Raw genomic sequence first — 57,671 nt, forward strand, 5'->3', positions numbered from 1 at the left:
GTGCCTGCAGCTGGGAGATGACGTCGCCGCGCAGACGACCGGCTTCGATGACGGGCAGTCCGAGTTCGAGAGCGCGGGTCTTCACCGGTGACGGGGTGAGGACTCTCTTCCGTCCGACGGGCGCATCGGGTCGGGTGAGCACCGCACGGATGCGGTGGCTCGATTCGGCAAAGGCCTCGAGGGCGGGAACTGCGACATCAGGGGTGCCGGCGAAGACGATATCCACGACTTGGATTCTACTGGTTCGCCGCGCCGTCACAGCGACCGGGGATCGTCGATGCGCACGCGCACCTGCCGTTGCTTCTTGGCGGACCGGGAGGCGATGATCTCGGCCGCTCTCGTTCCGACGCGGTCTCCGGCGGAGAACGGGTAGGCGCTGACGCTGCGCTGTCCGTCCTCGGCGTCCTCGCGCAGGAGTTCCTCGACCTCGCCGATCTGTTCGAGCACCTCGTCGATGTCGGCGCCTGCTCCCGTGAGTTCGAGGATCCGTCGGTAGGGCGGGAAGCCGAGTGCCTTCCGGTCGCTCAGCTGTCGTGACATGAAGGTCGTGGGGTCGAAGGCGGTCAGGGTCTGCCGGATGAGTTCGTCTTCGTCGCCGAGGTAGACGGCTCCCCCGTCATCGCGTGAGCGCACGAGTGAGGCGGCTCGCAGCCGGCGTGCCACACTTTCGTCGATCGAGCGCATCCAGGGCCCCGGCCACAGCGAGTCCAAGAGGATCGCCGCGGCATAACCGCCGAGCACATAGGGTTCGGCTCCGGTGGTGGCGACCACGAGTCGCGGGGTCTCGTCGAGGGCAGTGGAGATGTGGTCGCCTCCGGATTCGACGATCTCGATGTCGGGCAGCGCCCGGGCGAGCTCTTCGACGGTGCGGGCCCGGCCGCGCACGATCGACCGCACGCGGTTCGACCGGCAGCGCAGGCAGCTGAATGTCTCCGAGTGAAAGCCGCAGGACCGGCAGGCGAAGGGACCGACTTCCGATTGTGTGGTCAGCGTCGCCTGACATTGCGGGCAGCGGGCGACTTCCTGGCAGCGGGCACAGGCGAAGACGGGATAGTAGCCGGAGCGCGGCACCTGAACGAGCACCGGACCGGGCACTCCGCCGTCCCGGGGACGCGGACGCAGCGCCGTTCGCATGATCTGCCAGGCGCGGCTCGGAATGCGCTGCCAGGCGAAGGGGTCCCGGTCCTCATCGGGGACGAAGACGACGGGGGCGGCATGCCGCCTGGCGGGTCCCACCGGTGTGACGTCGGCCAGCCAGCCGATCTCGACGAGGCGCTGCACTTCGGCGCTGCGGTCGGTGGAGACGAAGAGCAGCTCGGTGTCCTCGATCGTCGACCGCAGCAGGCAGACCTCTCGGGCGTGCGGGTACGGGGCGTGCTGATCGAGATAGTTGAGGTTCGCGTCATCGGTGCAGATGATGAGCCCGAGGTCCGCGACGGGGGCGAAGGCTGCCGCACGCGTGCCGATCGTGATCCGCGTGTGTCCGAGCAGTCCGCGCAGCCAGGCCTGCCACCGCAGCTCCGGTAACTGGTCGGCGCTGAGCACCGAGACCTCCGCGATCCCAGCGTGAGTGAGAGTCGAATGGAGCACGGCGAGTTCACGATGATCGGGCACAAGCCAGAGCACGGACCGGCCGGCTTCGAGACTCGCCCGTGCGGCATCGAGTCCGGCACGGATCCAGCTGAGGCCCGGCGTCGGCCCGGGTGTGCACGCCAGGGCTCTGCGCCGAGGCGACTCCGAGGCATCGTCGGCCGTGGATTCCGTCCCCACCGTAAGAACCCATTCGCCGAGGCGGCCGAGCAGCTGCGGATCATCCGCCGGCCCGTCGTTCGGTCCGGTCGCTGGGTCCGCGGCGTCCGCGTCGGTCTGTGCGGCCGGATCTCCCGCCTTCTCAGCCTTGAGCACGGCTTTCTCGCCGCGGGCATGACGCGGTGGGATGGCCAGGCGCAGCACATCGGCGAGGGTGCCGCCGTAGCGACGGGCGACAGCTTCGCTCAAGGCGAGCAGATCCGCACTCAGCACCTGAATGGGGCCGCTGATGCGTTGGATCGTCGCCAGCGGACCGATGTGGTCCGAGGAATCGATGCGTTCGAGCAGATAGCCGTCGCGCAGCTTTCCGGCGAACTTCACCCGCACCCGCACACCGGGCAGGGCAGCCTCGGCGAGCTTCTCCGGCACCGCATAGTCGAAGGTCCGCGCCAGGTGCGGGACGGGATGGTCGATGAGAACTCGGGCGACCGGTTCGGTCGGGGCCAGGGGCACCTGGCCCTCGGCCGAGGTGCCGGTGTCGATCGGGAGGGGTTCGTCCACGCCGACGGCAGACTAGCTGGAGGACACGGCGCGCAGCAGATCCTCGGCGCGGTCCGTGACCTCCCAGGTGAAATCGGGCAGCTCACGGCCGAAGTGGCCGTAGGTCGAGGTCTGCGAGTAGATCGGGCGCAGCAGGTCGAGTTCCTGGATGATCATCGCAGGGCGGAGGTCGAAGACCTCGCGGATGGCAGCCGAGATGGCCGCCGGGTCCGCCTTCTCCGTCCCGAAGGTCTCGACGTAGAGCCCCATCGGGTCGACTCGGCCGATCGCATAGGACACCTGCACCTCGGCGCGGTCGGCGAGACCGGCGGCGACGACGTTCTTCGCCACCCAGCGCATAGCGTAGGCCGCCGAACGGTCGACCTTCGAAGGGTCCTTGCCGGAGAACGCACCGCCGCCGTGACGGGAGAACCCGCCGTAGGTGTCGACGATGATCTTCCGTCCGGTCAGACCGGCATCGCCCATCGGCCCGCCCGTCACGAAGGGACCGGCGGGGTTGATGTGGATGTTCGCGCCCGAGGTGTCGAGACCGGAGTCGGCGATCACCGGATCGATGACGAGTTCCTTGATCTCCGTGTGCAGCTGAGACTGGCTGGTCTCCGCCGAGTGCTGGGTGGAGACGACGACGTTCTCGATCGACACTGCCTCATCGCCGTCATAGCCCAGCGTCAGCTGGGTCTTCCCATCGGGGCGCAGGTAGTCGAGCCGACCGGACTTGCGCACCTCGGAGAGCTCCTCAGCCATCCGGGAGGCCAGGTGGATGGGCAGCGGCATGAGCACATCGGTGGAGTTGTCGGCATAGCCGAACATCAGTCCCTGATCTCCGGCGCCGAGGCTGGTGCCCTGGTCGGAGGATTCGACGGCCTCACGGAAGTCCAGCGGATTCGTCACACCGGAGTGGATGTCCGTGGACTGGCTGCCGATGGACACGGAGACTCCGCAGGAGTGCCCGTCGAAGCCGGTGTCCGAGGAGTCGTAGCCGATTCCCGTGATGAGGCTGCGCACGATTCCGGCGACATCGGCGTAGGCAGCCGTATTCACCTCACCGGCGACGTGGACGAGGCCGGTGGTGACCATGGTCTCCACGGCCACTTTGGCGTTGGGGTCCTGCCGGAGCAGGTCGTCGAGCACCGCATCGCTGATCTGGTCGCAGATCTTGTCGGGATGTCCCTCGGTGACGGACTCGGATGAGAAGAAACGAAGATTTGTGTGTGTCACGTTGTCGATTCTACGTGGGTGATTCGGTCGGAGACGGCCGCGATGACCTTTTGTGAAACATGGTCCTTCGACCCGTGGAATTCCTCACCGACGACGATCTCGCCGCGGTCGGAGGAGATGATCTGGACCATGGTGTCATCGTGGCCGAAGGCGCGGTCGTCGGAGACGTCGTTGAAGACGAGCAGGTCGACGCCCTTGCGTTGGAACTTGGCTCGAGCGTAGTCGAGGGCTGCGGTGGCGGCGTCACCGGTCTCGGCGGCGAATCCGACGATGATCTGATGGCGGAGGCTGGTCTGACGGCTGCGCTCGTCGACGAGTCCGCGGAGGATGTCCGGGTTCTGCACGAGACGCAGAGTCAGTCCGTCGTCTCCGGACTTCTTCATCTTCGAGTCCGTGGTCTCGGCAGGTCGGTAATCGGCGACGGCAGCGGCCATGATGATGGCATCAGCCCACACCTGGGCCGAATGCATCGCCGACTGCAGCTCCAGAGTGGATTCGACCGGAGTGATCGTGATGCCCGCAGGCAGTCCCGTCAGCAGACCGGTGTCGATGTTCGCGGCGACGAGTTCGACTGATGCGCCCGCGGCATGGGCAGCCTTGGCCAGCGCGATGCCCTGTTTGCCTGAGGAGCGATTGCCGAGGAAGCGCACGGGGTCGAGTGCTTCCCGCGTGCCCCCGGCACTGATCACGATGCGACGACCGGACAGAGCACCGCTGAGGTCGGTGGGTGAGTCTGCCTGGTCGCCGGCGGTGCCGTCCTTGACCGAGAGCGCGAAGTCGACGATCTCTTCGGGTTCGGGCAGTCGTCCGGGACCGGAATCGGGGCCGGTGAGACGTCCGACAGCAGGGTCGAGGACATGGACGCCGCGGGAGCGCAGGGTCGCGATGTTGGCGACCGTGGCGGGGTTGAGCCACATCTCCGTGTGCATGGCCGGGGCCACGACCACCTCGGCGGTCGTGGTGAGCACGGAGGCGGTGAGCAGATCATCGGCTCGTCCGGCGGCGATCTTCGCGATCAGATCGGCGGTCGCCGGGGCGATGATGACGAGTTCGGCTTCCTGTCCGATGCGGACGTGATTGACGGTGTCGATCTCGTCGAAGACATCGGTGGTCACGGTCTTACCGGACAGTGCCTCGAGAGTGGGGGCACCGATGAATTTCAGTGCGTTGGCCGTTGGAACGACCTTGACGCTGTGGTCGAGCTCCCGGAGTCGCCGGATGATGTGTGCCGCTTTGTAGGCGGCGATCCCACCGGCGACGCCGAGTACGATTCTCACTGGTCGCTGAAGTCGATCGCGCCGTCGTTGCTCACAGGAGCGGTGGCTTCGGCCTCGGGTGCGGCCTGGATGAAGTCGGCTTCGGAGACCTCGCGGGCGACGATCTTCGACTCGTTGACCTCACGCAGAGCGATCGACAGAGGCTTCTCGTTGGTGCCCGGCGTGACGAGCGGACCGACGTTCTCGAGCAGTCCCTCCTGCAGCTGGGCGTAGTACGAGTTGATCTGACGGGCGCGCTTTGCCGCGATCGAGACCAGTTCGTACTTCGAACCGGTGACGTTGAGCAGATCGTCGATCGGAGGGTTGGTGATGCCTTCAGGCTGTGCGGGCAAGGAGATTCCCATCTAATCGGAAGTGGATATACCCATCAATGATAGGAGTTCTTCGGCCGCAGTGCGAACGTGGTCGTTCACAATGGTCACGTCGAACTCCGATTCGGCGGCCAATTCGCGTTTCGCGGTGGCCAGTCGTCGCTCCTGCTCCTCCACCGTTTCGGTGCCTCGACCGGTCAGTCGGGAGACGAGTTCGTCCCAGCTGGGCGGGGCGAGGAAGACGAAGCGGGCACCGGGCATCTTCTCTTTGACCTGGCGGGCTCCCTGCAGATCGATCTCCAGCAGCGCGGGAATCCCCTGTTCGAGCCTCTCCTCCACCGGGGCCGAAGGCGTGCCGTAGCGGTGTCGTCCGTGGACGACGGCGTATTCGAGCAGGCGATCCTCGGCGATGAGGGTGTCGAAGGCGTCGTCGGTGAGGAAGTGATAATGGACACCATCGATCTCACCGGGGCGCCTGGGTCGGGTCGTGGCCGACACGGAGAACCAGACCTCGGGGTGGTTCTGCCGAATATAGGTGCTGATGGTGCCTTTTCCGACGGCGGTCGGACCCGCGAGGACGGTGAGTCGATTATTCACAGATCTGAGGTTGTCACACTCAGGAATATTTCTCCAACAGGGCGGACTTCTGGTGGACGCCCAGACCTTTGATCCGACGGGAGGTGGCGATGCCGACCTCTTCCATGGCGGCTTCGGCGCGCCGGTCGCCGACTCCGGGCAGAGCTCTGAGCAGATCGAGCACACGCATCTTCGCCAGTGCTTCGTCGTCTGCTGCCTTCTTGAGCACGGCCGCGAGATCGGTATCGCCGGTCTTCAGCGCCGACTTCACTTCGGCTCGTGCCTGACGTGCCTTGAACGCTTTGTCCAACGCAGCGGAACGCTGTTGCGGGGTCAACGGTTCGAGTGCCACTTTGTCTCCTCTGTCACCATGAACGGGCAGGTAGGGAAGTTGTCTCAGTCTAAGACAAAATCCCTGCCGAGAGGCGATATGAGCAGAAATTTGTGGTGTGGCGAGCCGGAATCCGCCCTGCGACGGAACACGGAATCCGGTGTTCGGACCGCCCCCGCGATCCGAACACCGGTGTTCAGCCGGTGACCGTCAGCGCACGATTGAGCGCGGCGGCGGTTTCGGCCAGACCGTCGGGTCCGGCACCGAGCACCGCCCGGGAGGCGGTGGCGAGCACCTGTCCCGATTCCAGCGCCCGGTCGCCGAAGACCGCCCGCAGCTCGGTCAGGCCCGCACCCTGTGCACCGACGCCCGGAGCGAGGATCGGTCCCCCGCAGTCACTGGGATCGAAACCCAGATCGCGCGCTGCGGTGCCGATGGTCGCGCCGACGACGAGTCCGAAGGGACCGAGCTCGTCGGGTGTCCCCAGTGCCTGAGCATTGCGCTGCCGGACTCGGGACACGATCGATCCGGCCACCGATTCGCTGTCTCTCACGGCATGCTGGACTTCTGCCCCTTCCGGGTTCGAGGTCAGTGCCAGGACGAACACGCCCTTGCCGTGAGCGGCAGCGAGTTCGAAGGCCGGCTCCAGGGCGCCGAATCCGAGGTACGGCGAGACCGTGATCGAGTCCGCGGCCAGCGCCGAGGCGGGGTCGAGGTAGGCCTTCGCGTAGGCACCCATGGTCGACCCGATATCACCGCGTTTGATGTCGAGGACGGTGAGCAGTCCGGCATCCCGGGCCGCGGCCAGTGTCTCTTCGAGAGCAGCGACTCCGGCGGAGCCGTACTGTTCGAAGAACGCAGACTGCGGTTTGACGGCGGCCACCGAGCCCTTGAGCTCGGAGACCGTGCGGAGGGCGAACTCCCGTACGCCTGCGGCGCTGGCGGGCAGCCCCCAGGAGGCGAGAAGATGCTCGTGCGGGTCGATGCCCACACACAGCGGCCCGCGCTCGTCCATGGCGGCTGCCAGTCGGGTGCCGAACATCAGGCGTTCCAATCCTGCAGGCTGCGCACGTCGAACTTCGAGTCGCGGATGACCTCGAGAGAGGTCACGGCGGCGGCGAATTCGGCCAGCGTCGTGATCAGCGGCACGGAGTTCGCGGTCGCCGCGGCTCGGATCTCATAGCCGTCGGCGCGTTCCTGCCGACCCGACGGCACGTTGATGACCATGTCGATGGTGCCCGCGGTGAGGTAGTCGATGACCGTGCGGTCTTCGGCATCGGCCTCGAAGTGCTTGTGCACCTGTGTGGTCTTGATTCCGTAGCGGGAGAGCACGGCCGCGGTGCCGGTGGTCGCGACGACGTCGAAGCCCATGTCGACGAGCTCCTTGACCGGCAGCACCATGGCGCGCTTGTCCCGATCGGCCACCGACACGAACACGGTGCCCGAGGTCGGCAGCTTCACAGATGCCCCGAGCAGTCCCTTCGCGAAGGCGGTCGGGAAGTTGTGGTCGATGCCCATGACCTCACCGGTCGAGCGCATCTCGGGACCGAGGATCGAGTCGACGATCTTGCCTTCGACGGTGGTGAACCGTCGGAACGGCAGGACTGCCTCCTTGACGGCGATCGGATGGTCGAGCGGCAGGGTCGAGCCGTCGCCGGCCGCTGCCAGCAGATCTCCGCGCAGATCCTCGATCGTGCGGCCCACGGCGATGAGCGCCGCGGCCTTGGCCAGCTGGGTCGAGGTCGCCTTCGAGACGAAGGGCACGGTCCGCGAAGCCCGCGGGTTGGCTTCGATGACGTGGAGGACATCCGCGGCGATGGCGAACTGGATGTTGAGCAGTCCGCGTACGCCCACACCTTCGGCGATGGCCTTCGTGCCCTGGCGGACGCGCTCGAGCACGTCCTCACCCAGAGTCAGCGAGGGCAGTACGCAGGCGGAGTCACCGGAGTGGATTCCGGCCTCCTCGATGTGCTCCATGATTCCGCCGATGTAGACCTCGTTGCCGTCGTAGAGGGCGTCGACGTCGATCTCGATGGCGTCTTCGAGGAACCGGTCGACGAGGACCGGACGGTCGGTCGAGATCTCCGTGGCGCTGGCCATATAGTCGAGCAGCTGGGTGCGATCGTAGACGATCTGCATTCCGCGTCCGCCGAGGACATAGGAGGGCCGCACGAGCACCGGGTAGCCGATGTTCTCCGCGATCGCTGCGGCTTCCGCTGCGGTCACTGCGGTGCCGTGCTTGGGGGCAGTGAGACCGGCCCTCTCCAGCACGGCTCCGAACTCTCCGCGGTCCTCGGCCAGATCGATGGCTTCGGGCTGGGTGCCGAGCACCGGCACACCCGCGGCCTTGAGCTTGTCGGCCAGGCCCAGCGGGGTCTGTCCACCGAGAGTGCACACGACGCCGAGGACCTCGCCGGCGGCGAGTTCGGCGTGGTAGACCTCCATGACGTCTTCGAACGTCAGGGGTTCGAAGTACAGGCGATCGGCGGTGTCGTAGTCCGTCGACACGGTCTCCGGGTTGCAGTTGACCATGATCGTCTCGTAGTCGGCCGACCCGATCGCCATGGTCGCGTGCACGCACGAGTAGTCGAACTCGATGCCCTGGCCGATGCGGTTCGGTCCCGAGCCGAGGATGATCACTGCCGGGCGTTCGCGCGGCATGACCTCGGTCTCGGAGTCGTAGCTCGAGTAGTGGTAGGGAGTCTTCGCTTCGAATTCTCCGGCGCAGGTGTCGACCGTCTTGAACACCGGGCGCACGCGCAGTGCATGGCGGATGCCGGTGACGACGCTCGTGTCGAGGCTGCGCAGTCCCGCGATCTGCTCGTCGGAGAAACCGTGGTTCTTCGCGACCCGCAGGACCTGCTCGTCGAGTTCGTCGGCGTCGCGGACATAGGCGGCCACCTCGTTGATGAGCTGGATCTGGTCGAGGTACCAGGGATCGATCTCGCAGGCGTCGAAGACCTCTTCGGCGCTCAGGCCGGCGGCGAGTCCGCGCTGGACCGAGTGGATGCGGTCGGCAGTGGCGTGCGAGATCGCTTCGAGGACGGATTCGCGGACGTCGTCGTCGGAGACGTCGGGCAGGTCGGTCCAGCTGAACGCGGAGTCCTTCTGCTCGAGTGAACGCATCGCCTTCTGCAGCGCGGTGGTGAAGTTGCGCCCCAGGGCCATGACCTCGCCGACGGATTTCATCGTCGTCGTCAGGGTCGGATCCGCGGCCGGGAACTTCTCGAAGGTGAAGCGCGGGATCTTCACGACCACATAGTCCAGGGTCGGTTCGAAGCTGGCCGGAGTGACCTTCGTGATGTCGTTGGGGATCTCGTCGAGCGAGTAGCCGACGGCGAGCTTCGCGGCCATCTTCGCGATCGGGAAGCCGGTGGCCTTCGATGCCAGCGCCGAAGACCGGGAGACGCGTGGGTTCATCTCGATGGTGATGATGCGTCCGGTCTTGGGGTCGACGGCGAACTGGATGTTGCAGCCGCCGGTGTCCACGCCGACGGCCCGGATGATGGCGATGCCGATATCGCGCATCGACTGGTATTCCCGGTCGGTCAGCGTCAGGGCCGGGGCCACTGTGATCGAGTCACCGGTGTGCACGCCGACGGGGTCGACGTTTTCGATCGAGCACACGACGACGACGTTGTCCTTGTTGTCGCGCATGAGCTCGAGCTCGTATTCCTTCCACCCGAGGATCGATTCCTCGAGCAGCACCTCGTGGGTGATGGAATCGGACAGGCCGGCGCCGGCGATGCGGCGCAGATCGGCTTCGTCATAGGCCATACCCGAGCCGAGGCCGCCCATGGTGAACGAGGGGCGGACGACGACCGGGTAGTTGAGCTCCTCGGCGGCGGCAAGGGCTTCGTCGAGGGTGTGGCAGATGGCGGATCTGGCCACTTCGGCGCCGCAGGCCTCGGCGATGTCTTTGAACTTCTGGCGGTCCTCGCCGCGCTGGATGGCGTCGACGTCGGCACCGATGAGTTCGACGCCGTACTTCTCGAGCACTCCGGCGTCGTGGAGGGCGATGGCCGCGTTGAGTGCGGTCTGTCCGCCCAGGGTGGGCAGGAGCGCGTCGGGGCGTTCCTTCTCGATGATCGTCTCGATGACGTCCGGATCGATCGGTTCGACGTAGGTGGCGTCGGCGATGTCCGGGTCGGTCATGATCGTCGCCGGGTTCGAATTGATGAGGATGACGCGCAGGCCCTCGGAGCGCAGCACGCGGCAGGCCTGGGTGCCGGAGTAGTCGAATTCGCAGGCCTGGCCGATGACGATGGGGCCGGAGCCGATGACGAGGACGGATTTGAGGTCGTGTCTCAATGGCATTGGGGGTTCTCCTTAGGCCTGGGCAGCCGAATCGGCCTGGGAAGCGGACATGAGGTCGACGAAGCGATCGAACAGGTAGCTCGAATCGTGCGGGCCGGCCGCAGCCTCGGGGTGGAATTGGACGGAGAAGGCGGGAATGTCGAGGCAGGCGAGTCCCTCGACGACGTCGTCGTTGAGGCACACATGGGAGACGGTCACCCGGCCGTAGTCGGCCTTGTGCGGGGCGGTGGTCTCGCCTGTCAGCGGAGCGTCGACGGCGAAGCCGTGGTTCTGCGAGGTGATCTCGACCTTCTCCGTGGTCCGGTCCATCACGGGCACGTTGATCCCGCGGTGGCCGAAGGGCAGCTTATAGGTGCCGAAGCCCAGGGCCCGACCGAGCAGCTGGTTGCCGAAGCAGATGCCGAAGAACGGGATTCGGGCGTCGAGCACGGCGCGCAGCAGTTCGACCTGGTCGTCTGCGGTGGCGGGGTCGCCGGGGCCGTTCGAGAAGAAGACTCCGTCGACGCCCAGGGCCCGGATCTCGTCGAAGCTGATCGTCGACGGCAGCAGGTGCACGTCGATTCCGCGTTCGCTCAGTCGTTCGGGGGTCATCGATTTGATGCCGAGGTCGACGGCGGCGACGCTGAAGCGCTTCTCCCCGCGGGCGGGGATGAGTCGGGGTTCGGTGATCGAGACCTCGTCGACGAGGTTGGCTCCGGCCATCTGCGGAGACGCCTGGACACGGGCGAGGAGTTCGGATTCGGGCGCCTCGGCGGCGGGTCCGGAGAAGATGCCCACGCGCATGGCTCCCTTGTCGCGCAGGTGGCGGGTCAGGGCTCGGGTGTCGACGTCGGAGATGCCGACGATCCCGGACTCGGTCAACCAGTCGGCCAGGTCGCCTTCGGAGCGCCAGTTCGATGAGATCCGGGAGGCATCGCGGACGACGTAGCCGGCGGCCCAGATCTGGGCGGATTCGTCATCGGTGCGGTTGACTCCGGTGTTGCCGATGTGCGGAGCGGCCTGGATGATGATCTGTCGGTGGTAGGACGGGTCTGTCAGCGTCTCCTGGTAGCCGGACATGGCGGTGACGAACACGGCTTCACCGGTGGTTTCGCCGATGTGTCCGTAGGCGGATCCGTGGAAGGTCCGGCCGTCTTCGAGGACGAGGACGGCGGGGGTGGTGGAAAAGCTCATTGTGCCTCTTCGATCATTTCGCGGATGCGGTCGACGGTGGGGGTGGTGGATGCGGCGTAGCGGGCGCGGAAGCCCGTGTCGACGAGGGTGTCGCCCAGGTGCCAGGTGATGCGGATGATGCCTCCGCGTTCGACGAATTTCCCGATCATCCCGTTCGTGGTGTCCACGGAGACGATGTCGCGGCGCGGGATGAGGAAGTCCTCGCGTCCGGCAAGGTCCATGATCACTCCCCCGTCGGTGACGACGAGTTCCCCGGTGGTGCGGATGCCCAGGCCGTGGACGGCGACGCGTTCGAGCGGATGGCCGGCCTTCGTCGTCGACACATAGGAGCCTTCGACCGGCTCGCCCACGGCCTTGATGCCCATATGGGGCTTCGGCGGGGTGACGACCTCTGACTGGGCCCGTTTGCGTCGGCTCCATCCCCAGGCGATCGCGACGATCACGAGGAGGATGACTGCCGCGACGATGAGTGTGCCTATTGTTGTGTCCATGTTGCTCCTGCCGGGTGGGGTGTGGTGAGTGCCCCTGCGGCCAAGACCCGGTGGCCGTAGAAGAAAGTGTCGGTGACCTGCGCGGTGACTTCGACGCCGGCGAAGGGGTTGTTGCGTCCCTTTGTGGCGTGGTCGGCGGGTTCGATGCGGTGCGGTGCTGCCGGGTCGACGAGGACGATGTTCGCACTCGCTCCGAGCTCGAGGCTGCCGTGCCCGGAGGCTCCGGTGATCCGGGCCGGAGCCGAGGACATCACGCGCGCCACATCGCCGAAGTCGAAGTCGTGGTCGGCCATGGCGGCGACGACGATCGACAGGGCGGATTCCATGCCGACCATGCCCATGGCCGCTGCGGTCCATTCGCTGCACTTGTGTTCGGCGGTGTGCGGGGCGTGGTCGGTGCCGACGACGTCGATCGTGCCGTCTGCCAGTGCAGCCCGGAGTGCCTGCACGTCGCGGTCGGTGCGCAGCGGCGGGTTGACCTTGTAGACGGGGTCGAACGTGCGCACGAGTTCGTCGGTGAGCATGAGATGGTGCGGTGTGACCTCGGCGGTCACGGCAATCCCCCGTGCCTTGGCCCAGCGGATGAGGTCGACGCTGCCGGCCGTGGAGACGTGGCAGATGTGCAGCCGGGATCCGACGTGTTCGGCCAGGAGCACATCGCGGGCGATGATCGACTCCTCGGCGACGGCTGGCCAGCCGGGCAGTCCGAGTTCGGCCGAGACCGTTCCCTCGTTCATCTGTGCGCCTTCGGTCAGGCGTGGTTCCTGTGCGTGCTGGGCGATGATCCCGTCGAAGGTCTTGACGTATTCGAGGGCGCGGCGCATGAGCAGCGGATCGGAGACGCAGATTCCGTCATCGGAGAACATCCGCACGCGAGCTCCGGAGCGCGCCATGGCTCCCAGCTCGGCGAGCTGCTTTCCCTCGAGTCCGGTGGTCACGGCGCCGACGGGTACGACTTCGGTGAATCCGGCGGCGCGGCCGAGGCGGTGAACCTGTTCGACGACGCCGGCGGTGTCGGCCACGGGCGCGGTGTTCGCCATGGCGTGAACGCAGGTGAACCCTCCCGAGGCGGCTGAGCGTGATCCGGTGAGCACGGTCTCGGCGTCTTCCTTGCCGGGTTCGCGCAGGTGGGTGTGCATGTCGACGAGTCCCGGCAGGGCCACGAGTCCTGCGGCGTCGACTGTTTCATAGTCGCTTGTGCTCAGCAGTTCGGGGTCGACGATGCGACCGTCCTGGATCGCGATATCGGCGACTCCGCGTCCGAGCACATCGGCACCGCGGATGAGGTAATCAGTCATTGGTCTCCTCCTGACCGGTCAGCAGACGGTAGAGGACCGCCATGCGCACGCTCACTCCGTTCTCGACTTGGTCGAGGACGAGGGCGCGGGGTGAGTCCGCTGCGGCAGCGGAGATTTCGAAGCCGCGGTTCATGGGCCCTGGGTGCATGATGAAGCTCGTCTCCGGCAGTTTGGCCAGACGAGCCGCGCTCAGTCCCCACAGGCGGGCGTATTCGCGTTCGTTGGGGAAGAAGGATTCGTGCATCCGCTCGTGTTGGACGCGCAGCATCATCACGGCTGCAAAGTCCTCGGCGCTCAGCGCCGAATCGAAGTCGTAGTGGATGGTCACCGGCCAGTTCGACACTCCCCAGGGCAGCAGGGTGGGTGGTGCGATGAGGTGGACGTCCGCGCCGAGGCGGGCGAGCAGGTGGACGTTCGACCGAGCCACTCGGGAGTGCAGGATGTCTCCGACGATGGCAACCTTCGCTCCGTCGAGTCCCTGACCGCGGGGTCCCCCTTGCACCGGCCCCGAGGCGGGGACTCCGGCGAGTGCCCGACGCAGGGTGAAAGCGTCGAGGAGCGCCTGGGTGGGGTGTTCGTGGGTGCCGTCGCCGGCGTTGACGACGGGGACGTCGATCCACCCGGTATGGGCGAGGCGGTGGGCGGTGCCCGCTCCGGAATGGCGGACGACGATGGCATCGGCGCCCATCGCCGAGATCGTCTGGATCGTGTCCTGGAGGCTCTCACCCTTCGACACGGAGGAGCCCTTGGCGGAGAAGTTGAGCACATCGGCCGAGAGCCGTTTGGCTGCGGCCTCGAAGGACAGTCGGGTGCGTGTGGAGTCCTCGAAGAACAGGTTGACCACTGTGCGTCCCCGCAGCACGGGGAGCTTCTTGACCTCGCGTTCGGAGACGAGAGTCATCTCCTCGGCGATATCGAGGATGCCGATGGCGTCGTCTCGGCTCAGCGATGCGGTGTCGAGCAGATGCTTCATTCGCGGCCTCCCGAGATGCTCACGGAGTCGTCTCCGTCGATTTCGGTCAGGGAGACGTTGACGCGTTCACTGCTAGAGGTCGGAAGGTTCTTGCCGACATGGTCGGCACGGATCGGAAGGTCCCGGTGGCCGCGGTCGACGAGGACGGCGAGGCGGACCTTGGCGGGCCGACCGACATCGGCAAGGGCGTCGAGGGCGGCGCGGATGGTGCGTCCGGAGAAGAGCACATCGTCGACGAGGACGACGGTCTTCGCATCGATTCCCGCACTCGGGATGGTGGTGGGTTCGGGCGCCCGGTAGGAGCCGCCGCGCAGATCGTCACGGTACATGGTGATGTCGAGGCTGCCGGCGAGTTCGCCTGCGGTCTCGGGCCGGCCGGAGATGGAGGCGATCGCCTCGGCGAGTCGGTGGGCGAGCGGGACTCCGCGGCGCGGAATGCCCAGGAGGACGAGGTCGTCGCTGCCCTTGTTGGATTCGATGATCTCGTGTGCGATGCGGGTGATCGCCCGCGAGATATCGGGGGCGTCCAGCACTGTTCGCTGTGTCATATTTCCCCTTCTCCGCCTCTCTGGACGGTGGTTAAAGGAGTGGTTCGATTCGATTGTAAACCCGGTGGGGTGCCCACCGGCGGGCGGGTCCGGAGTGCGGACCCGCCGCCTCAGATGAGTGTCGGTTTGACGTCGAGGATGCGGGAGAGCAACCCCGAGACGAAGCCGGGAGAGTCATCTGTGGAGAACTGTCTGGCCAGGGACACTGCTTCGTCGATGGCCACTTTGTCGGGTACCTCGTCGTTGTACAGCATCTCCCAGGTCCCGATCTCCAGCAGCGACCGGTCGACGGCCGGCATCCGATCCAGGGTCCAGCCTTCTGAGTAGGTGGAGATGATCTCGTCGATCTCCGCCTGCTTCTCGGTGATGCCCTTGACGATCTCGACCGCGTATTCCTTCATCGGGTAGTCGGGATCGTTCGACCGCATGGTGACGAGTTCGTCCATGGCCAGTCGACGCTGCCCGGCTTCGAAGAGCAGCTCGAGAGCCCGGCGACGGGCTCGGGTACGTGCGGACGCCACTTACTTGACGCGACCGAGGTAGTCGCCGCTGCGGGTGTCGACCTTGACCTTCACGCCTTCTTCGAGGAACAGGGGCACCTGGATCTCGTAGCCGGTCTCGAGGGTCGCGGGCTTCGAACCACCGGTCGAACGGTCGCCCTGGAGTCCGGGTTCCGTGTGGGTGATGGTCAGTTCCACCGAGGGCGGCAGCTCGACAGAGAGCGGGGTGCCCTCGTGGAAGGAGATCTGCAGATCCTGGTTCTCGAGCATGTAGTTCGCGGCGTCGCCGACGAGCTCTGCGGAGATGTTGACCTGGTCGTAGTCCTTGGCATCCATGAACACGTAGTCGGTGCCGTCATGGTAGAGGTACTGCATATCGCGGCGGTCGACATTCGCGGTCTCGACCTTGGTGCCGGCGTTGAAGGTCTTGTCGATGATCTTGCCGGAGATGACGTTCTTCAGCTTGGTGCGGACGAAGGCCGGTCCTTTTCCGGGCTTGACGTGCTGGAATTCGAGCACCTGCCACAGCTGGTTGTCGAGGTTGAGCACAAGGCCGTTCTTCAGGTCGTTCGTTGTCGCCACTAATTCGTCCTTCTTCGGTTCAGTCCTGATCACCGAATGGTGATCGCAGTCGGCACGACGCGTCGGAGGACCCCGAGGTGCGGGGTCGACGAACGCGCCACTGGGCAAGTCTAGCAAGCCCAGCGGGACGCTTCCATCCGGGCGGGGTCAGTCGAGGCCGAGGCCGATGCCGAGGGGAACCGTCGGCGAATCCTCGCCGATCTCCTGGTAGGCGGTGAAGAGGATGGAGGCATCGGGGATCTCGACGGTGCTCGGTTCGCCGATATCACTGAGCAGCACCATCCGCAGCATCGCCCCGCGGGCCTTCTTGTCCCTCTTCATCGTGTCCAGCAGCTGCGGCCACACATCGGAACGGTAGCCCACCGGCAGTCCGAGTTTGCCGAGCAGTTCACGGTGGAGGTCGACGACTTCATAGGGCAGGCTCTTGATCATCGACGCCACCTCGGCGGCGAAGACCATGCCCACCGATACGGCGGCACCGTGACGCCACTGGTAGCGCTCCTTGTGCTCGATCGCATGGCCGAGGGTGTGGCCGTAGTTGAGTATCTCCCGGCGTCCGGACTCCTTGAAGTCTCCGGAGACGACATCGGCCTTGACCCGGATGGAACGTTCGATGAGTTCGCGCAGCACAGGGCCGTGCACATCGGCGATCTCGTCCTTCGAGTGGTTCGATACGAGATCGAGGATCGCGGGGTCGGCGATGAATCCGGTCTTGACCACCTCGGCGAGGCCGGTGAACAGTTCGTTCTCCGGCAGGGTTCCGAGCGTGTCGAGGTCGACGAGGACACCGGCGGGTGCGTGGAAGGAGCCGACGAGGTTCTTGCCTTCGGCCGTGTTGATCCCGGTCTTGCCGCCGACGGAGGCGTCGACCATGCCGAGCACGGTGGTGGGGATGTGGATGACCTTGATTCCGCGCAGCCAGGTGGCGGCGACGAATCCGCCGAGGTCGCTCACCGCTCCCCCGCCGACGGTGATGATCGCGTCGGTGCGGGTGAAGTCGGATTGGCCGAGGACCTGCCAGCAGAATGCGGCGACCTGGACGTGTTTGGCCTCTTCGGCGTCGGGGATCTCCGCGGCCACGGCCTCGAGACCGGCTGCGGCAAGGTCGTCGCGAACGGTCTCACCGGTGGTGCGCAGTGCGCGGGGGTGGATGACGAGGACCTTCTCGACGCGGTTTCCGAGCAGCTCGGGCAGTTCGCCGAGCAGTCCCTGGCCGACGAGGACGGGGTAGTTCCCGCCGGCGTCCACATTGATGCGTGTGAGGCTCATTCGTCCGTCTTCCTGATCGTTCATCGTCTTCTCTCAAGGCTCGGCCGCCCGGTGAGTGCTCGGAGTCGAGGCACCTGTTCCGTGGGCCGGATCCAGCCTAGCCCTCACAGGCTCCCGGCGGCGAAACGGGTGACCGATGTGGTCGCAGACGTCTCACCGCCAGGGCCGTGCTCAGCGCTGCTGACCGGATCCGTCGTCGTCGGGATCGGCGTACTTCGCGTACTCCTCGGCTCGCTGCAGACCGGTGAGGACGTCAACGACTCGGTTGACCACCGTCGACGGCGGTGAGTTCGAGGCCTGGACCCGGAAGGTCGCGACCTGCTCGTACAGGGGTTCGCGTTCGTTGACCAGGGCCAGCCAGTTCTCCACCGGGCTGCCGGCACCGCGCAGCAGCGGTCGGTGCGGGGCGGTCAGCCGCTGGGACACTGTGTCGACATCGATATCGATGTGCACGACCTTGATCGCCGGATGTCGCAGCTGAGCTCGGGTGCCGGGGTTGAGGATCGCTCCTCCGCCCAGGGACACGATGCCCGGACGATCGAGCAGACGACGCAGTGCCCTGCGCACGACCTCGCGTTCGATGCGTCGGAAGTGATCTTCGCCGCGTTCGACGAAGATCTCCGAGATGACCCCGTACTTGTCGACGATGTTCGCGTCCGTGTCCGTCAGCGGCAGGCCGAGCCTATCGGCGAGCAGCCGACCGATCGTCGATTTCCCTGCCGCCGGCGGACCGGAGAGCACGATGCGCGAGAGCGCGGCGGGGACCGGTTCCAGGGGCGGAACCGGTTTGGGCAGCGGGGTGTGGTTCATTGTCCGATGCGGAGGTTCTCCGGAATGGCCGCGACGTAGGCGTCCAGGTTCCGCTTCGTCTCGGCAACGGAGTCTCCGCCGAACTTCTCGACGACGGCTTCGGCGAGCACCAGTGCCACCATGGCTTCGGCGACGACTCCCGAGGCGGGAACCGCGCACACGTCGGAACGCTGATGGTTCGCCTTCGCGGCCTCACCGGTTTCGACGTCGACCGTCGCCAGGGCACGCGGCACCGTGGCGATCGGCTTCATCCCCGCCCGCACCCGCAGCGGACCGCCCGTGGACATTCCGCCTTCCGTGCCACCGGCACGATTGCTCGTGCGACGGAATCCGTCGGGTCCGACTTCCAGTTCGTCATGGGCCTGCGAGCCGGGACGCTTCGTGGTGAGGAAGCCGTCTCCGACTTCGACGCCCTTGATCGCCTGGATGCCCATGAGGGCACCGGCCAGACGGGAGTCGAGACGACGGTCCCAATGCACGTGGGAGCCCAGCCCCGGAGGCAGGTCGTAGGCGAGGACTTCGACGACTCCACCGAGGGTGTCCCCGGCCTTCTTCGCCGCGTCGATCTCGGTGACCATCGCCGCCGAGAGGTCGGCGTCGAAGCAGCGGACAGGATCTGCGTCGAGGGCTTCGACATCGGCCGCGGTCGGCAGCGCAGGCAGCGCATCGGCAGCGTGTTCGGCGCCGCCGATGGCCACGGTGTGGGAGACGAGGGTGATGCCCAATTCGCCGAGGAACTTCGCGGCCACCGTGCCCAGTGCCACGCGCATCGCGGTTTCACGCGCCGAGGCGCGCTCCAACACGGGGCGGGCTTCGTCGAAGCCGTACTTCTGCATGCCGACGATATCGGCATGGCCCGGACGCGGCCGAGTCAGCGGGGCGTTGCGCGCCAGTCCTTCGAGTTCGGACGCGTCGACGGGATCCGGGCTCATCACGGATTCCCACTTCGGCCATTCGGTGTTGCCGACCTCGATCGCCACCGGTGAGCCCAAGGTCTGCCCGTGGCGGACACCGCCGAGGAGACGCACCTCGTCGGCTTCGAACTTCATCCGTGCGCCGCGGCCATAGCCGAGTCGGCGGCGAGCCAGGCTCGCACGAATATCGTCCCTGGTGATCGGTACATGGGCGGGAAGCCCCTCAATGATCCCAGTCAGCGCTTCGCCGTGGGATTCGCCTGCAGTCAGCCATCTCAACATTCCACCGATTCTACAAAAGTATTGGGGCGAACAGGCACCCGAGCCACATGCCGGAAAGCATGGCCGGTCCGAAGGCGATGGTCACCCCGCGCACCCGCCCGGCTCGGATCGCTCCGATGAGCGCCCAGGCCCCGCTGATGAGCATCATGGCGACAAGCACGAGCGCAGGTGCCCACGGATCGAAGAGACCGGGCACGGCGAAGACGATGAACGCGAGCTTGACGTCCCCGAGCCCCATCGTCCGCGCCCGCAGCGCTCGACCCACCAGGTGCACTGCCGTGAAGAAGACGAGGCCGATGAGTCCTGCGAAGAATGACGCGAACCACATCGGCAGTTCTCCGAGCACGGAGCCCGTGATCAGGAGTCCCAGGGCGACCAGAGACAGGGGAATGACGATCCGATCAGGCAGTCTGCGGACGCTCAGGTCTGCGGTGACGAGGAATGGCGTGGCGCCGGAGACGAGTCCCAGCAGCAGGGCGGAGACGATGCGATCGGCGGAGTTCGGCTGGCCCGGGGCGAACGTCGTTCCGCCCAGCGGCGCATAGGCGCTCCACCCGGTCTCCAGTGGTGCGAGCACGAAGAGGGTGAATACGACGGCGACTGCCGCGGCGATGATGGGGCCGAGCAGCATCGGTCCCATGCCGCGAGCCCATCTGGATGACTGCCACCGCTGCAGGTGCGCGGAGTCGTTGAGCCAGGCCCGTGGGGTCACGGCGAGGATGAGACCGCAGGCCAGAGCGGCCAGAACCGTGACTCCGATGGTCATCCCGTGCAGCACTCCGGTGTCCATCGCGATCGCCGGTTCAGTCCTGCGCCCGGACCGGCGGGACCTCGAGTGCTGCGTACATGGCCGCCGTGACCCGCGCGGTCAGGTCGTCTGCCGCCGGCAGGGCCTGCGACGTCGGCAGGGTCTCCGTCGTCGTCGGGCCGTCGGCCCTGGCTGCGGCGAGGAACATCTCGAACTGGGCGACGGCCTGTTCGACGAGCATGGCGGTTCCGGCGACGGGGCGCAGACCGTGCGCGGCAGCCGCGGCGAGGAAGGTCGAATCGGCGGCGTAGGCGACGTCGAGGGCGATCGCACCGGGGGCGAAGGAGTCATCCCAGATCGGGTCGGGGGCCGCCTCGGCGGGCAGGGTCGAGACGACGATCTCCGATGGACCGATCCAGGTCAGGTCGCCCACCGAGGCGGTCAGACCGATCCGCTCGGCCAGGTCGAGGACCCGGCGGGCACGGTCCGGGCTGCGGACGCGGAAGTCCACGTGTGCGATCCCGAGATCGCGGCAGGCCACGAGCGCCGAGGCGGCCGTGGCTCCGGCGCCGAGGATCGTCGCGCGACCGGCTCCCGCACCACCGGACGCGGACGGTCCTGATTCCCTGTGCGGGGCGATGGCACGCACGATGCCCTCGACGTCGGTGTTTGCCACCTGCACTTCTCCGCGGTGGCGCACAAGGGTGTTGCCGGCGGCCGTCAGTGCCGCCGTCTCGTCGAGGTTCCACCCGCGTTCGGCGGCGAGTGTGACGAGTCGGTCCTTCAACGGCATCGTCAGCGAGAAGCCGGTGTGATCGGGGTGAGAGCCGAGGAATTCCTCGAGCTCATCGGCCCCGAGTTCGTACCGGAAGTACTCGCTGGATTCCAGGTTCAACGCTGCGAAGGCGGCGCGGTGGAGCAGCGGGGACTTCGAGTGTGCGATCGGCGAACCGAGCACTGCGGCAAGTATCCTCACCGGCTATCCGTCGTCCTTGCTGTGCTCGCGCAGCCACTTGCGGTAGATCTCGACGTTCTTCTTGTGGTCCTCGTAGTTGTCGGCGAACTTGGTCTCCCCCGTGTCCGGGTTCGTCGCGACGAAGAACTGCCAGTCACCGTCGGCGGGTTCGAGCGCCGCCTCGACGGCGCCCTTGCTCGGCGAGTTGATGGGCCCGGGTGGCAGACCCTTCTTCTTGTACGTGTTGTACGGCGAGTCGGACTGGCGTTCCTTCTTCGTCGTCGTCAGGTCGGAGCGGGCACCGTGGATATAGGCCACGGTCGCATCCGATTGGAGCAGTCCCCCGGTCTGTGATTTGTCGGAGATGCGGTTGAGGAAGGACCTTGCCACCTTCGAGCGCACCTCGGGGTCTCCCGGGGATTCCTTCTCCACGAGGCTGGCCAGCGTGAGGATGCGGTTGGCGTCCTTGCTCTCGATTCCCAGTTCGTCGAGTTCGGTTTCGGTCTTGTCGACCATCTCCTGAACGATGTCCTCGGCGGTCTTCTGCTTGTTGAGGTCGTAGGTCGCCGGGTACAGATAGCCTTCGAGGCTCGGCGCGTCGATCTCGAGTCCGTAGTCCTTCGGGGTCTTATCGTCGATGGCTTTGTCGACCTCGTCGGCGTTCATCCCCGATTCGATCATGATCGCCTTGATCTCTTCGACCTGTTTGCCTTCGGCGACTGTGATCTTCGGCGGGGCGATGGGGTTGATGAGCGCTTCGACCGCGGCCTTCGAGCTCATCTTCTCCCGCATCGTCCAGGTCCCGGCCTGGATGGTCGCCTCACGGCGTTCGATCTCGTCGAGGAAGGGCTCGGAGTTCATGATCACTCCGGCTTCGACGAGCTGGTTGGCCACGGTGCGCGCCGAGGATCCGGGAGCTATCTCGATCGAGACCTCGTTCGTGCCCTGCCCCTCGTAGTCGCCTTTCGGTCCGAACAGGTCGTCGAAGACTCCACCGGCCGCACGCACGCCGAAGAAGCCGCCGACGCCGAAGACGAGGATGCAGATGATTACGATCGTCGTCGTCCGTCGGCGGCGCATCATTCTGCGCCGTTTCTTCGCGCGGATCTCTGCGCGGGACAGTCCTTCGTCGGTCGAGAACTCTTCGGTGATCGGGCTCATACGTCGTTCTCCTCGTCGGGCATCTCACGGCCGGCGGGGACACCGGTGTTGTGTTCGTACTCGAGGGCGTTCTGGAGGATGATCACGGCGGCTTGGGCATCGACGATCTCGCGTCGCTGGCGTGACGATTTCCCGGCCGCGGCAAGAGCCTGGTGGGCCTCGACGGTGGTGAAGCGTTCGTCGACGAGACGGACAGGGGTGCCGGTGGCCGCGGCGATCCGGCGGGCGAATTCCAACGCCGAGGTGGCTGCGGCCCGGGCGGCGCCGTCGAGGGACTTCGGGTCCCCCACCAGGAGTTCGATGGGTTCGTATTCGTCGACGATGCCGCGCAGCTGCCGCAGCGCCGCCGGTTCGTCTGTTCGACGAACGACGGTGAGCGGGGTGGCCAGAATCCCGTCGGGGTCGCTGGAGGCGACACCGATCCGCACGGAACCGATGTCGAGACCCAGCCGGCGACCTCGGCGGAAACTCACTGGATGGCTGCCTTGACCGCCGCGATGGCTGACGGGATCGCCGCGGGGTTGTTGCCCCCGCCCTGGGCGAGGTCGGGTTTGCCGCCGCCTCCGCCGCCGAGTTCGCCGCAGGCCAGCGACACGAGCTTTCCTGCCTGCAGACCGGCGGCGCGGGCCGCCTCGGTGGTGGCGATGACGACGACGGGCTTTCCGCTGCTGACTCCGATGCCGAAGATCACCGCCTGACGGTCGGCGACCCGGTTGCGCAGGTCGGTGACCAGTGTGCGGATGTCTCCGGCGTTGGCGATGTCGCCGAGTTCGGCCTGCACGAACAGCGTCTGGCCCACGGTCTGCGCCTCATCGAGGAACTTGCCCGAAGAGGCCAGCAGCTGCTGGGCGTTGAGGCGAGCGATCTCCTTCTCGGCGTCCTTGAGCCGGCTCATCAGGTCGGACACGCGTGAGGTGACGTCGGTGCCGGGGACCTTGAGCATCTCCGAGAGTGAGGACACGATGGTCCGCTCGGCGGCCAGGGACCGGAAGGCGTCCATGCCGACAGCGGCTTCGATGCGCCGGACTCCGGAGCCGACGGAGGCTTCGGAGAGCACGGAGATCGGGCCGACCTCCGCGGAGGCACCGACGTGGGTGCCGCCGCAGAGTTCGCGGGAGAAGGGTCCGCCGATGTCGACGACGCGCACGACGTTCGGGTACTTCTCGCCGAAGAGCGCCATGGCACCGGACTTCTTCGCGTCGTCGAAGGACATGTATTCGGTGCCGACTTCGTAGTTCGAGCGCACCGCGAGGTTCGCGACCTCTTCGATCTCGGCCCGCATCTGGGTGCTCGGGGCTTCGGGGAACGAGTAGTCGAAGCGCATGTATCCGGGCTGGTTGAGCGAACCGGCCTGCACGGCGTGGCTGCCGAGGATCTCGCGCAGCGCAGCGTGGACGAGGTGGGTGGCGGTGTGGGCCTGTGCGCCCTGGAACCGGTGGTCGTGGTCGACGGCGGCGAGCACCTCGTCACCGACGCGCAGCTCTCCGTCGATCACCTCGACCCGGTGGGCAGGCAGTCCCTTGACCGGATTCTGGACGTCGCTGACCCGGGCGGTGAAGCCATGGCCGGAGATGAGGCCGACGTCGGCGCGCTGACCGCCGGATTCGGCGTAGAACGGGGTCAGGTCGAGGACGACGTCGCCGCTCTGACCGGCGGTGAGCACCTCGGCGGCGACCCCATCGACGACGATTCCGCGCACGCGGGAGTCGGACTCGAGTCGGTCATAGCCGACGAATTCGCTGGCGCCTTCGTCGAGCAGCGCCGAATAGGCGGACAGGTCGGTGTGGCCGCCGCCCTTCTTCGCCTTGGCATCGGCCTTGGCGCGGGTGCGCTGTTCACTCATCAGCTCACGGAACCCGGCCTCGTCGACGCTCAGTCCGGCTTCGGAAGCCATCTCGAGAGTGAGGTCGATGGGGAACCCATGGGTGTCGTGGAGAGCGAAGGCGATGTCCCCGCTGATGGTCTTGTCCGCGCCGTCGAGTGACTTCGCGGCATTGGCGAACAGCTGAGTGCCGGATTCGAGGGTGCGCAGGAACGCCTTCTCCTCGGCGTAGGCGACCCGGGAGATGCGGTCGAAGTCCGTTTCGAGTTCCGGGTAGGACAGCTTCATGGCCTGCATGGAGACGGGCAGCAGCTCGGGCAGGACTTCTTCCTTGACTCCGAGCAGACGCATGGCACGCACGGCACGGCGGAGCAGGCGGCGGAGGATGTAGCCGCGGCCTTCGTTGCCGGGGCGGACCCCGTCGCCGATGATGATCAGGGCCGAACGGACATGGTCGGCGACGACGCGCAGCTGCACATCGGCGTGCTCGTCCTCTCCATAGGTCCGACCGGCCAGACGGCTGGCGGCCTCGATGACGGGGAAGACCTCGTCGATCTCGTACATGTTCTCCACGCCCTGGAGCAGGAAGGCGACACGTTCGAGTCCCATGCCGGTATCGATGTTCTTCGCCGGCAGCTCGCCGGCCACGTCGAAGTCGACCTTCGAGCGAACCTCGGAGAGTTCGAACTCCATGAACACGAGGTTCCAGATCTCGATGTAGCGGTCTTCGTCGGCCACGGGTCCGCCGTCGACGCCGTAGGCGGGGCCGCGGTCGAAGTAGATCTCCGAGCAGTAGCCGCCGGGGCCGGGCTGGCCGGTGTGCCAGTAGTTGTCCTCGTTGTCGCGCAGCTGGATGCGCTCACGGGGAACGGAGGTCTCCTCGAGCCACATGTCGATGGTCTCGAGATCGTCCTCGTGCACTGTCGCCCACAGCAGCTCCGGGTCGAAGCCGAGCCCGCCCTCGGCGACGGGGGTCGTCAGCAGTCCCCAGGCGAACTTGATGGCATCGCGCTTGAAGTAGTCGCCGAAGGAGAAGTTGCCGTTCATCTGGAAGAAGGTGCCGTGGCGGGTCGTCTTGCCGACCTCTTCGATGTCTCCGGTGCGCACGCATTTCTGGACGCTGGTGGCGCGGTTGAACGGGGCCGGCTCCCGGCCGGTGAGGTAGGGAATGAACTGGACCATTCCCGCGATGTTGAACAGGATGGACGGATCGGAGCTGATCACCGACGCCGAGGGGACCACGGTGTGCCCGTTCGCTTCGAAGTAGTCCAACCAGCGTTGTTTGATCTCTGCCGTCTTCAATCCAAGGCCTTTCAGATATTGCCTGTGCTCCGCCGGGCGGATGAGCCCGGCGCGACACTTACTCGTGCGTACCCGCACTTAACAGGGACCAGTTTAATGGCTCCGCCGCAATATGCGATGTGGCGCGGCGTGCCGGGTGGGTCAGAGTCGACCGCTCCCCGAGTCCGCCGCTCCCACTCCGTTCGGCGGACCACTTCCGCCCCCGCGACGTGCGTCCTGCGGAGTTTCTAACCGAACAGCCCACTTTCAGGTGAATAGCCCCTGTTTGAAACAGTGCTATTCGCCTTTGAGTGGGCCGAAGCCGAACCCGCTGACGCCCGCGCCGAACCTGCGGGTGCACGCGCCGTACAGTGGACGCCCGTGCCGTGAATGCGCGACTGCCCGGAACCAAGAGGCCCCGGGCAGTCGCGGTGGCGCGATGCACTGTGTTCAGCAGATCAGCGCGAGTAGAACTCGACGACGAGCTGAACGTCACAGGTGATCGGCACCTCTTCGCGCTTCGGGGTGCGCAGCAGAGTTGCCTGCAGGCCCTCGAGGTTCACGTTGAGGTATCCCGGCGTTGCGGGCAGAACGTCCTTGTGACCACCGGCGGCGGCGACCTGGAACGGATCCATCGAAGCCGAACGCTCGTGCACCTGGATGGTCTGGCCTTCCTTCACGCGGAAGGAGGGACGGTCCACGCGCTGTCCGTCGACCGTGATGTGACGGTGGACGACGAACTGACGGGCCTGGGCCATGGTGCGGGCGAATCCCGAACGCAGGACGAGGGCGTCGAGACGCGATTCGAGGAGCTCGACCATTGTCTCACCGGTCAGACCGGGCAGACGGTTGGCTTCCTTGTAGGTCTTGAGCATCTGGGCCTCACGGATGCCGTACTGCGCGCGCAGACGCTGCTTCTCCTTGAGGCGGACCGAGTAGTCGCTGTCGTTGCGACGACGGGCGCGACCGTGCTCACCAGGAGGGTACGGGCGACGCTCGAAGTACTTCTCGGCCTTGGGTGTCAGAGCAATGCCGAGGGCGCGCGAGAGGCGCGTCATGCGGCGATTACGTGCTGGTGCTGGCACTGTATTACCTTTCATCAATGTGTTCTGCCGCGGTGGGCCTCTGCGGTTCTCGCCCCGAACGCGACTGTTGTTTCCCCGGATGGGAAAGAGGGATTGAGCGTCGAGATCCGCTCGCACCGACCGCCTTTAGGGTGCAGGCACAACAGCTGTCCATCTTAGCGGGTGCACACCGCCCGTCGCAAAGCCGATCGGCGGCCTCGCCGCTGTGATCTTGCCGACTGAGGCGAACCGCCCGCCCTTGCCGGCCGACCGATCCGCAAGTACCGCTGTCACTGCCGGCAGCCCGCTGTCACTTCCGACAGTCGTCTTCGTGGCTGTCGATCGCGGCATCGGCCACGGCCGCTCCTGACCCGCTGTAGATGTTGATCACCGCGTGGACCCCGGCACGGGCGAAGTGCTCGGCCTGATCGGGGCGTTGGACGACCGCGGCGATGGTCCCAGGGAAGCCGGCGATGCGCAGCTGTTCAAGAGCGAAGGTGTTCGAGTCGTGCAGGGCCATGGCGAGAACGACGGTGTGGGCGCTGCCCCCCGACGACGAGGCGGTGCCAGAATTCGTGGTCGGTGGCGTCGCCTTCGAGCACTGTGAACTCGTCGGCGTGCAGGGCTTCGATGACTGTGTGGTCGTTGTCGATGCCGATGACGCTGCGGTCGCCGCGTTCGACGAAGCGCTCGTAGGCTCCGCGACCGATGCGGCCCATGCCGAGGACGACGACCTCCGCATCTCCGGTGTCGAGCGGCCGATCGTTGGCCCGCAGCCGGCTCTCGTTCTCGTCCGGCAGGATCGCGTCGAGCTTCGCGACGATCTGGAGGCTGTAGGCGTTCGCCAGGGAGGAGCCGATCATCCCCAGTGCCACGGCGAGGGCGGTGATGGTCAGCCAGTTGCCCTCGAAGAGTCCGTTGTCGACTCCGACGGCGACGACGATGAGTGCGAATTCGGAGAAGTTGCTCAGGGCCAGGCTGGTGCGCACGCTGGTGCGGTTGCGCAGGCCGAAGAGGCGACCCATGAGGTAGAAGCTCGCGAAGTTGAACGGCAGCAGCACGACGCACAGGGCCAGCGCCATGAGCAGATCCGACCAGGTGGGGACCGCTTGGAGCCCGATGACGACGAAGAACCCGACGAGGAAGAGCTCTTTGACGCTGAACAGCGACTTCGACATCTCCACGGCTCGCGGGTGGGTGGAGAAGAGAAGTCCGAGCACCAGCGCTCCGAGGTCGCCGTGGATGCCGACTGATTCGAAGGCGACATAGCCGGGCCCCAAGGCCATGACGACGCCGAAGAGGACGAGCAGCTCACCGCGTCCGACGCGGTCGAGGAGCCGTCGCAGCACCCAGACCACGGGAACGATCAGGACGAGCGCGAACGCCCAGGGACTCGGCGGCTCTTCGCCTGCGATCGTGATGAAGGCGACCGCAGCGAGGTCCTGGAGGACGAGGATCGCAATCGCGATCTGCCCGTAGTAGGACCCGTCGTCGGAGCGGTCTTCGAGCACTTTGACCACGAGCACCGTGGAGGAGAACGAGAGGGCGAAGCCGAGCAGCGCCAAGGTGCCCAGTCCCCCGCCGACGCTGACGATGCCGATGGCTGCGGCAGCTCCGATCGTCCCGGCACCGAGGAGGACCACCGTGATCATGTGCAGCGCAGCGGTGCCGTGGGCTTCGGGTTGGAGCAGGGAGCGCAGATCGAATTTCAGTCCGATCGTGAACAGCAGCAGGACGACTCCGATGTCCGATACCTGCTGCAGTCCCGCGAAGGCGGTGAAGCCGAAGACGTGCAGGAGGAATCCGGCCGCGAGGAATCCGACGAGCGGCGGAATGCGCAGCTCATGGGCGATGAGTCCCAGCGCCAGCGCGGCGGCGATCGTGATGACGATGTCTGCCATGCCGTCCTCCTCGATCAGCGCCGCCGGCAACGTCTCTGCCCGTCACCGCGTCTGCTCCAAAGCTATCAGGGTCGCAGCAGCCGCCTGAGGTTCTCGAGCCTCTCAGCCATGCTGCGTTCCATTCCGTTGCCCGTCGGAGAGTAGTAGCGCTTGCCTCGCAGCGACTCCGGCAGGTACTCCTGATCGGCGACCCCGTGCGGATAGTCGTGCGAGTATTTGTAGCCCTCACCGTGGCCGAGCTCTTTCGCCCCCGGATAGTGGGCGTCGCGCAGATGCATCGGCACTTCTCCGGCAAGTCCGTTCTTCACATCGGCGATCGCGGCGTCCAGGGCGCGGTAGCTCGCGTTCGACTTCGGGGCCAGCGCGAGGTAGGTGACCGCCTCGGCGAGGGGGATCCGTCCTTCGGGCATGCCGATGTTGGCAACCGCGGTCGAGGCGGCCACGGCGATCGGCAGCGCCTGCGGGTCGGCCATGCCGATGTCCTCGGCCGCAGAGATGACGACGCGACGGGCGATGAAGCGCGGGTCCTCACCGGCGACGATCATCCGCGCGAGATAGTGCAGAGCCGCGTCGACATCGGATCCGCGGATGGATTTGATGAACGCGGAGACCACGTCGTAGTGCTGGTCGCCGTTCTTGTCGTAGCGCAGAACGGTTTCGCTGCTCGCCTCGGCGCAGGCCGATTCGGTGATCGCGATCGGTTCGTCGTCTGCCTCCTCCGACTGCGCGGCGGCGATTCCGGCGGCAGCTTCGAGGACGGTCAGTGAACGGCGGGCGTCGGCCCCGGCGATGCGGACGATGAAGTTCCGGGCCTCCTCGGTGAGGGTGAACTGTCCGGCCAAGCCGCGATCGGATTCGACGGCACGGTCGAGCAGATTGCCGACCGCCTCGTCGTCGAGCGGACGCAGCGTGAGCATGAGCGACCGCGACAGCAGGGGTGAGATGACGGAGAACGACGGGTTCTCCGTGGTGGCGGCCACGAGCACGACGAGCCGGTTCTCCACCGCTGGCAGCAGGGCATCCTGCTGGGCCTTCGAGAACCGGTGGATCTCGTCGAGGAAGAGAACGGTGGTCCGTCCGTACATCTCCCGTTCGCGGCGGGCGCTCTCGATCACCTGGCGCACGTCCTTGACGCCCGCGGTGATGGCGGAGAGCTCGACGAAGGTACGGCCCGGGGCATGGGAGATGACATGGGCCAGCGTGGTCTTTCCGACTCCGGGCGGACCCCACAGGATCACCGAGGATGCTCCCGCCCGGTCTCCCCCGCTGGCTTCGACGAGTTGGTTGAGCGGGGATCCGGGGAAGGTCAGGTGCTCCTGACCGACGACTTCCTCCAGGGTCCGGGGACGCATCCGCACCGCAAGCGGGTCCAGGGCCCTGCCCGAGGAGGTCCGGGAGGAACCGGCGAAGCCCGGACCAGGGGAATCCTGGTCCGGGCCGTCGGAGAACAGATTGGGTTCGTGGCTCATCAGGCCTCGGAGTCGTCGTCTTCCGGTTCGTAGTCAACTCCGGCCTCGGCGCGCTGGGCGTCGGTGATCGGGGCCGGTGCCTGGGTCAGCGGATCGAATCCGCCGCCGGACTTCGGGAAGGCGATGACCTCACGGATCGAGTCGACGCCGGCCAGCAGGGACACGATGCGATCCCAGCCGAAGGCGATGCCGCCGTGCGGGGGTGCTCCGAACTTGAAGGCTTCGAGGAGGAAGCCGAACTTCTCCTCGGCCTCTTCTGCGGAGATGCCCATGATCTCGAACACCCGTTCCTGGACGTCCTTGCGGTGGATGCGGATCGAGCCGCCGCCGATCTCATTGCCGTTGCAGACGATGTCGTAGGCGTAAGCCAGTGCCGCACCCGGGTCCTCTTCGAGGGAGTCGAGGAATTCGGGCTTCGGAGCGGTGAAGGCGTGGTGGACGGCCGTCCACTGTCCGCCGCCGACGGCGACGTCTCCGGCCGCCTGCGCTTCGGCGGCCGATTCGAACAGAGGCGCGTCGACGACCCATACGAAGGCCCAGTCTCCGTCCTTGATGAGACCCGTGCGTTCGGCGATCTCATTGCGGGCGGCACCGAGGAGGGCACGCATGCTGCGATCACCGGCGGCGAAGAAGATGGCGTCGCCCGGCTGCGCACCGGCCGCCTCGGCGAGTCCCGCCTTCTCCTCATCGGAGATGTTCTTGGCCACCGGACCGGACAGTGTTCCGTCTTCGCCGATGAGCACATAGGCCAGGCCCTTCGCGCCGCGCTGCTTGGCCCAGTCCTGCCAGCCGTCGAGCTGACGACGCGGCAGCGAGCCGCCGCCGGGGTAGACGACGGAGCCGACATAGGGCGACTGGAAGACGCGGAACGGGGTGTCCTTGAAGAACTCGGTGAGGTTGTGCAGCTCGAGGCCGAAGCGCAGGTCCGGTTTGTCCGAACCGTACTTCTCCATCGCCTCGTGGTAGGTGATGTGCGGGATCGGCGTGGTGATGTCGTAGCCGATGAGCTTCCACAGTGCGGTGAGGATCTCTTCGGCCAGTGCGATGATGTCCTCCTGCTCGACGAAGGAGGCTTCGATGTCGAGCTGGGTGAACTCGGGCTGGCGGTCGGCGCGGAAGTCCTCGTCGCGGTAGCAGCGGGCGATCTGGTAGTAGCGTTCCATGCCGGCGACCTGAAGCAGCTGCTTGAACAGCTGCGGCGACTGCGGCAGGGCGTACCAGGAGCCGGGCTTGAGGCGAGCCGGGACGAGGAAGTCGCGGGCACCTTCCGGAGTCGACTTCGTCAGGGTCGGAGTCTCGACCTCGACGAAGCTGTGGGCGTCGAGGACCGACCGTGCGGCCTTGTTGACATCGGAGCGCAGACGGATCGTCTTGGCCGGGCCCGAACGGCGCAGGTCGAGGTACCGGTAGCGCAGACGGGTCTCCTCGCCCACGGCGCCGGAGTCCTCAGCATGGTCGGAGACCTGGAACGGCAGGGCCGCTGCTTCGGAGAGCACCTCGACGGCGGTGTCGATGATCTCGATCTCACCGGTGGGCAGGTTCGGGTTCGTATTGCCCTCGGGGCGCACCGAGACGGTGCCGGTGGCCTTGACGACGGTTTCGTTGCGCAGCTGGTGGGCATCGTCCTCACGGACGACGACCTGCACGATTCCCGAAGCGTCGCGCAGATCGATGAAGGCCACACCTCCGTGATCGCGACGACGATCGACCCACCCGGTGAGGGTGACGGTTTCTCCTGCGTTCGCGGCTCGCAGGCTTCCGGCTTCGTGGCTTCGCAGCACCTAGGGCTCCTTTGTGATGTTGTGGTCTAGCGCCTGAACAATGATAGTCGCCCCGCGCTCAGCTCCGGTACACGCGGGGCCAGAGGTCGTCTTCCGCGGGCGTCCACGTGTCCGGGTCGGCCGTGGTCTGCTCTCCCGAGCGGATGTCCTTGACCTCGTGGCCGGACTCACCGTCGGTGAACCAGACGAACGGGATGTCGCGGCGTTCCGCGTAGCGGATCTGCTTGCCGAACTTCGCAGCGTTCGGCGAGACTTCGCACGGGATGTCCCGGGACCTCAGCGTCACTGCCACGGCGTCCGCGTCAGCCCGTCGGGCCTCCTCGGTGACGGCGATGACGACGGCCGAGGGGGTACCGCGGGTGGCACGGATCTCCGAGGTCTCGCCGAGGATGAACGCCATGAGGCGGGAGACGCCGATGGACATGCCCACCCCGGGATAGTTCTTCTTCCCCACGGTGACCAGCGAGTCGTAGCGACCACCGGAGGATACGGAACCGAGTTCTTCGTGGCCGATCAGCTGGGTCTCGTAGACCGCGCCCGTGTAGTAGTCGAGGCCGCGGGCGATCTTGAGCTGTGCGACGACGACTCCGGGTGCGCGTTCGGCTGCGGCTCGCAGCAGAGTCGTCAGCGATTCGAGTCCGGCTTCGAGCAGGGGGTGGTCGACGCCGAGGGCGCGCACCTCGTCGGCGAAGTCCGGGGAGTCGGATTCGATGGCGGCCAGCTCCAGGCACAGGCGCTGCTGCTCCTCATCGGCGTCGGCTTCGGCGGCCAGCAGCTTCGCCACTTCGGCGGGGCCGATCTTGTCGTATTTGTCGAGGCAGCGCAGCACGGCTTGGATGTTCGTCAGCCCGATTCCGCGGGCGAAGCCTTCGAGCAACCTGCGGTCGTTGACGACGATCTTGATTCCGGGCACGCCGAGCGGGGCGAGCCGAGAGAACGCATCGGCCACAGCCAGAGGGATCTCGACCTCGAAGTGTCCGGGCAGCTCCCCATCGGCGATGACGTCGATATCGGCCTGGATGAACTCCCGGTAGCGACCGGCCTGCGGCCGTTCGCCGCGCCAGACGGGCTGGACGCGAGCGGCCTTGAACGGGAAGCTCAGTTCGTTCGCATTGTCGGCGATATAGCGGGCCAGGGGCACCGTGAGGTCGAAGTGGAGTCCCAGCGGGTTGCGTTCGGCGCCCTCGGAGTGGAGGCGGGAGACGGCGAAGATCTCCTTGTCGATCTCGCCGTCCTTGGCCAACTGGCTGATCGGTTCGACGGCGCGGTGGTTGAGGGCGGAGAACCCGTGCAGGGCGAAGGTGTGTTCGAGGGTGTCGATGATGGTCTTCTCGATCACGCGTTCGGCCGGGAGTCGTTCCGGGAATCCGGACAGACGGGCTGACTTCGCCATGGTGCTCCTTGCTTTCGGTGCGGATGCGGTGCCGTGCGGCGCCGCTGAATCGTGTCGTGTCTGTATCGGGTGGGGTCTGAATAGTGTGGTGTCGTCCGGGACTGCGCGAACGCCTCGGGCAGGAAGACCCGAGACTTCGGTCGCTCAGACCTCAGAAGAACGGATTCGTCGCGAGTTCTGTGCTCACGCGAGAGGCCGGGCCGTGTCCAGGATAGATCGGCACGTCCGGCAGTGTCGCGAATGCCCGCAGGGATTCGGACATCGCCTGAGGGTCTCCCCCGGGCAGGTCGACGCGGCCGATGGCTCCGGCGAAGACGACGTCACCGGTGAAGATGACTTCCTCGTCCCCGTCCTTCACTCGCAGCAGCATGGAACCTTCCGTATGCCCGGGTGCGGAGACTGCCGTGACACTGAGTCCGGCGATCTCGAAGCTCTCACCGTCACTGACGTCAATGGCTGCCGGGGCGTTCCAGTCTGCGACGAGCGGCGCCAGCATTGCCGCGAACTGCGGGTTGAGCGTCGTGGCCGGTGAATCCAGGCGGTAACGGTCGGCGGCACCGAGGTGGACGGGCACGTCCCAGCGGGCGAGCACGTTGGTCAGGCCCAGAATATGGTCGGGGTGGCCGTGGGTGAGGAAGATCGCCTGAGGTTCGAGTCCCTCTTCGCTGAGCAGCTTCTCGAGGCCCGGGGCGCAGTCGTATCCGGAGTCGATGAGAATGCAGTCGCTGGAGCCGTCTGCGCGCACGGCATAGCAGTTGACGTCGAGGAATTCGGCGTTGGTCGAGAACACATCCATGTGCAAAGTCTATCTACACGCCCGCCGATGGTTATGCTGGGATAACGTCTATCCCACAATCGAGTGATCGGCGGGTGGAATGACCTGCCGGTTCGACCGATGGAAACAAGGTGAGAACCATGTCGACCCCGACACCGAAGCCGACCCCCCGTCCGTCGTCGCTGCCGCGTCCGCAGGCGGCACAGGTGGTCAATGCCAGCCATATCGACCACGACGCCGAGGTGGCTCGCGCGGTGACTCATGGTCGTGCCGATTCGGACGGCAATGTGTTCGTCACCACTCCGGAGGGCGAGCGTGCCGTCGGGCAGTATCCGGACGCCACTCCCGAGGAGGCTCTCGAGTACTTCGCGAAGAAGTACGTCGAACTCGCCGAGAGCGCGGTCCTGCTGCGTAATCGTCTCTCCGCCGGCGCTCCCGGCCGTGAGGTCGTGTCTGCGGCGAAGACGCTGCAGGAATCACTGCCGGAAGCCAACGTCGTCGGAGATCTCAAAGGGCTGAGCGCCACTCTCGACACCCTCATCTCCGATGCCGAGGCCACGGAGTCCCGTCAGGCGGCCCGGGCGCAGGCCGCGAAACTCGCCGCTGCCGAGGATCGTGAGGCTCTCGTCGTCGAGGCCGAGACCCTGGCCAAACAGGATCCATCGAAGATCCAGTGGAAGCAGTCGGGCGCGCGTCTGCGTGAGCTCTTCGCCCAGTGGAAGGACATGCAGCGCAGCGGACCCCGTCTGCCGCGTGCCGTCGATCAGGAGCTCTGGGGCAGGTTCTCGCAGGCTCGGAACACCTTCGAACACAAGCGCAAAGAGTTCTTCGCCGAGCTCGACAAGGTCAATGCCGAGGGCAAGCGGATCAAGGAGAAGATCGTCGCCGAGGCGGAGTCGCTGTCGGCCTCGACCGATTTCCGCACCGTGTCGCAGAAGTACAAGGACCTGATGAGCCAGTGGAAGCGCGCCCCGCGTGCTTCGCGCAAGGACGATGATGCGCTGTGGGCACGGTTCCGTGCAGCACAGGACGTGTTCTTCTCCGCCCGTGATGCGGAGAATGCCGCTCTGGACGAGGAGTTCAAGGGCAACCTCGTCGTCAAGGAAGAGCTGCTGAAGAAGGCTCAGGCGCTTCTGCCGATCACCGACCCGGTGGCGGCCAAGCGCGAGCTGCGCACCATCCAGGACCAGTGGGAGGAAGCCGGCAAGGTCCCTCGCGCCGATGTCTCGCGGATGGAGAACGGTCTGCGCGATGTCGAACGCGCGCTCGCCGATGCCGAGGAAGCCGCGTGGCAGCGCAGCAACCCGGAGACGAAGGCCCGCACCTCGGGTGCGCTGAGTCAGCTCGACGAGTCGATCGTCGACCTCGAGAAGAAGCTCGAGGCCGCGAAGGCCGGGGGCGATGAGAAGTCCGTCGCCGAGGCGCAGGAAGCTCTCGACGCTCGCCGCGCCTGGCGGGATCAGCTCGCCCAGACAGCCGCAGAACTCGACTGAGGCCGCAGTCCTCGGCTGAGGCCGCGGCGCTCGTCCACAGCTTCTGACGTTCGAGTCAGCACCTGTCCACAGGCGCTCTCCGAAGTCTTGTCAACGCCTCCACATCCGACGATAGTTCGGGTATGGAGGCGTTGTTTCATCTGCGGGACTTCGGGTACGAGCAGCTCACCGAGCTCACCCTCGACGGTCTGCTCATCCGACTGACCGAATCGACCTGGGTGCGCAAGGGTGCGATCCTCTCCCCCGCTGAGCGGATGGCCGCCCTGCATTCGCTCATCCCGCCCGGACTCGCGCTCTCCCACGACAGCGCTTGGTGGGTGCACCGCGGACTCGGCCGGGCTCCCGCTCCGCTGAGCTTCATCACACTGCCCAGGCGCCGGTGGATCGCCGATGACGGTTTCGACGTCCACGAGACGAATCTGGTGCAAGATGATTGGTGCCTCATCGACGGGCTGCCGATCACCACGGAGGAACGCACGCTCTACGATCTGCTCTTCCCGCACTTCCGGAACTGGACCGCGGAGTCGCCGCGGGCGCTCAAGGGCATCATTGCGGAGATTCCCAGCGGTCTTCGCCACCGTCTCCGGGACTACCTCACCGAGGTGGCCCGTCGACCGTTCGTCGCTCAGATGCGCGCGGCGCTGGACAGAGAGGATCAGCCGCCGGAGATGCGGTAGACGTCGAAGACGCCTTCGACCTTGCGCACGGCCGAGAGCACAGTGTCGAGATGGCTGGCGTCACTCATCTCGAAGACGAACTTCGATTGCGCCACGCGGGCCCGGGAGGTGCCGACCGACGCCGACAGGATGTTCACATGGGTCTCGGTGAGCACCTTGGTGATATCGGAGAGCAGACCGGCACGGTCGAGGGCCTCGACCTGGATCTGGACGAGGTAGATTCCGCTCGTCTTCTCGCCCCACGAGACCTCGACCATGCGTTCGGGTTCACGTTTGAGTGAGGTGACGTTCGGGCAGTCGACGCGATGCACGGAGACTCCCGAACCGCGGGTGACGAAACCGAGGATCTCGTCTCCCGGCACCGGGGTGCAGCAGCGAGCCAGTTTGACGAGCACATCGTCGACGCCTTTGACGATGACGCCTTCGGACGAGGAATGGTGCCCTGAGGACTGTCCCGTGCGGTTGCGAGGCTCCGGTGGCAGCACGACCGACTCGTCGTCCTCCCCGACTTCCTTGGCCAGCAGATCGACGACGTGCTGAGCCGAAGACACGCCGTTGCCGATCGCGGCATAGAGGGCGCTGACATCGGGCAGACGCATCTCCGTGGCGACGACCTGGAGAGCTTCCTGGCTCATCAGCGAAGCGGCGGAGATCGTATGGCGGCGCATCGCCCGGGCGAGCTGTTCGCGACCGTTCTCGATCGCCTCTTCGCGGCGCTCCTTCGAGAACCACTGCCGGATCTTGCTGCGGGCACGTGGACTCTTGACGAAGCCGAGCCAGTCGCGGCTGGGGCCGGCGTTCTCGTCCTTCGAGGTGAAGACCTCGACGGAGTCCCCGTTCTTCAGCTCCGTGTCCAAAGCGACGAGGCGACCGTTGACGCGGGCGCCCATCGTCTTGTGCCCGACCTCGGTGTGCACTGCGTAGGCGAAGTCGATGGGGGTGGCTCCCGACGGCAGGCTCATCACCTCGCCCTTGGGCGTGAAGACGTAGACTTCCTTCGAGTTCACCTCGTAGCGGAGGCTGTCGAGGAATTCGTCGGGGTCGGAGACCTCTCGCTGCCAGTCCAGCAGCTGTCGCAGCCAGGCGGCGTCGTCGACCTCACCGGCGTCGGAGACCTTCACCGAACGCGCGGTGTTCGAGGTCACGGCCTTCGACGACTTGTTGAGATCCTTGTACTTCCAGTGAGCGGCGACGCCGAATTCTGCACGGCGATCCATCTCGTGGGTCCGGATCTGGATTTCGACGGGCTTGCCGGCCGGCCCGATCACCGTGGTGTGCAGGCTCTGGTACATGTTGTACTTCGGCATCGCGATATAGTCCTTGAACCGTCCGGGAACAGGATTCCAGCGGGCGTGGACGATGCCGAGGGTGGCGTAGCATTCGCGTACGGATTCGACGAGGACGCGGACTCCGACGAGATCGTAGATGTCGGCGAACTCGTGTCCGCGCACGACCATCTTCTGATAGATCGAATAGTAGTGCTTGGGGCGCCCCGTGATGGAGGCGTCTATTCCGGATTCCTTGAGTTCGCCCTGGAGCTCCTCGGAGACCGTGGCCAGATACTTCTCACGCTCGGGAGCCCGATCCGCGACGAGTCGGACCACTTCGTCGTAGACCTTGGGATGGAGGACCTGGAAGGACAGGTCTTCGAGCTCCCATTTGATCGTGTTCATGCCCAGCCGGTGTGCCAGCGGAGCGAAGATGTCGAGGGTCTCGCGAGCCTTCTTCGTGCTTGACGAGGCGGGCACGAAGCGCCAGGTGCGCGCATTGTGCAGGCGGTCTGCGAGCTTGATGACGAGGACGCGGATGTCCTTGGCCATCGCCACGATCATCTTGCGCACGGTCTCGGACTGCGCGGCCTGCCCGTACGTGAGCTTGTCGAGCTTCGTCACACCGTCGACCATGGCCGCGACTTCGGAGCCGAATTCCTCGGTGAGTTCGTCGAGCGAGTACGAGGTGTCTTCGACGGTGTCGTGCAGCAGAGCGGCGGCTAGCGTGACCGGCAGCATGCCGATCTCCGCAAGGATCGTCGCCACCGCGATGGGGTGGGTGATATAGGCATCACCGGACTTGCGAGTCTGCCCTCGGTGGGCCTCCTCGGCGACCTTGTAGGCCCGGACGACGAGGTCGATGTCCGCCTTCGGATGGTTCGACTGCAGGGCCCGGATCATCGGGCCGAGCACTCGCGGGTAGCCAGGGTTGTTCTGTGCCCTGGCCGCCCACCAGGCTAAACGGGAGATGCCTCGCGGACGGCGCGAATCAGCGGACGAAGCCACAACATCTCCTCTCTCGGGAATCAGACTTCGGCGTGTGTCACCGGTGGGACGTCTGCTCCCCCATCCTTCAAGCGTAGTTCACGCACGGCCTCCTCCTGTGCCTTGACCGCCGGTTCATTTGCCCGGAGGAGGGCGTAGAGGGGGCTCGCGACGAACAGCGTCGAAGCGGCTGCCACTATAGTACCGATGAACAGGGACAGTGAGATGTCGACCAGTGTTCCCGCGCCGAGCAGGAACACACCGATGAAGAGGATCGAGGCGATCGGGAGCACCGACACCACTGAGGTGTTGATCGAGCGCACGGTCGTCTGATTCACACCGAGGTTGACGAGTTCTGAGAACTTGAGGTTCCGCTTCTCCTCGAATCGCGTCGTGTTCTCTCGGATCTTGTCGAAGACCACCACCGTGTCATAGAGCGAGAAGCTGAGCACGGTGAGGAAGCCGATGATGGCCTCCGGGGTGACTTCGAAGCCGGTGGCCGAGTAGATGCCCATCGTCACGATCATCACGACGAAGAGGCCGACGATCGCCGCGAGCGACATCTTCCAGGTGCGGAAGTACAGAGCCATGACGACGAGTGCGATGGCCACGAAGATGACGAGTGCGCGGATCATCTTCGACGTCACGTCCTGACCCCATTCGGGTCCGACGAACGTCGAGGTGACGTCTTCGACCTTCACGTCGTAGCCGGCGACGAGAGCGTCTCGGACGTCCTGCATCTGCGGGTCGGTGAGCTGGTTCGTCTCGATCTGGACAGCCGTGTCGCTGGTCGGAGTCAGGCGCGGCTCGGCCCCGGAGACGACATCGGTGATGATGCCTTCCCCCTTGGCGGCCGAGGTGTCGCTGACATGGTCGACCTGGAACTGCGAACCGCCCTTGAAGGCGATGCCGAAGTTGAAGCCGAAGATGAGCGGGACGAGCAGGGACAGGAGGACGAGGACTCCGGAGATGGCCAGCCACAGCTTCGCCTTGCCGACGAAGGGGATCGATGATTCGCCGCTGTGCAGGCGGTTGCCCCAGGCAAAGAACCGTTTCACTTGTCAGCCTCCTTGCCGTCGTCAGCCGTCGAGTCTGTGACGGCATCGTCTTCCTCGGCCCGTCGGGCCGCGGCCTTCCGCTCGGCGATGGTCATTCCGCCCGTCGCAGCAGCGGACTTCGCCGCTTTCGTGCTCTTCGACTTCGTGGCCTTCGACTTCGTGGTCGTGGACCTGCCGGTCGTGGCCTTGTCCGTCTCGGACGTCGTCGTGGTCTCCCCCGACTCGGACGCAGCTGCTGCAGCAGTCGTATCGGAGCTGTCGTCTGTGCTCATCCCGGCCTTGCGCATCCGTGCCTTCTCGCGCCGCTTGGCTTCGGGAGTCTTGTCCTTGTCGTCGATTGACAGGTTGAGCGCTCCGCGGTAGGCGGCGGGTTTGACTCCGAGCAGACGCGGATCCATTCCGGACATCGGGTGGCCCTCGCCGAAGAACTTCGTGCGGGCCAGGAACTGCAGCATCGGGTGGGTGAACAGGAAGACGATGAGCACGTCGATGATCACGGTCAGGCCCAGGGTGAAGGCGAAGCCTCGCACCGAGCCGACGGCCAGGATGTAGAGAATGACCGCGGCGAGCATGTTCACTGCCTTCGAGGCGTAGATCGTGCGCTTGGCACGGTCCCAGCCGACCTCGACCGCGGAGAGCAGATTGCGACCGCTGCGCAGTTCGTCTCGGACACGTTCGAAGTAGACGATGAACGAGTCCGCCGCCATGCCGATTCCGATGATGATACCGGCGACACCGGCCAGGGACAGTCGGTAGCCGTATCTCCACGATGCCAAAAGCAGCAGCAGGTAGGTGAGCACACCGGCGACGACGAGGCTCGAGACGGTGACGAGGCCGAGCACCCGGTACTGCAGCAGCGAATAGACGACGACGAGGAGGAGTCCGACCAGGCCGGTGAGCAGACCGATCTTGAGGTAGTTCGAACCCAGGGTCGGTGAGATCTGGTCCTCGCTCTGGACCTGGAAGCTCAGCGGCAGCGAGCCGTTCTTGAGCTGGTTGGCCAGAGTCTGTGCCTCGTCGAGGGAGAAGTCGCCGGTGATCTGGGCGTTGCCGTCGTTGATCACCGCGTTCGAAGACGGAGCCGACAGCACGAGACCGTCGAGTTCGATCGCGAACTGGTTGTAGGGCTGCTGTTTGCCGGTGATGTCCGAGGTGATCTGCTTGAAGATCTCACGACCGGTGGAGTCGAAGGAGAGGTTGACGGCAGGGTTGTTGGTCTGCACGCCATTTGCTCCTGCGGCATAGCCGGCACTGGCATCGGCGAGGTGATCGCCGGAGAGTTCGACAGGCCCGAGGATGTACTTCGCCTGTCCGTCTTCGGAGCACGAGACGACCGGTTCGTCCGAGGGCTGCTGTTGGCCGCCCGTCCGGTTCTTCTTGTTCGTGCAGTCGAGCTCGGTGTACTCCTTGATGATCTTGTCGGACTGCCATTCGGAGGCGTCCTTCTCCGGATCGAAGAGGGGCCGCGGCGTCGAGTCGGTGACCTTCGTGCTGTCGCTCGATCCGCTGCCTTCTCCGGACTTCTCCGCGTCCTTGCTCTCCGACTCCGAAGATTTCGTCTCCTCGGAGGACTCGGCCGTCTTCTTCGTCTCGCCGCCGGCATTGACGACATCGCCGCCGCCGGACGGAGCCTGGTCCTCGCTCTGTCCATCGCCCTGCGAGTCTGCACCGGTGAGGTCCTCGAGGCGTTTGCGCTCTTCGTCGCTCAGCCCGTCATCGCCGCCCGATTCCTCGCCGCTCTTCTCCTGTTCCTTCTGGATCTGCTCCTGTGAACGAGGGTCACCGACCAGCGCCACGCGACGGAAGACAAGCTGAGCAGACGAGCGGACGAGGTTTCGGGTCTCCTCGTCGGGGTTGCCCGGCAGATTCACGACGATGTTGCGGTCGCCCTGCGTCGTGATCTCGGCTTCGGAGACACCGGTCGAGTCGACGCGCTGGCGGATGATCGCCACGGCCTGATCGAGCTGCTCCTTGCTGATGTCCGTGCCCTTGGACACCTGCGGTTCCAGAATGATCGACGTTCCACCCTCGAGGTCGAGCGCGAGCTTCGGAGTCGTCGTGGCATTCGACCAGATGACACCGCCGGCGATGATTGCGGCCAGCACCAGAGTGATGATGGTCAGCCACAGGAAGCGCAAACCAGGGCGTGGTTTTTCTTCGATATCGGACACGTTTCAGCTTTCAGTCGGGAGAAGAGTGCGAGAACGGATCAGTTCTTCTTGTCGGAATCCGAATCAGTCGGGTCCGTGGACTCCGCAGCGGCGGAGTCGACATCGGTCTCAGCGGCGGCCTCGGTGTCGACGTCCTCGGACTCGGCGACTGCCTCGGAGTCGACGTCCTCGGTCTTCGCAGCGGACTCATCGGCGATGACGTCATCGGATGCGTCGTCCGGGGTGTCTTTCTCGGCGCGTTTGCGTTCGTTCATGGCGTCGAGCTCGGCGTCGGTGATGGCCGGCTTCTCGTCTGCGTCGACATCGGCATCAGCGGCGGGGGCGGCGGCGTCGGGAGCGTCGACGGGCGCTGCGGCCTGGTTGTTCTCGATCTGACCGATGGCCTGGCGGTGGACGCGCAGAACCGTGCCGGGACCCGACTCGATGGTCACCTGGTTGTTCTCTTCGTCGATGGAGAGCACGGTGCCGAAGACACCGAAGGTCGTCATCACGGTCGCGCCGGGCACGAGGCCCGATTTGATCTGCTCCGCACGCGCCTTCTGCTTACGCCGAGAATTGAACAGGAAAAAGATCAGCAGCGCGGCAAGCGCAAGAGGGATCAGCAAATCCACAGATATCAGCCTTTCATATGAATGAATCAGTGAACCAGCTTAGTTCGTCCTCACCTCTCATAGCGAACTCAAAGGCACGGTCAGAACTCATAGTTTGCTGGGATCTGCATTTTCAGGTGCTTCCAGGCCGCCGTGGTGGCCACACGTCCACGTGGGGTGCGACTGATCAGGCCCTCTCGGACGAGGTAGGGCTCGGACACGGTTTCGACTGTATCCGCTTCTTCGCCGACGGAGACGGCGAGGGTTCCCAATCCCACCGGGCCTCCGCCGAAGCGCTTGCACAGCACCTGCAGAACCGACCGGTCGAGGCGATCGAGACCGAGCTCGTCGACCTCGTAGACGCGCAGTGCATTGGTGGCGGCTTCCTCGTCGATGATTCCGCTCCCCCGCACCTGGGCCCAGTCGCGGACGCGGCGCAGCAGGCGATTCGCGATTCGCGGGGTTCCGCGGGAACGTGTGGAGATCTCTTCGAGCCCGGCGAGTTCGGCATCGATGCCGAGCATCCTGGCCGAACGCTTGAGAACCGTGAGCAGATCGGCGCTCGAATAGAAGTCGAGCAGGGCGGTGAAGCCGAAACGGTCACGCAGCGGCGCGGGCAGCAGACCGGATCGGGTGGTCGCCCCGACGAGGGTGAATTGCGGGAGGTCGAGCGGGATGGCGGTGGCTCCTGGTCCTTTGCCGACGATGACGTCGACTCGGAAGTCCTCCATCGCCACGTACAGCATCTCCTCGGCGGCCCGGGCCATGCGGTGGATCTCGTCGATGAAGAGGACTTCACCTTCTTCGAGGGAGGACAGGATGGCTGCGAGGTCACCGGCGTGCTGGACGGCCGGGCCGGACGTCACTCGCAGGCTCGAGTTCATCTCGTGGGCGATGATCATCGCCAGCGTGGTCTTGCCGAGCCCGGGAGGACCGGAGAGCAGCACATGGTCGGGTGCCTTCTGTCTGGCCTTCGCCGCGTCGAGGACGAGGGAGAGCTGCTCACGCACCTGCGGCTGGCCGATGAAGTCGGCCAGGCCCTTCGGACGCAGCGCCGCCTCGGCATCGCGTTCGGCCGTCTCGGCACGACCGGAGACGAGTCTCTCCTGTTCGGCTCCGGTCAGGTCCTGATCACCGAAGTCCACCTCATAGGAGTCGGGGTCGAACGAGCCTGTCATCTCTTCGCACCCAGAACCTTCAGAGCGGCCTTGAGGACCGCGGAGGTGCCGGCATCAGCACCGGTCTCCTTGACGACGTCGGCGACGACGTCCTCAGCCTGCGCTTCCTTCCACCCGAGACCCACAAGAGCGTCGACGACCTGCTGGTTGCCGCCGCCGAAGGACAGAGTGGGTCCGGGAGAGGCAGCGGTGAGCTTCGGCAGTTTGTTCTCCAGCTCGAGGATGATGCGCGAGGCGCCCTTCTTCCCGATTCCGGGGACACGGGTGAGCGCGTTGGCATCCTGATTCGTGATCGCGGCGGCAAGTTCGTCAGGTCCCATCACCGAGAGGATCGCCATCGCCAGACGCGGACCGATTCCGGAGATCGACAGCAGCACCTCGAAGGTGTGGTTCTCGTCCTCGGTGCCGAAGCCATAGAGGGTCATCGAGTCTTCGCGCACCACGAGGCTGGTGACCAGTTCGATCTCGGCGCCGTGCCGAGTCCCAGCCAGAGTATCGGGGGTGACGTGGACCTTCCGGCCGACGCCGTGGGTGAGAACGACGAGGTGGTCAGCTGCGATCCGATGCACCGTACCGCTGAGGAAACTGATCACGGACAGCCTTTCTTAAGGGGAACACGTGTACGAATCCAGGTTAGCAGGCACCCGCTCCCCCATGCTCACTTGGCGCGCCGCATGGCCTCGGCCCACTGCTGCTGGGCCTTCGTCAGTCCGCTTCCCTGCCTCCCGCCGGCCTTGCGTTCGGTCAGATCCTTATTTGCCCCCGGCGTCGATTGGGCCGACAGCGCCCCGCGCCAGGAATGGCAGATCGCGATCGCGAGGGCGTCGGCGGCGTCGGCGGGCTTCGGCGGTGCGTCGAGTCCGAGGATCCGCGTCACCATCGAGGTGACCTGTTTCTTGTCCGCACGGCCCGAACCGGTGATCGCAGCTTTGACCTCGGATGGGGTGTGCATGGCCACGGGCAGCCCGCGTCGGGCAGCCAATCCCATGGTCAGTCCCGATGCCTGGGCGGTGCCCATGATCGTGGACACATCGTTGCGGGCGAAGACGCGTTCGATGGCCACGACATCGGGACGGTACGTGTCCAACCAGCTGTCGAACGCCTCGGCGATGGCGCCGAGACGAAGGTCGACGGAATCGGCGGAAGGAGTCCGCAGAACGTCGACGGCGACCATCTTCGCCTTCCGGGCGGGCAGGGTGTCGATGACACCGAGCCCGCACCGGGTCAGTCCGGGATCAACGCCGAGGATGCGCATCAGGCATCGAGTTCGGCGAGGACCTCATCGCTGACATCGGCGTTCGAGTAGACGTTCTGCACCTCGTCGCTGTCTTCGAGCGCATCGATGAGGGAGAAGACCTTGCTCGCTGTCTCCGCGTCGAGGCTGACCTCGAGTTCGGGCACGAAGGAGGCCTCGGCCGAGTCGTAGTCGATGCCGGCGTCGACGAGGGCCGTACGCACGGCCACGAGGTCGGTGGCCTCGCAGATGATCTCGAACTTCTCGCCGACTTCCTTGACCTCTTCGGCTCCGGCGTCCATGGTCGCCAGCAGAATGGCCTCTTCGTCGGTCTCCTCGGCGCCCACGGTGATGACGCCCTTGCGGTTGAAGTTGTACGTCACCGAACCGGGATCGGCCATCGAACCGCCGTTGCGGGTCACGGCCACGCGCACCTCGGAGGCGGCGCGGTTGCGGTTGTCGGTGAGACATTCGATGAGCAGTGCCACACCGCCGGCGGCGTAGCCTTCGTACATGATCGTCTCGTAGTTGACTCCGGAGCCGTCGAGACCGCCGCCGCGCTTGACCGCACGGGTGATGTTGTCCGCGGGGACCGAGTTCTTCTTCGCCTTCTGGATCGCATCGAACAGCGTCGGGTTGCCGTCGGGGTCGGGTCCACCGTTGCGTGCGGCCACCTCGATGTTCTTGATCAGCTTGGCAAAGAGCTTGCCGCGCTTGGCATCGATGGCAGCCTTCTTGTGTTTAGTCGTTGCCCATTTGGAATGACCTGACACTGGTGTTCCTTCCTGTAGTTACAGCCTCTCAAGTCTATACGCTGACCGCGCCGACTCGTGCAGACTTCCCGTTCGCGATTCCGTGCGCACTCCCACCGGACCGCACTGCGGACCTGTTACGGAGCGCGATCGTGCGCTCAGTCGATGACCAGCGGCACGTCGGGAACGGACCCGGCGGTGGCCAGGTCGATGAGGCCGAGGAGGTTCTTCGGATAGATCGTCTCCGTCGTGGCCAGAAGCTCCTCCCGGGTCCACCAGCGGAATTCGAGCAGGCTGCGCTTCTCGATGTCCGTCCAGACCGCGTCTTCGAGCTCGATGTCCTCGCTGGTGCGGAACGCGAAGTAGGTTTCGACCTGGCGCAGCGACTTCTCCGTGAATTCGAAGACCTCGTCGCGCGTGGCCAAGGGACCGATGAGTTCGTGAGGTTCGCATTCGATCCCGGTCTCCTCGGCCAGTTCCCGGGCCGCCGTCTGCGCGGCCGACTCGCCGAGTTCGGAACCGCCTCCGCAGGTCATCCACCATTGGTGGCTGGGGGTCAGCAGATCCTGGGCACGGATCAGGAGAACCTCGTCGCGCTCATTGAGTAATACGACCCGTGAGGCTTTACGAGGTTTCATGTTTCTCCAGTGGTCGGCGGCGAAGGGAGGCAAGTGTTTGCAGAATAATGACGCTGGGGGATTTCGGCAAGAGCGCGACAGCGGCCCAGAGAACGATATCGGCTCTGCGCGGTCCCGGCCAACTCGGCGCTCATGACGCGGAGTCGGCCGCTGCGGCCACAGCGGGATCAGCTGCCTCAGGACGATGTCGGCCATCCTGTGACTGTTCCCGATCTTCGCCGCCCAGACGGCGATCCCACCAGTCGAGGATGGCTTCGAAGCGCTGCCTGCGGTGGCGGGGCTGCCCGGCCCGGGAGAGCTCGTGGTTCTCCCCGGGGAAGATGAGCATCTCGGTGTCGACCCCGGCTCTCTGGAGGGCCGCATAGTACTGCTGTGCCTGCTCCAGCGGGCAGCGCAGATCGAGTTCCGAGTGCATCACCAAGGTCGGTGTGCCGACCTGTGGAGCGTGGGCCAGAGGTGATTGGGCCGCGATCGCCTCGCGGCTGCGGCTCGTGTACTCCTCGGTGAAGAAGCGGCCGATGTCGGAGGTCCCGACGAAGCTGTCGGGGTCGAGGTAGCCGCGTTCGACGATGGCGGCGCGGAAGCGATGGTCCGCGGCGATCGTCATGGCTGTGAGATATCCCCCATACGATCCGCCCTGGATGCCCAGACGGCTGCGATCGAGGGAGGGATCGAGGTCGAGGGCGTGATCGAGGACGGCGAGCACATCGGCCATCGCCGGTGCCGCCATGTCTCCTTGGACGGCGGTCCCCCAGCTGCGGGTGCGGCCGCCGGATCCGCGCGGGTTCGAGAACACGACGGCGTAACCTGCGGACGTGAGCACCTGGGTCTCGTCGAACCACGAATGCGTGTACTGGGCGAAGGGCCCGCCGTGGATGTTGAGGATGACGGGGAACGGCCCGTCGCCGTGCGGTTTGGCCAGCCAGCCGGTGATCGGCCCGGAAATGCCGGGCACCCGCAGCACCTGGGGCAGGACGGAGTTCGCCGGTGCCGGATGCTCCTTGACGATCACAGAGGACCCCAGCGCCGAGGCGGCCCCGGACTCCGTGGGTCCGCCGAGGGCGATGCGGCCGAGCACGGCCGGAGAGTGCGGGGTCGATCCGGTGAAGACGAGCGTGTCGTCGTCGGCATCGAAGCCGTTGACGACGGTGGTGTCATCGGTGAGGAACTCGAGGTCATCCACGCCGATCTCTGCGGCGTCGAGGCCGATGCGAACGATCCGGGTGGCCCCGTCCGTGTCGACGGCGGCGATGACCGCTCCCTCGCGGATCTGCGGCGGGATCGGTGCCAGCGCCACGGTCTCCGGGTCGGTCAGCCGCCTCGTGGAGCCGGTCGATACGGTGTGGATGAAGAGCCCGGGCATCTGGCCGACGAAGTCGAGTTCGTCACGGGTCAGGGCGTTGCCGAGCAGCACAACGGTGTCTTCGTCGAGCCACCGGTGCAGACCGACGTCCATGGACGGCAGCTCGAGTGGTGTCGGCGCCTCTCCCCCGAGCAGCCAGACCGTCGAGCGCAGGTCGGGCTGCCCCTGGTCGGGGTGGAGCGCGGAGACCACGGACGCTCGCGTGCCGTCCGGGGAGAACTGCGGATCGTGGACGTCGCTGTCCGGGGTCGTCAGCAGAGTCGACAGCGGAACTTCGGAGGCCCCGCGCAGGCCCACGGTGCCGAGACCGGGTTCGGCGAGGTCGACGAGGAAGGCGCGGGCCGGACGGTCGTTCGTATAGCCGAGGCCGTTGGCCAGGTAGGAAGCCGTGGTGATCCGGCGTGGAGCTTCTTCGGCCGCCGGAATGGCATCGTCGAGCCCGTAGCGTCCGGGTTCGGCGACGCGGGCGACGTAGAGGGCCCTGGAACGGGTGTCGTCGAGGGCGAATTCGGACACGCCGAGGTGGTTGTCCGTGATCTGGTGTGCCGTTTCCAGGCTGTCGCCGACGAAGAGCTGCGGAGCGGCTTTCTTCTCCGCGCTCAGGTACCCGGACCAGTTCGGGCCGCACTCTGGATTCGAGTCCGACCATGAGTGGGTCAGCCGTCTGGAGTTGTCGTCGCTCAAGGAGAACAGCTGGGAGAGGTAGCTGTTGGTCTCGAGATCGGGTCGTCGGATCGTGATGACGGCGTCGTCGCCGCGCAGCACGGGTGAGGAGTACTCGGCAAGAGTGCCGAGGTCTTCAGGATTCATCTGTTCCATTCCTTTTTGAGCCGTGCCTGCACATCCGCGTGCACTTGCGGCAGGGCTTTGGTCTGGGCGATCACGGGCAGGAAGTTCGCGTCTCCGCCCCAGCGTGGGACGACGTGCTGGTGCAGGTGGGCGGCGATGCCTGCGCCGGCCACGGGTCCTTGGTTCATGCCCAGGTTGAATCCATGAGGACCGGATACCGCCCGGATGACGCGCATTGCCTTCTGCGTGAACTCGGCGAGTTCGACGGTCTCCTCTTGGGTCAGATCCGTGTAGTCGGCCACGTGACGATAGGGGCAGATCAGCAGGTGGCCCGGGTTGTACGGGTAGAGGTTGAGCACCGCGTACACGTGCTGACCGCGGGCGACGATGAGTCCGTCCTCGTCGGTCTTCGACGGCGCAGTGCAGAACGGGCACTCCTCGGCGCGGTCGTCCTTCGGTTTGTCCTGTCCGTCGATGTAGACCATCCGGTGCGGGGTCCACAGACGCTGGAATCCGTCGGGTTCCCCGGGGAACCCGGCGGCAGCCTCGGGGTAGGGAATCCCTTCGCCGAGGCGGCCGTCCGAGTTCTCTGCTGCGGTTCGGCTGTCGTCGCCTCCGCTCATACCTGGGCCTTGGTCTCTATCGCGTCGAGGATCCGTCGCACCGCCTCGGCGACGGGGACGCCGTTCTCCTGTTCGCCGTTGCGGAAGCGGAAGGACACGGCACCGGCGTCGCGGTCCTCTCCGCCGGCGATGAGGGTGAAGGGCACCTTCGACTTCGAGGCGTTGCGGATCTTCTTCGGGAATCGGTCGTCGCTGTCGTCGATCTCGACGCGGACCCCGGACCTGCGCAGCTGGTCGGCCACCTCGGCGAGGTAGTCGTTGAACTCATCGGCCACGGGGATGCAGGTCACCTGCACGGGCGCCAGCCACACGGGGAAGGCACCGGCATAGTGCTCGGTGAGCACGCCGAGGAAGCGTTCGATGGAACCGAACTTCGCCGAATGGATCATCACCGGCTGTCTGCGGGAGCCGTCGGCGGCGACGTATTCGAGTCCGAAGCGCTCGGGCTGGTTGAAGTCGAGCTGGACGGTCGACATCTGCCAGGTGCGGCCGATGGCGTCGCGGGCCTGGACGGAGATCTTCGGGCCGTAGAAGGCGGCGCCGCCCGGGTCGGGGACGAGCTCGAGCCCGGTCTCCTGAGCGACCTCCTCGAGCACGCTGGTGGCTTCGGCCCACTGTTCGTCGGAGCCGATGAACTTGTCGGCCTTCTTTCCGTCCTCGTCGCGGGTGGACAGTTCGAGGTAGAAGTCGTCGAGGCCGAAGTCGCGCAGCAGGCTGAGCACGAAGTTCAGCAGGTGGCGGATCTCCTTGCCCGCGTCTTCCTGTGCCACATAGGAGTGGGAGTCATCCTGGGTCAGCGCGCGGACCCGCGTGAGGCCATGGATGACTCCGGAGGCCTCGTCACGGTAGACGGTGCCGAACTCGAACAGCCGCAGCGGCAGGTCGCGGTAGGACCGGCCCCTGGAGCGGTAGATGAGGTTGTGCATGGGGCAGTTCATGGCCTTGAGCCGGTAGGGAGTGCCCTCCTTGACGACTTCGCCGGACTCGTCGCGGACCTCGTCGACGGACATCGCCGGGAACATGTTCTCTCCGTAGTAGGGCAGGTGTCCGGAGGTGTAGTACAGCGTCTCTTTCGAGATGTGCGGGGTCCCGACGTATTCGAAGCCCTCGTCGATATGACGGGCGCGGACGTAGTCCTCCATCTCGCGTTTGATGACCCCGCCCTTGGGGTGGAAGACGGGCAGGCCGGAGCCGAGCTCTTCGGGGAACGAGAACAGGTCCATCTCGGCACCGAGCTTGCGATGGTCGCGACGCTCGGCTTCGGCGATGCGGTCTTGGTAGGCCTTGAGGTCGTCCTTCGACGCCCAGGCGGTTCCGTAGACGCGCTGCAGGCTCGCATTCGCCTGGTCGCCGCGCCAATAGGCCGCCGAGGATCGGGTGATGGCGAAGCCGTTGCCGATGAGTTTGGTGTTGGGCAGGTGGGGGCCGCGGCAGAGGTCCTGCCAGACGACCTCGCCCTTGCGGTCGACGTTCTCGTAGACGGTGAGTTCACCGGCGCCGACCTCGACAGAGGTCTCCTCGTCGCCGCCCTTGCCCTTGTCGTTGATGAGTTCGAGCTTGTACGGTTCGTCGGCCATTCGCTCGCGGGCTTCCTCTTCGGAGACGACGACGCGGTTGAAGGTCTGACCGGACTTGACGATCTGGGCGGCCTTCTTGTGAATCGCCTTGAGGTCCTCAGGGGTGAAGGGTTCGGCAGCGTCGAAATCGAAGTAGTAGCCGTCGGTGATGTAGGGCCCGATGCCGAGCTTGGTTCCGGGGAAGAGCTCCTGGACGGCCTGAGCGGTGACGTGACCGGTGGAGTGGCGCAGGATGTCGAGTCCGGCGTCGGAGTCGATGGTGATCGGAGCGATCCGGTCTCCTGACTGCAGCTCGCGGCTGAGGTCGGCGGGTTCGCCGTTCAGCCACATGGCGACGACTGTGCGGTCGGTGGAGAAGATCTCCGTTCCGGTCAGACCCTCTTTCCAGGGAATGCTTTCGCCCGCGCAGTCGATACTGTCTGCCACTGATCTTCTCCGTTCGTCATGTGTTCATTCGACCGGCCCTTTCGGTGGGCTGGTCACCCTCAGATTCTAGTACCAATTCGCTTGTGACAAATCAGTTGGGTGGCAGTCGAATGACTGCCACCCACACTGAGTCTGCCGAAGCCTGCACCCGAGGCGTCAGGGCCGAAAGGGCCTTGTCACCTCGGGGAACAGGGTGTCACTGCTTGTAGAACTCGAAGTCAGTGCCCTTGCCGAGGTCGTCGATGAGTTCGAGCTTGAGGTGCATGCCATCGATTTCGGCCTTGGGGACGGCGTAGGCGAATTCATAGGTCGTTTCGCCGCCGGCAGGAACCGGATCGGTGAAGGCCAGAGAGCCCTTGTAGTTTCCGCCGTCGAAGACGTCGTCATATTCCGTGCTGCCGCCGTTGTTGGCAGTCAGGTTCGTGAGAGTCATCTCGACATCGGAGCTCGAGTTGTTCTTCACGGTCATCGTCACGATGGCGATCTCACCATTGGTCGATTCGGCTCCGGAGGCGGACGACGATGCGGTGCCCTCGCGGACACTGATCTGGGCAGTGACGTCGGTGCCGATCTCGACCTCGCCGGCCTGAGCAGGTGCGCCGGCTCCGCCGTCGGAGCCGCCGGAGCCCTGGCTCGGGTCCTGTCCCGCACCCTGGCTCGGGTCGGCGGGGGCGGATGAGCTGGCAGCTTCGTCGATGGCCTTGCCGAGCATGCCGATGCCGAGGATGGTGAAGATGACGACGGCGATCGAGATGACGACCGACACAATGCCGAGGATGATGCCGGTGATGTTGAGGCCCTTGTTGCTGGCGAGGCCCTTCTTGACCGCGGAGAGTCCGACGAAGCCGAAGATCACTGCTGCGATGCCGAAGAGAGCGCCGCCGCCGAAGACGAACGCGCCGAGGACGCCGACGATGCCGCCGATGAGGGCGAGGATGCCCCAGATGTTCTTCGAGGTGTTGCCGCCCGACCCGGATGGGTACTGGCCGTAGCCGGAGTTGGGATTGGCCGGGATGAACTGATCGGAGGATCCGTCGGCACCGGCGTAGGCCGGCTGCTGACCGTACTGGTTGGCGTCGTATCCCTGCGCGTTGGTGTCGTAGGGGTTCTGCCCGTACTGGTTGTCCCCGTACTGGTTCTGGTCAGGCTGGCCCTGACCGTACTGGTTCTGATTGTTCGGGTCCTGGCCGTACTGGTTCTGGCCGTACTGATTCTGATCGTTCGACGCACCGTAGTTCGGCTGGGAGCCGTACTGGGGAGCCTGCTGTCCGTACTGCTGCGAGCCGTCGTTGCCGCCCTGACCGTAGTTCGGCTGCGAACCATTGGGCTGGTCGCCCGACGATCCGTACTGCTGACCGGGCTGCCCCGAACCGTACTGACCGGGCTGCTGACCGGCATTCTGATCGTTGCCGTAGTTGGGGGCATTCGGCGGCTGGTTGTTCGGGTTCTGCCCGTTGGGGTTGTTGGGCGAACCGTCACCCGAACCGTACGGGTTCTGAGGAGTAGACATAGGTGCTCCGAGTCATCGTCGTTTAGTACAACACCTAGCGTACTAGCAAACCCCTTTGATACCGCATGCTGACCGCGTTTCAGTCCTGGAACACGGTGAACTAAACGTACACAATCCAGTTTCGCGGGTTCAGCCCAGCTTAGAGTGAACAGCCCAGTTTCAAACATGGGCTATTCGCCCAAAAGTGAGCTATTGCGAAAGAAGCTCAAGCGTGAATGCACGAAGCCCCGAGTGGATCACTCGGGGCTTCTACTCGGGGCTTCTTCTGTGCGCGATACTGGGATCGAACCAGTGACCTCTTCCGTGTCAGGGAAGCGCGCTACCGCTGCGCCAATCGCGCTCTATTCATTTGTTGCACCGGAACCCGAGGGTCCCTGTGCGCGATACTGGGATCGAACCAGTGACCTCTTCCGTGTGAAGGAAGCGCGCTACCGCTGCGCCAATCGCGCTGGTCAACCGACATTCCTGCCGGTCATCCGAGGTGGCGACGGGATTCGAACCCGTGTATACGGCTTTGCAGGCCGCTGCCTCGCCTCTCGGCCACGCCACCGCCAAGGCAGTGCCATGACGCCTCCGAGCGGATGACGGGACTCGAACCCGCGACCCTCACCTTGGCAAGGTGATGCTCTACCAACTGAGCCACATCCGCATTTCTCGCTGCCCGGTTTCCCTGGCAACGAGATATAACTCTATACGCAGGTAGCGGCTTACGCAAAATCAGAATCGGGTGATCGTGGTCACACGCATCGATCAAGCTTTCAGGGTCACCATCTTATAGTGGTTGGGTGAATGCAGAGAGCCCGCAGACCCGCCCGAAAGGCTGGTTGTCACGCCACCACCGACAAGGTCCCCGACCGTGGCGGAAACTGCGTCTGGGGTTCCTCCGCTGGCGGCGCACAGTGCTGGCCAACCCTCACACCGCACGCCTCTATCGCACCATCGTCGGCGGCCTCGGCACACTCGTCGTGCTCATCGGACTCGCTCTCGTTCCACTGCCCGGCCCCGGTTGGCTCATCGTCATCATCGGCCTGTTCATCATCTCCAGCGAGTTCCACTGGGCTCAGCGGCTTCTGCGCTTCGTTAGGGACAACGTCGAACGCTGGACGCATTGGATCATGGCGCAGCCCCTATGGGTGCGATGGACCATCGGGGCCGTGACGGCCGCCTTCGTGGCTGTCATCGTGTGGCTCACCCTGAAACTCACCGGCCTGCCCGATTGGGTCCCGGACCTGCGTCTCTTCGACGTGATCGGCCTGCACTGAGAGACGACCGACGCCCGCCCCACCTTCATCAGAGGTGCGACGGGCGTCGATGGTTTCTCGGCTCAGGACGACAGAGCGGTCAGTCGCGAGAGGCAGCGCATGTACTTCTTCTTGTACCCGCCGGCCAACGATTCTTCAGTGAATACCTTGTCGAGAGCGGCACCGGAGTTGATGATGTGCACATTGCGATCGTAGAGCCGGTCGACGAGCGCCACGAAGCGCAGAGCCACGCTCTCGTTGTCGATCGTGCGCACGTTCTCCCACACAGCCGCGTCGATTCCGTCGACCATCCGCCCGTAACGTGAAGGGTGAACGGTGGACAGGTGGCTGAGCAGCGCGGAGAAGTCATCGCGAGCCACAACTCCGTCAAGCTGGCTCGCGGCCGAATCGAGTTCGGATTCCGGCAGCGGGTCCGCTGGAGCTGTCAGCTCACGGGCACGGTAGTCCTTGCCGTCGATGCGATAGACCTCGAACTGATCGGCCAGCGCCTGAATCTCGCGCAGGAAGTCCTGAGCGGCGAAGCGCCCCTCCCCCAGGGACCCTGGCAGAGTGTTCGATGTCGCAATGATCTTCACTCCGGCGTCGGTGAGTTCACGCATCAGCCGGGACATGAGCACGGTGTCGCCGGGATCGTCGAGTTCGAATTCGTCGACGCAGACGAGCTTCATCTTCGACAGGTCGTCGCGAGCCCGGGCGAAGCCCAAGGCCCCGACGAGGTTCGTGTATTCGACGAAGGTGCCGAAGGTCGCCGGCTTCTCGTTGGCATGCCAGGCCGAAGCCAACAGGTGAGTCTTGCCGACCCCGTAGCCGCCGTCGAGGTAGACGCCCTTGGCACCGGATCTTCCCTTCGAGAACAGCTTGCCGAGGAATCCCTTGTCGGTCGAGCGCTGGGTGAATTCCCGCAGCTTGTTCCGTGCCTCTTCCTGCGAGGGCTCCGCGGGGTCGGTGCGGTAGCTGTCGAAGGACACGTCCTCGAACTGAGGCGGCGGCACGAGACCTGCGATGAGCTCTTCGGGGGCAACCTGTGGGGATCGGTCGCTCAGTGCGACCAGAGTCTGCTCGGCATTCACTCGGCCTAGTCTAAGGCAGGCTCGAGTGCCCGGTTCAACTCGGGCCTCGCAGGGTGATGCTCGTCACAGGCAACGCATCCGCGGCGCTTCCGCCGTCCGTCCACTGCCCCGCCGGCGAGCTGTTCGCATCACCAGCGGCGACCGACCCGGCAGATCAGTTGTTGAAGTCGAAGCCGAGGCGGCCGAGCTGTTTGGGATCGCGCTGCCAGTCCTTAGCCACCTTGACGTGCAGGTCGAGGTAGACCTTCGTGCCGAGGAGCCGCTCGATGCCCTGCCGGGATTCCGACCCGATGGTCTTCAGCCGGCTGCCGCCCTTGCCGATGATGATGGCCTTCTGGCTGGGACGTTCGACATAGAGGTTGACGTGGACGTTCCACAGCGGATTGTCCTCGCGGCGCCCTTCCCGCGGGTACATCTCCTCGACCTGCACAGCCAGGGAATGGGGCAGTTCGTCACGCACTCCCTCGAGGGCCGCTTCGCGCACGAGCTCGGCGATCATCTTCTCTTCCGGCTCGTCCGTGAGGTCGCCGTCGGGGTAGAGCGGAGGAGATTTCGGCAGATGCGCAGCGAGCACCGAATCGACGGTGTCGACCTGGAAGTCCTCGACTGCGGAGACCGGGACGACATCGGCGAAGTCGGCGAGCTCGCCGACGGCCAGCAGCGCCTCGGCGATCTTGTCCTTGGGCACCCGGTCGACCTTCGTCACGAGCGCGACGATCGGGGTCCGTCCGTCCAGCAGCGCCAGCTGGGAGGCGATATAGCGGTCGCCGGGACCGATCGGCTCATCGGCGGGCAGGCAGAAGCCGATGACGTCGACCTCGCCCAGCGTGGATGCCACCAGATCGTTGAGTCGGGAACCGAGCAGGGTGCGCGGTTTGTGCAGTCCGGGGGTGTCGATGAGGATGAGCTGGTGGTCGTCCTTGTGGACGATTCCGCGGATCGTATGCCGGGTCGTCTGAGGTTTGGCCGAGGTGATCGCGACCTTCTCCCCCACCAGGGCGTTCGTCAGGGTTGATTTGCCCGTATTCGGGCGACCCACGAAGCAGGCGAAGCCGGCCCGATAGTCATCAGGGTAGTCCGTGCGAAATTCCATCTCAGTCCTCTTCCTTCGTCCCCGAACCTTCGGCTGCGGCGGTGCGCTGTGCGTGTCTGCTGTTCTCGTGGGTGCGGGTGACCCGCACGTGCGTGATTCGGTGGCGTCGGCCCTGGCCCTCCATGGCTTCGATCTCGAGGCCCTCGATCGACGCATGCGAGCCGTCGATGGGCACGCGGTCGATGAGCTTCGAGAGCAGTCCGCCGACGCTGTTGACATCGTCTTCGTCGATGCGCACATCGAAGTATTCGGCGAAGTCGGAGATCGACATGCGGGTGCTGATGATGAACGATCCGTCTTCGGCGGCGACGAGTTCGTCATCGCCGTTGTCGTATTCGTCTTCGATCTCGCCGACGATCTCTTCGACGATGTCCTCGATGGTCACCAACCCTGCGGTGCCGCCGTATTCGTCGATGAGGATCGCCAGATGCGTCGAATCCAGCTGCATCTGCCGCAGCAGGTCATCTGCCGGCTTCGTCTCCGGGACGAACAGGACGGTGCGGGCCAGGTTGCCCACGGGACGGTCGGCCTCCTCGGGGTGGAGATGGAGGCGGCGGGCGACGTCCTTGAGGTAGGCGACTCCGCGGACGTCGTCGAGGTCCTCCCCGCAGACGGGGATGCGGGAGAAGCCGGAGCGGAAGAACAGGTTCATCGCCTTCTGCAGGCTCACGTCCGCATCAACGGTGATGAGGTCGGTGCGCGGCACCATGACCTCGTTCGCCGAGGTGTCGGAGAGGTTGAACACCGACTGGATCATCTCGCGTTCGCCGTCTTCGATGATGTCGGATTCGCTCGCCCGCTCGACCAGGTCGCGCAGCTGTTCTGAGGTCACGAACGGACCGTCCTTGTACACCTGGTCCGGTGTGAGCAGATTGCCGAGCACGACGAGTATGCGGGTGAGCGGTTTGAGCGCGACGAGGACGATGCGCACGACCCAGCTGAGGTTGAGGCTGACTGCCAGCGACCGGCGCTTGCCGATCGTACGTGGGGAGACTCCGGCGATGATGAAGACCGCCACCGAGGCGGTGATCACCGTGAGGAAGACCATGAGCGGTCCCACGGAGTAGTAGGAATCGTAGGCCAGGGCGATGAACACCGTGGCGAGTGCTTCGAGGAAGTTGCGGACGAAGATGATGACGTTGATGTTCGTCGGCAGGTCCGCGAGGATCCTCTCGACACGCACCGCTGAGCGCTTGCCGTCCTCCTTCGCCTCTTCGACCGCATGGTGGGAGACGTTGAGCAGCGCGGCATCCACGGCGGAGAGGGTGGCTGCGATGATGAGGCACAGTGCCGCCCCGAGGAAGAACATGAACACGATCAGACCTCGGTGGGGGTGGGAATGTCGGTGCGACCGTCGTAGCGAGCCGCGAAGAAGGTCAGCAGCAGATGCCGCTGGAGAGCGAACATCTCTTCCCGCGCTTCGGGCTCACCGTGGTCGTAGCCGAGCAGGTGCAGGAATCCGTGGACGGTCAGCAGAAGGACCTCGTCCATCGTCGAATGACCGGCCGCCCGAGCCTGAGCCTCGGCGACCTCGGGGCAGATGATGATGTCGCCCATCTGACCTTCGGTCGGCTTCTCCGGCTCGCCCTGGTGGAGCTGATCCATGGGAAAGGACATCACGTCGGTCGGTCCTTCGAGGTCCATCCAGGTGACGTGGAGTTCGGACATGGCCGCTGAGTCGACCATGGTCACGGCCAGCTCCGCACCGGGGTGCATGTGCAGGGCTTCACCGAGATATTCGGTCAGGGCCACGACTTCGTCGAGGTCCACCTCGGCGTCGGTCTCGTTGAGGATCTCGGTGTTCATTCGGCATTCCCCCACAGGTCGTAGGCTTCGACGATCTTCGTCACCAGCGAATGCCGGACGACGTCCTTGCTGCCCAGTTCGCAGAACTGCAGGTCCTCGATTCCGTCGAGGATGTCGCGGACGACCTTGAGTCCGCTGCGGGTCTTGCCCGGCAGGTCGATCTGGGAGATGTCACCGGTGACGACCATGCGTGACCCGAAGCCGAGGCGGGTGAGGAACATCTTCATCTGCTCGGCCGTCGTGTTCTGTGCTTCGTCGAGGATGATGAACGCGTCGTTGAGAGTGCGCCCGCGCATATAGGCCAGGGGCGCGACCTCGATCGTTCCGGTCTCGATGAGCAGCGGGATCGATTCCGGGTCGACCATGTCGTGCAGGGCGTCATAGAGCGGACGCACATACGGGTCGATCTTGTCGTTGAGCGTGCCCGGCAGGTAGCCCAGGGACTCCCCGGCTTCGACGGCCGGCCGGGTGAGGATGATCCGTGAGACCTCTTTGTGCTGGAGGGCGTTGACGGCCATGGCCATCGCCAGGTACGTCTTGCCGGTTCCGGCCGGACCGATGCCGAAGGTGATCGTG

At 65.5% G+C, this 57,671-nt stretch carries 52 protein-coding genes and 4 tRNA genes (2 of these 56 only partly in view); 3 read left to right on the top strand and 53 right to left on the bottom strand.

Going from position 1 to position 57,671, the window contains the following annotated elements; all coding sequences use genetic code 11:
• The 31 genes from ACVZTU_RS10085 to ACVZTU_RS10235 form a co-directional block, all read right to left on the bottom strand.
• Positions 1-226, bottom strand: partial view of a methionyl-tRNA formyltransferase gene (locus ACVZTU_RS10085; protein WP_482400328.1) — the 5' portion only. 707 nt of this gene lie to the left of the window's left edge; 226 of the gene's 933 nt are visible here — the first part of the coding sequence; it begins with the start codon at positions 224-226; the stop codon falls past the left edge of the window.
• A 29-nt stretch (positions 227-255) separates the two neighbouring features.
• Positions 256-2,310 carry a primosomal protein N' family DNA-binding protein gene (locus ACVZTU_RS10090; RefSeq protein ID WP_482400329.1) on the bottom strand — a complete coding sequence of 685 codons (2,055 nt, stop codon included), beginning with the start codon at positions 2,308-2,310 and terminating at the stop codon, positions 256-258.
• Between the two features lie 12 nt (positions 2,311-2,322).
• Entirely contained in the window at positions 2,323-3,528 is a 1,206-nt protein-coding gene (metK, locus tag ACVZTU_RS10095) for a methionine adenosyltransferase (protein ID WP_482400330.1), read from the bottom strand.
• Positions 3,525-4,805 (bottom strand): bifunctional phosphopantothenoylcysteine decarboxylase/phosphopantothenate--cysteine ligase CoaBC, encoded by a 1,281-nt coding sequence (gene coaBC / locus ACVZTU_RS10100; RefSeq protein ID WP_482400331.1) that lies wholly within the window; start codon positions 4,803-4,805, stop codon positions 3,525-3,527. Before coaBC ends, metK begins: the two co-directional genes overlap by 4 nt.
• A complete protein-coding gene (gene rpoZ, locus ACVZTU_RS10105; protein ID WP_025777823.1) occupies positions 4,802-5,149 on the bottom strand; it encodes a DNA-directed RNA polymerase subunit omega in 348 nt (115 codons plus the stop codon). The genes coaBC and rpoZ overlap by 4 nt, the downstream gene beginning before the upstream one ends.
• Complete coding sequence (gene gmk / locus ACVZTU_RS10110; RefSeq protein ID WP_482400332.1) at positions 5,150-5,713, bottom strand: guanylate kinase; 564 nt, start codon at positions 5,711-5,713, stop codon at positions 5,150-5,152.
• A 19-nt stretch (positions 5,714-5,732) separates the two neighbouring features.
• Positions 5,733-6,044: an integration host factor, actinobacterial type gene (mihF, locus tag ACVZTU_RS10115; protein ID WP_025777825.1), complete on the bottom strand. Its 312-nt coding sequence runs from the start codon at positions 6,042-6,044 to the stop codon at positions 5,733-5,735.
• 175 nt (positions 6,045-6,219) lie between these two features.
• The gene (gene pyrF, locus ACVZTU_RS10120) at positions 6,220-7,065 is read right to left on the bottom strand and encodes an orotidine-5'-phosphate decarboxylase (protein ID WP_482401749.1); all 846 of its coding nucleotides are present in this window, start codon (positions 7,063-7,065) and stop codon (positions 6,220-6,222) included.
• The gene (gene carB / locus ACVZTU_RS10125) at positions 7,065-10,340 is read right to left on the bottom strand and encodes a carbamoyl-phosphate synthase large subunit (RefSeq protein WP_446657473.1); all 3,276 of its coding nucleotides are present in this window, start codon (positions 10,338-10,340) and stop codon (positions 7,065-7,067) included. The genes pyrF and carB overlap by 1 nt, the downstream gene beginning before the upstream one ends.
• Positions 10,341-10,352: 12 nt before the next feature.
• On the bottom strand, positions 10,353-11,513 hold the full coding sequence (gene carA / locus ACVZTU_RS10130) for a glutamine-hydrolyzing carbamoyl-phosphate synthase small subunit (protein WP_139467331.1): 1,161 nt from the start codon (positions 11,511-11,513) through the stop codon (positions 10,353-10,355).
• Complete coding sequence (locus tag ACVZTU_RS10135; RefSeq protein WP_139467332.1) at positions 11,510-12,004, bottom strand: PH-like domain-containing protein; 495 nt, start codon at positions 12,002-12,004, stop codon at positions 11,510-11,512. The genes carA and ACVZTU_RS10135 overlap by 4 nt, the downstream gene beginning before the upstream one ends.
• A complete protein-coding gene (locus ACVZTU_RS10140) occupies positions 11,989-13,302 on the bottom strand; it encodes a dihydroorotase (RefSeq protein ID WP_139467333.1) in 1,314 nt (437 codons plus the stop codon). Before ACVZTU_RS10140 ends, ACVZTU_RS10135 begins: the two co-directional genes overlap by 16 nt.
• The gene (locus ACVZTU_RS10145; protein WP_139467334.1) at positions 13,295-14,275 is read right to left on the bottom strand and encodes an aspartate carbamoyltransferase catalytic subunit; all 981 of its coding nucleotides are present in this window, start codon (positions 14,273-14,275) and stop codon (positions 13,295-13,297) included. The genes ACVZTU_RS10140 and ACVZTU_RS10145 overlap by 8 nt, the downstream gene beginning before the upstream one ends.
• Positions 14,272-14,823, bottom strand: coding sequence for a bifunctional pyr operon transcriptional regulator/uracil phosphoribosyltransferase PyrR (gene pyrR, locus ACVZTU_RS10150; RefSeq protein WP_139467335.1), 552 nt, complete (start codon positions 14,821-14,823; stop codon positions 14,272-14,274). The genes ACVZTU_RS10145 and pyrR overlap by 4 nt, the downstream gene beginning before the upstream one ends.
• A 110-nt stretch (positions 14,824-14,933) precedes the next feature.
• Positions 14,934-15,344 carry a transcription antitermination factor NusB gene (nusB, locus tag ACVZTU_RS10155; RefSeq protein WP_139467336.1) on the bottom strand — a complete coding sequence of 137 codons (411 nt, stop codon included), beginning with the start codon at positions 15,342-15,344 and terminating at the stop codon, positions 14,934-14,936.
• Positions 15,345-15,905 (bottom strand): elongation factor P, encoded by a 561-nt coding sequence (gene efp, locus ACVZTU_RS10160; RefSeq protein WP_025777834.1) that lies wholly within the window; start codon positions 15,903-15,905, stop codon positions 15,345-15,347.
• Positions 15,906-16,052: 147 nt separating this feature from the next.
• Positions 16,053-17,174 (bottom strand): 3-dehydroquinate synthase, encoded by a 1,122-nt coding sequence (gene aroB / locus ACVZTU_RS10165; protein WP_264801811.1) that lies wholly within the window; start codon positions 17,172-17,174, stop codon positions 16,053-16,055.
• Positions 17,175-17,345: 171 nt separating this feature from the next.
• Positions 17,346-17,984 carry a shikimate kinase gene (locus ACVZTU_RS10170; protein WP_139467338.1) on the bottom strand — a complete coding sequence of 213 codons (639 nt, stop codon included), beginning with the start codon at positions 17,982-17,984 and terminating at the stop codon, positions 17,346-17,348.
• Positions 17,981-19,180, bottom strand: coding sequence for a chorismate synthase (gene aroC / locus ACVZTU_RS10175; protein ID WP_434589673.1), 1,200 nt, complete (start codon positions 19,178-19,180; stop codon positions 17,981-17,983). The genes ACVZTU_RS10170 and aroC overlap by 4 nt, the downstream gene beginning before the upstream one ends.
• Before the next feature lie 10 nt (positions 19,181-19,190).
• On the bottom strand, positions 19,191-19,970 hold the full coding sequence (locus ACVZTU_RS10180) for a prepilin peptidase (RefSeq protein ID WP_172169709.1): 780 nt from the start codon (positions 19,968-19,970) through the stop codon (positions 19,191-19,193).
• Positions 19,971-19,983: 13 nt separating this feature from the next.
• The gene (locus tag ACVZTU_RS10185; RefSeq protein ID WP_376905623.1) at positions 19,984-20,904 is read right to left on the bottom strand and encodes a shikimate dehydrogenase family protein; all 921 of its coding nucleotides are present in this window, start codon (positions 20,902-20,904) and stop codon (positions 19,984-19,986) included.
• Positions 20,905-20,907: 3 nt separating this feature from the next.
• Positions 20,908-22,044, bottom strand: a complete 1,137-nt coding sequence (gene mltG, locus ACVZTU_RS10190; protein ID WP_139467342.1) for an endolytic transglycosylase MltG — start codon at positions 22,042-22,044, stop codon at positions 20,908-20,910.
• Positions 22,041-22,517, bottom strand: coding sequence for a Holliday junction resolvase RuvX (ruvX, locus tag ACVZTU_RS10195; protein WP_139908120.1), 477 nt, complete (start codon positions 22,515-22,517; stop codon positions 22,041-22,043). The genes mltG and ruvX overlap by 4 nt, the downstream gene beginning before the upstream one ends.
• Positions 22,514-25,168 carry an alanine--tRNA ligase gene (alaS, locus tag ACVZTU_RS10200; protein ID WP_181270545.1) on the bottom strand — a complete coding sequence of 885 codons (2,655 nt, stop codon included), beginning with the start codon at positions 25,166-25,168 and terminating at the stop codon, positions 22,514-22,516. The genes ruvX and alaS overlap by 4 nt, the downstream gene beginning before the upstream one ends.
• A 437-nt stretch (positions 25,169-25,605) precedes the next feature.
• Positions 25,606-26,247 carry a 30S ribosomal protein S4 gene (rpsD, locus tag ACVZTU_RS10205; RefSeq protein WP_373270422.1) on the bottom strand — a complete coding sequence of 214 codons (642 nt, stop codon included), beginning with the start codon at positions 26,245-26,247 and terminating at the stop codon, positions 25,606-25,608.
• Positions 26,248-26,521: 274 nt separating this feature from the next.
• On the bottom strand, positions 26,522-26,731 hold the full coding sequence (locus ACVZTU_RS10210; RefSeq protein WP_482400333.1) for a hypothetical protein: 210 nt from the start codon (positions 26,729-26,731) through the stop codon (positions 26,522-26,524).
• Positions 26,697-28,112, bottom strand: a complete 1,416-nt coding sequence (locus ACVZTU_RS10215; RefSeq protein WP_482400334.1) for a cation:proton antiporter domain-containing protein — start codon at positions 28,110-28,112, stop codon at positions 26,697-26,699. Before ACVZTU_RS10215 ends, ACVZTU_RS10210 begins: the two co-directional genes overlap by 35 nt.
• 65 nt (positions 28,113-28,177) lie before the next feature.
• Entirely contained in the window at positions 28,178-29,581 is a 1,404-nt protein-coding gene (locus tag ACVZTU_RS10220; protein ID WP_482400335.1) for a replication-associated recombination protein A, read from the bottom strand.
• Positions 29,581-31,362 carry an aspartate--tRNA ligase gene (aspS, locus tag ACVZTU_RS10225; protein WP_482400336.1) on the bottom strand — a complete coding sequence of 594 codons (1,782 nt, stop codon included), beginning with the start codon at positions 31,360-31,362 and terminating at the stop codon, positions 29,581-29,583. Before aspS ends, ACVZTU_RS10220 begins: the two co-directional genes overlap by 1 nt.
• Positions 31,363-31,420: 58 nt before the next feature.
• Positions 31,421-32,755 carry a histidine--tRNA ligase gene (hisS, locus tag ACVZTU_RS10230; RefSeq protein ID WP_482400337.1) on the bottom strand — a complete coding sequence of 445 codons (1,335 nt, stop codon included), beginning with the start codon at positions 32,753-32,755 and terminating at the stop codon, positions 31,421-31,423.
• 151 nt (positions 32,756-32,906) lie between these two features.
• Entirely contained in the window at positions 32,907-33,551 is a 645-nt protein-coding gene (locus ACVZTU_RS10235) for an MBL fold metallo-hydrolase (protein WP_446657463.1), read from the bottom strand.
• 119 nt (positions 33,552-33,670) lie between these two features.
• On the opposite strand from ACVZTU_RS10235, the gene ACVZTU_RS10240 reads away from it, so the two are divergent.
• Together ACVZTU_RS10240 and ACVZTU_RS10245 are read left to right on the top strand one after the other, a co-directional pair.
• On the top strand, positions 33,671-35,023 hold the full coding sequence (locus ACVZTU_RS10240; protein WP_139467349.1) for a DUF349 domain-containing protein: 1,353 nt from the start codon (positions 33,671-33,673) through the stop codon (positions 35,021-35,023).
• Between the two features lie 122 nt (positions 35,024-35,145).
• Positions 35,146-35,700 carry a hypothetical protein gene (locus ACVZTU_RS10245; protein WP_139908126.1) on the top strand — a complete coding sequence of 185 codons (555 nt, stop codon included), beginning with the start codon at positions 35,146-35,148 and terminating at the stop codon, positions 35,698-35,700.
• On the opposite strand, the gene ACVZTU_RS10250 is transcribed toward ACVZTU_RS10245, so the two are convergent.
• The 17 genes from ACVZTU_RS10250 to ACVZTU_RS10330 all read right to left on the bottom strand — a co-directional run bounded on the left by ACVZTU_RS10250 (position 35,679) and on the right by ACVZTU_RS10330 (position 52,513).
• Positions 35,679-37,976 carry a RelA/SpoT family protein gene (locus ACVZTU_RS10250; protein ID WP_139467351.1) on the bottom strand — a complete coding sequence of 766 codons (2,298 nt, stop codon included), beginning with the start codon at positions 37,974-37,976 and terminating at the stop codon, positions 35,679-35,681. The two genes, ACVZTU_RS10245 and ACVZTU_RS10250, sit on opposite strands and share 22 nt — an antisense overlap.
• 20 nt (positions 37,977-37,996) lie before the next feature.
• The gene (gene secF / locus ACVZTU_RS10255) at positions 37,997-39,013 is read right to left on the bottom strand and encodes a protein translocase subunit SecF (RefSeq protein WP_482400338.1); all 1,017 of its coding nucleotides are present in this window, start codon (positions 39,011-39,013) and stop codon (positions 37,997-37,999) included.
• Entirely contained in the window at positions 39,010-41,184 is a 2,175-nt protein-coding gene (gene secD / locus ACVZTU_RS10260; RefSeq protein WP_482400339.1) for a protein translocase subunit SecD, read from the bottom strand. The genes secF and secD overlap by 4 nt, the downstream gene beginning before the upstream one ends.
• A gap of 38 nt (positions 41,185-41,222) precedes the next feature.
• Complete coding sequence (gene yajC, locus ACVZTU_RS10265; protein WP_482400340.1) at positions 41,223-41,795, bottom strand: preprotein translocase subunit YajC; 573 nt, start codon at positions 41,793-41,795, stop codon at positions 41,223-41,225.
• 80 nt (positions 41,796-41,875) lie between these two features.
• Complete coding sequence (gene ruvB / locus ACVZTU_RS10270; RefSeq protein WP_139467353.1) at positions 41,876-42,952, bottom strand: Holliday junction branch migration DNA helicase RuvB; 1,077 nt, start codon at positions 42,950-42,952, stop codon at positions 41,876-41,878.
• Positions 42,949-43,545, bottom strand: coding sequence for a Holliday junction branch migration protein RuvA (gene ruvA / locus ACVZTU_RS10275; protein ID WP_420097236.1), 597 nt, complete (start codon positions 43,543-43,545; stop codon positions 42,949-42,951). Before ruvA ends, ruvB begins: the two co-directional genes overlap by 4 nt.
• Positions 43,546-43,610: 65 nt before the next feature.
• Positions 43,611-44,207, bottom strand: coding sequence for a crossover junction endodeoxyribonuclease RuvC (ruvC, locus tag ACVZTU_RS10280; protein WP_139908129.1), 597 nt, complete (start codon positions 44,205-44,207; stop codon positions 43,611-43,613).
• On the bottom strand, positions 44,207-44,959 hold the full coding sequence (locus ACVZTU_RS10285; RefSeq protein WP_139467356.1) for a YebC/PmpR family DNA-binding transcriptional regulator: 753 nt from the start codon (positions 44,957-44,959) through the stop codon (positions 44,207-44,209). Before ACVZTU_RS10285 ends, ruvC begins: the two co-directional genes overlap by 1 nt.
• 137 nt (positions 44,960-45,096) lie before the next feature.
• Positions 45,097-45,576: an NUDIX hydrolase gene (locus ACVZTU_RS10290; protein WP_062242804.1), complete on the bottom strand. Its 480-nt coding sequence runs from the start codon at positions 45,574-45,576 to the stop codon at positions 45,097-45,099.
• Positions 45,577-45,706: 130 nt separating this feature from the next.
• Positions 45,707-47,749, bottom strand: coding sequence for an alpha/beta hydrolase family protein (locus ACVZTU_RS10295; protein ID WP_482400341.1), 2,043 nt, complete (start codon positions 47,747-47,749; stop codon positions 45,707-45,709).
• Positions 47,746-48,351 carry an HIT family protein gene (locus ACVZTU_RS10300; protein ID WP_139467358.1) on the bottom strand — a complete coding sequence of 202 codons (606 nt, stop codon included), beginning with the start codon at positions 48,349-48,351 and terminating at the stop codon, positions 47,746-47,748. The genes ACVZTU_RS10295 and ACVZTU_RS10300 overlap by 4 nt, the downstream gene beginning before the upstream one ends.
• Positions 48,348-50,354 (bottom strand): threonine--tRNA ligase, encoded by a 2,007-nt coding sequence (thrS, locus tag ACVZTU_RS10305; protein ID WP_482400342.1) that lies wholly within the window; start codon positions 50,352-50,354, stop codon positions 48,348-48,350. Before thrS ends, ACVZTU_RS10300 begins: the two co-directional genes overlap by 4 nt.
• A 196-nt stretch (positions 50,355-50,550) precedes the next feature.
• Entirely contained in the window at positions 50,551-51,864 is a 1,314-nt protein-coding gene (locus ACVZTU_RS10310; protein ID WP_482400343.1) for a DUF4352 domain-containing protein, read from the bottom strand.
• Between the two features lie 268 nt (positions 51,865-52,132).
• Positions 52,133-52,204, bottom strand: a tRNA-Val gene (locus ACVZTU_RS10315).
• A gap of 37 nt (positions 52,205-52,241) precedes the next feature.
• A tRNA-Val gene (locus tag ACVZTU_RS10320) sits at positions 52,242-52,313 on the bottom strand.
• Positions 52,314-52,343: 30 nt separating this feature from the next.
• Positions 52,344-52,414 (bottom strand) — tRNA-Cys (locus ACVZTU_RS10325).
• 26 nt (positions 52,415-52,440) lie between these two features.
• Positions 52,441-52,513 (bottom strand) — tRNA-Gly (locus ACVZTU_RS10330).
• Between the two features lie 136 nt (positions 52,514-52,649).
• Between ACVZTU_RS10330 and ACVZTU_RS10335 the strand changes: the two genes are divergently transcribed.
• Positions 52,650-53,126, top strand: coding sequence for a TIGR02611 family protein (locus ACVZTU_RS10335; protein ID WP_482400344.1), 477 nt, complete (start codon positions 52,650-52,652; stop codon positions 53,124-53,126).
• A 62-nt stretch (positions 53,127-53,188) separates the two neighbouring features.
• On the opposite strand, the gene zapE is transcribed toward ACVZTU_RS10335, so the two are convergent.
• The 5 genes from zapE to ACVZTU_RS10360 all read right to left on the bottom strand — a co-directional run.
• On the bottom strand, positions 53,189-54,196 hold the full coding sequence (zapE, locus tag ACVZTU_RS10340; protein WP_139908133.1) for a cell division protein ZapE: 1,008 nt from the start codon (positions 54,194-54,196) through the stop codon (positions 53,189-53,191).
• 154 nt (positions 54,197-54,350) lie between these two features.
• Positions 54,351-55,289, bottom strand: coding sequence for a GTPase Era (era, locus tag ACVZTU_RS10345; RefSeq protein WP_139467362.1), 939 nt, complete (start codon positions 55,287-55,289; stop codon positions 54,351-54,353).
• A 1-nt stretch (position 55,290) separates the two neighbouring features.
• Positions 55,291-56,598 (bottom strand): hemolysin family protein, encoded by a 1,308-nt coding sequence (locus tag ACVZTU_RS10350; RefSeq protein ID WP_248283853.1) that lies wholly within the window; start codon positions 56,596-56,598, stop codon positions 55,291-55,293.
• A gap of 8 nt (positions 56,599-56,606) precedes the next feature.
• On the bottom strand, positions 56,607-57,095 hold the full coding sequence (gene ybeY / locus ACVZTU_RS10355) for an rRNA maturation RNase YbeY (RefSeq protein ID WP_172169763.1): 489 nt from the start codon (positions 57,093-57,095) through the stop codon (positions 56,607-56,609).
• Positions 57,092-57,671, bottom strand: the 3' portion of a protein-coding gene (locus ACVZTU_RS10360) for a PhoH family protein (RefSeq protein WP_482400345.1). Its footprint extends 446 nt past the window's final position; 580 of the gene's 1,026 nt are visible here — the last part of the coding sequence; its start codon lies off the right edge, out of view; it ends in the stop codon at positions 57,092-57,094. The genes ybeY and ACVZTU_RS10360 overlap by 4 nt, the downstream gene beginning before the upstream one ends.

The sequence above is a fragment of the Brevibacterium sp. OS20 genome (genome assembly GCF_056837565.1).

Coding starts and splice junctions, on each gene's coding strand:
- rpoZ (WP_025777823.1), bottom strand. CDS start 5,149: ATGGGAATCTCCTTGCCCGCACAGCCTGAAGGCATCACCAACCCTCCG.
- pyrF (WP_482401749.1), bottom strand. CDS start 7,065: ATGTTCGGCACCCGACTGGCAGCCGCCATGGACGAGCGCGGGCCGCTG.
- carB (WP_446657473.1), bottom strand. CDS start 10,340: ATGCCATTGAGACACGACCTCAAATCCGTCCTCGTCATCGGCTCCGGC.
- carA (WP_139467331.1), bottom strand. CDS start 11,513: ATGAGCTTTTCCACCACCCCCGCCGTCCTCGTCCTCGAAGACGGCCGG.
- ACVZTU_RS10135 (WP_139467332.1), bottom strand. CDS start 12,004: ATGGACACAACAATAGGCACACTCATCGTCGCGGCAGTCATCCTCCTC.
- ACVZTU_RS10140 (WP_139467333.1), bottom strand. CDS start 13,302: ATGACTGATTACCTCATCCGCGGTGCCGATGTGCTCGGACGCGGAGTC.
- ACVZTU_RS10145 (WP_139467334.1), bottom strand. CDS start 14,275: ATGAAGCATCTGCTCGACACCGCATCGCTGAGCCGAGACGACGCCATC.
- pyrR (WP_139467335.1), bottom strand. CDS start 14,823: ATGACACAGCGAACAGTGCTGGACGCCCCCGATATCTCGCGGGCGATC.
- aroB (WP_264801811.1), bottom strand. CDS start 17,174: ATGAGCCTCACACGCATCAATGTGGACGCCGGCGGGAACTACCCCGTC.
- ACVZTU_RS10170 (WP_139467338.1), bottom strand. CDS start 17,984: ATGAACCACACCCCGCTGCCCAAACCGGTTCCGCCCCTGGAACCGGTC.
- aroC (WP_434589673.1), bottom strand. CDS start 19,180: ATGTTGAGATGGCTGACTGCAGGCGAATCCCACGGCGAAGCGCTGACT.
- ACVZTU_RS10180 (WP_172169709.1), bottom strand. CDS start 19,970: ATGGACACCGGAGTGCTGCACGGGATGACCATCGGAGTCACGGTTCTG.
- mltG (WP_139467342.1), bottom strand. CDS start 22,044: ATGAGCCCGATCACCGAAGAGTTCTCGACCGACGAAGGACTGTCCCGC.
- rpsD (WP_373270422.1), bottom strand. CDS start 26,247: ATGAAAGGTAATACAGTGCCAGCACCAGCACGTAATCGCCGCATGACG.
- ACVZTU_RS10210 (WP_482400333.1), bottom strand. CDS start 26,731: ATGGCCCTGCACGACTCGAACACCTTCGCTCTTGAACAGCTGCGCATC.
- ACVZTU_RS10215 (WP_482400334.1), bottom strand. CDS start 28,112: ATGGCAGACATCGTCATCACGATCGCCGCCGCGCTGGCGCTGGGACTC.
- ACVZTU_RS10220 (WP_482400335.1), bottom strand. CDS start 29,581: ATGAGCCACGAACCCAATCTGTTCTCCGACGGCCCGGACCAGGATTCC.
- hisS (WP_482400337.1), bottom strand. CDS start 32,755: ATGGCGAAGTCAGCCCGTCTGTCCGGATTCCCGGAACGACTCCCGGCC.
- ACVZTU_RS10235 (WP_446657463.1), bottom strand. CDS start 33,551: ATGGATGTGTTCTCGACCAACGCCGAATTCCTCGACGTCAACTGCTAT.
- ACVZTU_RS10240 (WP_139467349.1), top strand. CDS start 33,671: ATGTCGACCCCGACACCGAAGCCGACCCCCCGTCCGTCGTCGCTGCCG.
- ACVZTU_RS10245 (WP_139908126.1), top strand. CDS start 35,146: ATGGAGGCGTTGTTTCATCTGCGGGACTTCGGGTACGAGCAGCTCACC.
- ruvB (WP_139467353.1), bottom strand. CDS start 42,952: ATGACAGGCTCGTTCGACCCCGACTCCTATGAGGTGGACTTCGGTGAT.
- ruvC (WP_139908129.1), bottom strand. CDS start 44,207: ATGCGCATCCTCGGCGTTGATCCCGGACTGACCCGGTGCGGGCTCGGT.
- ACVZTU_RS10290 (WP_062242804.1), bottom strand. CDS start 45,576: ATGAAACCTCGTAAAGCCTCACGGGTCGTATTACTCAATGAGCGCGAC.
- ACVZTU_RS10295 (WP_482400341.1), bottom strand. CDS start 47,749: ATGAATCCTGAAGACCTCGGCACTCTTGCCGAGTACTCCTCACCCGTG.
- ACVZTU_RS10300 (WP_139467358.1), bottom strand. CDS start 48,351: ATGAGCGGAGGCGACGACAGCCGAACCGCAGCAGAGAACTCGGACGGC.
- ACVZTU_RS10310 (WP_482400343.1), bottom strand. CDS start 51,864: ATGTCTACTCCTCAGAACCCGTACGGTTCGGGTGACGGTTCGCCCAAC.
- era (WP_139467362.1), bottom strand. CDS start 55,289: ATGGAATTTCGCACGGACTACCCTGATGACTATCGGGCCGGCTTCGCC.
- ACVZTU_RS10350 (WP_248283853.1), bottom strand. CDS start 56,598: ATGTTCTTCCTCGGGGCGGCACTGTGCCTCATCATCGCAGCCACCCTC.
- ybeY (WP_172169763.1), bottom strand. CDS start 57,095: ATGAACACCGAGATCCTCAACGAGACCGACGCCGAGGTGGACCTCGAC.